Annotated in this window: 49 protein-coding genes and 1 pseudogene (2 of these 50 only partly in view); 19 read left to right on the forward strand and 31 right to left on the reverse strand. The window is 72.3% G+C overall.

Going from position 1 to position 57543, the window contains the following annotated elements:
- Positions 1–732, reverse strand: the 5' portion of a protein-coding gene (locus ABD352_RS33580) for a sugar phosphate isomerase/epimerase family protein (protein WP_344616547.1). 102 nt of this gene lie to the left of the window's left edge; 732 of the gene's 834 nt are visible here — the first part of the coding sequence; its start codon is at positions 730–732; its stop codon lies off the left edge, out of view.
- 18 nt (positions 733–750) lie between these two features.
- Here ABD352_RS33580 and ABD352_RS33585 point away from each other — a divergent pair, with 18 nt between their 5' ends.
- A complete protein-coding gene (locus tag ABD352_RS33585; RefSeq protein ID WP_344616548.1) occupies positions 751–1563 on the forward strand; it encodes an AAC(3) family N-acetyltransferase in 813 nt (270 codons plus the stop codon).
- A 465-nt stretch (positions 1564–2028) separates the two neighbouring features.
- Here ABD352_RS33585 and ABD352_RS33590 read toward each other — a convergent pair whose 3' ends face one another.
- Both ABD352_RS33590 and ABD352_RS33595 read right to left on the reverse strand, forming a co-directional pair.
- Positions 2029–3024, reverse strand: coding sequence for a helix-turn-helix transcriptional regulator (locus tag ABD352_RS33590; RefSeq protein ID WP_344616549.1), 996 nt, complete (start codon positions 3022–3024; stop codon positions 2029–2031).
- Between the two features lie 63 nt (positions 3025–3087).
- Positions 3088–3645: a hypothetical protein gene (locus tag ABD352_RS33595; protein ID WP_344616550.1), complete on the reverse strand. Its 558-nt coding sequence runs from the start codon at positions 3643–3645 to the stop codon at positions 3088–3090.
- A 110-nt stretch (positions 3646–3755) separates the two neighbouring features.
- Between ABD352_RS33595 and ABD352_RS33600 the strand changes: the two genes are divergently transcribed.
- The 5 genes from ABD352_RS33600 (at position 3756) to ABD352_RS33620 (ending at position 11193) form a co-directional block, all read left to right on the forward strand.
- Positions 3756–5159: an AlkA N-terminal domain-containing protein gene (locus ABD352_RS33600; protein WP_344616551.1), complete on the forward strand. Its 1404-nt coding sequence runs from the start codon at positions 3756–3758 to the stop codon at positions 5157–5159.
- The gene (locus ABD352_RS33605) at positions 5156–5647 is read left to right on the forward strand and encodes a methylated-DNA--[protein]-cysteine S-methyltransferase (protein WP_425553747.1); all 492 of its coding nucleotides are present in this window, start codon (positions 5156–5158) and stop codon (positions 5645–5647) included. Before ABD352_RS33600 ends, ABD352_RS33605 begins: the two co-directional genes overlap by 4 nt.
- A 55-nt stretch (positions 5648–5702) precedes the next feature.
- Positions 5703–7457, forward strand: a complete 1755-nt coding sequence (locus ABD352_RS33610; RefSeq protein WP_344616552.1) for an ABC transporter ATP-binding protein — start codon at positions 5703–5705, stop codon at positions 7455–7457.
- 1 nt (position 7458) lies between these two features.
- On the forward strand, positions 7459–9234 hold the full coding sequence (locus ABD352_RS33615) for an ABC transporter ATP-binding protein (protein ID WP_344616624.1): 1776 nt from the start codon (positions 7459–7461) through the stop codon (positions 9232–9234).
- 171 nt (positions 9235–9405) lie between these two features.
- Positions 9406–11193 (forward strand): tetratricopeptide repeat protein, encoded by a 1788-nt coding sequence (locus ABD352_RS33620; RefSeq protein ID WP_344616553.1) that lies wholly within the window; start codon positions 9406–9408, stop codon positions 11191–11193.
- A 375-nt stretch (positions 11194–11568) separates the two neighbouring features.
- Here ABD352_RS33620 and ABD352_RS33625 read toward each other — a convergent pair whose 3' ends face one another.
- Positions 11569–11958: a hypothetical protein gene (locus ABD352_RS33625; RefSeq protein ID WP_344616554.1), complete on the reverse strand. Its 390-nt coding sequence runs from the start codon at positions 11956–11958 to the stop codon at positions 11569–11571.
- Positions 11959–12700: 742 nt separating this feature from the next.
- Positions 12701–13888: a DNA recombination protein RmuC gene (locus ABD352_RS33630; protein ID WP_425553748.1), complete on the reverse strand. Its 1188-nt coding sequence runs from the start codon at positions 13886–13888 to the stop codon at positions 12701–12703.
- A 64-nt stretch (positions 13889–13952) separates the two neighbouring features.
- On the opposite strand from ABD352_RS33630, the gene ABD352_RS33635 reads away from it, so the two are divergent.
- Positions 13953–14681 (forward strand): hypothetical protein, encoded by a 729-nt coding sequence (locus ABD352_RS33635; protein ID WP_344616555.1) that lies wholly within the window; start codon positions 13953–13955, stop codon positions 14679–14681.
- Positions 14682–14723: 42 nt separating this feature from the next.
- Here the strand turns inward: ABD352_RS33635 and ABD352_RS33640 are convergent, their stop codons facing one another.
- From ABD352_RS33640 to ABD352_RS33650, 3 genes are read right to left on the reverse strand one after another with little or no spacing between them, the layout of a single operon-like run.
- On the reverse strand, positions 14724–15248 hold the full coding sequence (locus tag ABD352_RS33640; RefSeq protein ID WP_344616556.1) for a hypothetical protein: 525 nt from the start codon (positions 15246–15248) through the stop codon (positions 14724–14726).
- 14 nt (positions 15249–15262) lie between these two features.
- Positions 15263–15799, reverse strand: coding sequence for a hypothetical protein (locus tag ABD352_RS33645; RefSeq protein WP_344616557.1), 537 nt, complete (start codon positions 15797–15799; stop codon positions 15263–15265).
- Between the two features lie 53 nt (positions 15800–15852).
- Positions 15853–16743 (reverse strand): Rossmann-fold NAD(P)-binding domain-containing protein, encoded by an 891-nt coding sequence (locus tag ABD352_RS33650; RefSeq protein ID WP_344616558.1) that lies wholly within the window; start codon positions 16741–16743, stop codon positions 15853–15855.
- A 117-nt stretch (positions 16744–16860) separates the two neighbouring features.
- Here ABD352_RS33650 and ABD352_RS33655 point away from each other — a divergent pair, with 117 nt between their 5' ends.
- Positions 16861–17553, forward strand: a complete 693-nt coding sequence (locus ABD352_RS33655) for a TetR/AcrR family transcriptional regulator (RefSeq protein ID WP_344616559.1) — start codon at positions 16861–16863, stop codon at positions 17551–17553.
- A gap of 7 nt (positions 17554–17560) precedes the next feature.
- Here ABD352_RS33655 and ABD352_RS33660 read toward each other — a convergent pair whose 3' ends face one another.
- The 3 genes from ABD352_RS33660 to ABD352_RS33670 all read right to left on the reverse strand — a co-directional run bounded on the left by ABD352_RS33660 (position 17561) and on the right by ABD352_RS33670 (position 22934).
- Positions 17561–18625, reverse strand: coding sequence for a WxL protein peptidoglycan domain-containing protein (locus ABD352_RS33660; RefSeq protein WP_344616560.1), 1065 nt, complete (start codon positions 18623–18625; stop codon positions 17561–17563).
- Positions 18626–18644: 19 nt separating this feature from the next.
- The gene (locus tag ABD352_RS33665) at positions 18645–20414 is read right to left on the reverse strand and encodes a family 16 glycosylhydrolase (protein ID WP_344616561.1); all 1770 of its coding nucleotides are present in this window, start codon (positions 20412–20414) and stop codon (positions 18645–18647) included.
- Between the two features lie 96 nt (positions 20415–20510).
- Complete coding sequence (locus tag ABD352_RS33670) at positions 20511–22934, reverse strand: adenylyl cyclase (protein WP_344616562.1); 2424 nt, start codon at positions 22932–22934, stop codon at positions 20511–20513.
- Positions 22935–23317: 383 nt separating this feature from the next.
- Between ABD352_RS33670 and ABD352_RS33675 the strand changes: the two genes are divergently transcribed.
- Entirely contained in the window at positions 23318–24421 is a 1104-nt protein-coding gene (locus tag ABD352_RS33675) for an ROK family transcriptional regulator (protein ID WP_344616563.1), read from the forward strand.
- 18 nt (positions 24422–24439) lie between these two features.
- On the opposite strand, the gene ABD352_RS33680 is transcribed toward ABD352_RS33675, so the two are convergent.
- From ABD352_RS33680 to ABD352_RS33700, 5 genes are read right to left on the reverse strand one after another with little or no spacing between them, the layout of a single operon-like run.
- A complete protein-coding gene (locus ABD352_RS33680; protein ID WP_344616564.1) occupies positions 24440–24625 on the reverse strand; it encodes an exodeoxyribonuclease VII small subunit in 186 nt (61 codons plus the stop codon).
- Positions 24622–25380 (reverse strand): GNAT family N-acetyltransferase, encoded by a 759-nt coding sequence (locus tag ABD352_RS33685; RefSeq protein ID WP_344616565.1) that lies wholly within the window; start codon positions 25378–25380, stop codon positions 24622–24624. The genes ABD352_RS33680 and ABD352_RS33685 overlap by 4 nt, the downstream gene beginning before the upstream one ends.
- Positions 25381–26601 carry an exodeoxyribonuclease VII large subunit gene (gene xseA / locus ABD352_RS33690; protein ID WP_425553749.1) on the reverse strand — a complete coding sequence of 407 codons (1221 nt, stop codon included), beginning with the start codon at positions 26599–26601 and terminating at the stop codon, positions 25381–25383.
- A 9-nt stretch (positions 26602–26610) separates the two neighbouring features.
- Positions 26611–27252, reverse strand: a complete 642-nt coding sequence (locus ABD352_RS33695; RefSeq protein WP_344616567.1) for a response regulator — start codon at positions 27250–27252, stop codon at positions 26611–26613.
- Positions 27240–28475 (reverse strand): sensor histidine kinase, encoded by a 1236-nt coding sequence (locus tag ABD352_RS33700; protein WP_344616568.1) that lies wholly within the window; start codon positions 28473–28475, stop codon positions 27240–27242. Before ABD352_RS33700 ends, ABD352_RS33695 begins: the two co-directional genes overlap by 13 nt.
- 111 nt (positions 28476–28586) lie before the next feature.
- Between ABD352_RS33700 and ABD352_RS33705 the strand changes: the two genes are divergently transcribed.
- The 3 genes from ABD352_RS33705 to ABD352_RS33715 are packed head-to-tail and all read left to right on the forward strand — an operon-like array spanning position 28587 to position 32649.
- Positions 28587–29336: an ABC transporter ATP-binding protein gene (locus tag ABD352_RS33705; protein ID WP_344616569.1), complete on the forward strand. Its 750-nt coding sequence runs from the start codon at positions 28587–28589 to the stop codon at positions 29334–29336.
- Positions 29333–31660, forward strand: coding sequence for an FtsX-like permease family protein (locus ABD352_RS33710; RefSeq protein ID WP_344616570.1), 2328 nt, complete (start codon positions 29333–29335; stop codon positions 31658–31660). Before ABD352_RS33705 ends, ABD352_RS33710 begins: the two co-directional genes overlap by 4 nt.
- The gene (locus tag ABD352_RS33715) at positions 31573–32649 is read left to right on the forward strand and encodes a 4-hydroxy-3-methylbut-2-enyl diphosphate reductase (RefSeq protein WP_344616571.1); all 1077 of its coding nucleotides are present in this window, start codon (positions 31573–31575) and stop codon (positions 32647–32649) included. The genes ABD352_RS33710 and ABD352_RS33715 overlap by 88 nt, the downstream gene beginning before the upstream one ends.
- 1235 nt (positions 32650–33884) lie before the next feature.
- On the opposite strand, the gene glpX is transcribed toward ABD352_RS33715, so the two are convergent.
- A complete protein-coding gene (gene glpX, locus ABD352_RS33720; protein ID WP_344616572.1) occupies positions 33885–34871 on the reverse strand; it encodes a class II fructose-bisphosphatase in 987 nt (328 codons plus the stop codon).
- A 94-nt stretch (positions 34872–34965) separates the two neighbouring features.
- Here glpX and ABD352_RS33725 point away from each other — a divergent pair, with 94 nt between their 5' ends.
- Positions 34966–35496, forward strand: coding sequence for a DUF4245 domain-containing protein (locus ABD352_RS33725; RefSeq protein ID WP_344616573.1), 531 nt, complete (start codon positions 34966–34968; stop codon positions 35494–35496).
- On the opposite strand, the gene ABD352_RS33730 is transcribed toward ABD352_RS33725, so the two are convergent.
- The 9 genes from ABD352_RS33730 to ABD352_RS33770 form a co-directional block, all read right to left on the reverse strand.
- Entirely contained in the window at positions 35486–36970 is a 1485-nt protein-coding gene (locus ABD352_RS33730) for an ATP-binding protein (protein WP_344616574.1), read from the reverse strand. The two genes, ABD352_RS33725 and ABD352_RS33730, sit on opposite strands and share 11 nt — an antisense overlap.
- Entirely contained in the window at positions 36967–37380 is a 414-nt protein-coding gene (locus tag ABD352_RS33735) for a response regulator (protein ID WP_344616575.1), read from the reverse strand. Before ABD352_RS33735 ends, ABD352_RS33730 begins: the two co-directional genes overlap by 4 nt.
- Complete coding sequence (locus ABD352_RS33740; RefSeq protein ID WP_344616576.1) at positions 37377–39929, reverse strand: PAS domain S-box protein; 2553 nt, start codon at positions 39927–39929, stop codon at positions 37377–37379. Before ABD352_RS33740 ends, ABD352_RS33735 begins: the two co-directional genes overlap by 4 nt.
- A gap of 64 nt (positions 39930–39993) precedes the next feature.
- On the reverse strand, positions 39994–40962 hold the full coding sequence (locus ABD352_RS33745; protein ID WP_344616577.1) for an NAD(P)/FAD-dependent oxidoreductase: 969 nt from the start codon (positions 40960–40962) through the stop codon (positions 39994–39996).
- A gap of 10 nt (positions 40963–40972) precedes the next feature.
- The gene (locus ABD352_RS33750; RefSeq protein ID WP_425553754.1) at positions 40973–41620 is read right to left on the reverse strand and encodes a rhomboid family intramembrane serine protease; all 648 of its coding nucleotides are present in this window, start codon (positions 41618–41620) and stop codon (positions 40973–40975) included.
- Between the two features lie 72 nt (positions 41621–41692).
- Positions 41693–42400 (reverse strand): aggregation-promoting factor C-terminal-like domain-containing protein, encoded by a 708-nt coding sequence (locus ABD352_RS33755; protein WP_344616579.1) that lies wholly within the window; start codon positions 42398–42400, stop codon positions 41693–41695.
- A gap of 213 nt (positions 42401–42613) precedes the next feature.
- Complete coding sequence (phoH2, locus tag ABD352_RS33760; RefSeq protein ID WP_344616626.1) at positions 42614–43894, reverse strand: RNA 5'-3' helicase PhoH2; 1281 nt, start codon at positions 43892–43894, stop codon at positions 42614–42616.
- Positions 43895–44425: 531 nt separating this feature from the next.
- Entirely contained in the window at positions 44426–45196 is a 771-nt protein-coding gene (locus tag ABD352_RS33765) for an isoprenyl transferase (RefSeq protein WP_344616580.1), read from the reverse strand.
- 129 nt (positions 45197–45325) lie between these two features.
- Positions 45326–47152, reverse strand: coding sequence for a phosphoenolpyruvate carboxykinase (GTP) (locus ABD352_RS33770; RefSeq protein ID WP_344616581.1), 1827 nt, complete (start codon positions 47150–47152; stop codon positions 45326–45328).
- A gap of 290 nt (positions 47153–47442) precedes the next feature.
- Between ABD352_RS33770 and ABD352_RS33775 the strand changes: the two genes are divergently transcribed.
- Both ABD352_RS33775 and ABD352_RS33780 read left to right on the forward strand, forming a co-directional pair.
- Entirely contained in the window at positions 47443–47919 is a 477-nt protein-coding gene (locus tag ABD352_RS33775) for a GtrA family protein (protein WP_344616582.1), read from the forward strand.
- Positions 47920–48016: 97 nt separating this feature from the next.
- Complete coding sequence (locus ABD352_RS33780; protein ID WP_344616583.1) at positions 48017–48631, forward strand: GtrA family protein; 615 nt, start codon at positions 48017–48019, stop codon at positions 48629–48631.
- A gap of 22 nt (positions 48632–48653) precedes the next feature.
- On the opposite strand, the gene ABD352_RS33785 is transcribed toward ABD352_RS33780, so the two are convergent.
- The gene (locus ABD352_RS33785; protein WP_344616584.1) at positions 48654–49193 is read right to left on the reverse strand and encodes a PH domain-containing protein; all 540 of its coding nucleotides are present in this window, start codon (positions 49191–49193) and stop codon (positions 48654–48656) included.
- A 68-nt stretch (positions 49194–49261) separates the two neighbouring features.
- Positions 49262–50095, reverse strand: coding sequence for a biotin--[acetyl-CoA-carboxylase] ligase (locus ABD352_RS33790; protein WP_344616627.1), 834 nt, complete (start codon positions 50093–50095; stop codon positions 49262–49264).
- Between the two features lie 34 nt (positions 50096–50129).
- On the opposite strand from ABD352_RS33790, the gene ABD352_RS33795 reads away from it, so the two are divergent.
- Positions 50130–51725, forward strand: a complete 1596-nt coding sequence (locus ABD352_RS33795; protein ID WP_425553750.1) for an acyl-CoA carboxylase subunit beta — start codon at positions 50130–50132, stop codon at positions 51723–51725.
- A gap of 32 nt (positions 51726–51757) precedes the next feature.
- Here the strand turns inward: ABD352_RS33795 and ABD352_RS33800 are convergent, their stop codons facing one another.
- Together ABD352_RS33800 and ABD352_RS33805 are read right to left on the reverse strand one after the other, a co-directional pair.
- Complete coding sequence (locus tag ABD352_RS33800) at positions 51758–53614, reverse strand: serine/threonine-protein kinase (RefSeq protein WP_344616585.1); 1857 nt, start codon at positions 53612–53614, stop codon at positions 51758–51760.
- Between the two features lie 63 nt (positions 53615–53677).
- A complete protein-coding gene (locus ABD352_RS33805) occupies positions 53678–55825 on the reverse strand; it encodes a prealbumin-like fold domain-containing protein (protein ID WP_344616586.1) in 2148 nt (715 codons plus the stop codon).
- A 166-nt stretch (positions 55826–55991) separates the two neighbouring features.
- Here ABD352_RS33805 and ABD352_RS33810 point away from each other — a divergent pair, with 166 nt between their 5' ends.
- Positions 55992–56177 (forward strand): acyl-CoA carboxylase subunit epsilon, encoded by a 186-nt coding sequence (locus ABD352_RS33810; protein ID WP_344616587.1) that lies wholly within the window; start codon positions 55992–55994, stop codon positions 56175–56177.
- Between the two features lie 187 nt (positions 56178–56364).
- On the opposite strand, the pseudogene mscL reads toward ABD352_RS33810, so the two are convergent.
- Positions 56365–56649 (reverse strand): annotated as a pseudogene (mscL, locus tag ABD352_RS33815) (large conductance mechanosensitive channel protein MscL); the annotation flags it as partial.
- Between the two features lie 38 nt (positions 56650–56687).
- Between mscL and ABD352_RS33820 the strand changes: the two are divergent.
- On the forward strand, positions 56688–57299 hold the full coding sequence (locus tag ABD352_RS33820) for a Maf family protein (protein WP_344616588.1): 612 nt from the start codon (positions 56688–56690) through the stop codon (positions 57297–57299).
- Positions 57296–57543, forward strand: partial view of an O-methyltransferase gene (locus ABD352_RS33825; protein WP_344616589.1) — the 5' portion only. 412 nt of this gene lie beyond the right edge of the window; the window shows 248 of its 660 coding nt (coding positions 1–248); the start codon lies at positions 57296–57298; the stop codon falls past the right edge of the window. The genes ABD352_RS33820 and ABD352_RS33825 overlap by 4 nt, the downstream gene beginning before the upstream one ends.

Here is a 57543-nt window from a genome sequence, read left to right on the forward strand (position 1 = left end):
GGCCAGGTGCGGCTCGAGCGAGGCGAACCCCTCCCACCCGTCGTCCCGCAGCGCCCGCAGGGTCTCCCGCAGCTCCCCGTCCCCGTGCCCCGCCGGCACCTCGACCCCGTCGGCGGCCCGCGCGTCCTTGACCTGCAGGTACTCGATGTGCGGCCGCAGCAGCGCGTACCCATCCGTGAACGGCCGCACGCCCACCTGCACGAAGTTCGCGTTGTCCCAGGCCACCCGCAGCGCCGAGGAGCCGACCGACTCCACGATGTCGAGCACCCGCGAGGGCGTGTCCCCGTAGATCGCCTTCTCGTTCTCGTGCACCAGCACGACGGACTCCCGCTCGGCGACGTCGGCGAAGGCCCGCAGGCGCGCCAGCACGGTGTCGCGCACGGCCGCCGCCTCGACGCCGTCGGGCCGGTAGAAGGAGAAGAGCCGTACGTAGCGCGCCTCCAACCGGTGCGCGGCCGCCACGACCCGCTCCAGCCGGGCCAGCTCGGGGGCGGGGTCGTCGTACACCTGGCACTTCCCGATCGGCGACGCGATCGCGGAGACCCGCACCCCGTGCCGATCCAGCAGCCCGGCCAGCCGCGCCAGGTCCTCGTCGGACATGTCCACCACGTTGGTCCCCCAGGCGCTGCGCACTTCCACGTGCGAAGCCCCAAGAGCCAGAAGCACCTGCACCTGTACCGCAGGATCCGCGTCGATCTCGTCGCCGAACCCCGACAGCGTCCACCGCGTCATGCCGGACATTATGAATCCATGGAAGCTGACGCCGTGGCCCGCTCGACCCGCCCGGGCACCGTGGAGAGCCTCGCCCACGATCTGCGCGCCCTGGGCCTGCCCGAGGGCGCGACGGTCGTCGTGCACTCGTCGATGTCCCGCCTGGGCTGGGTGGCCGGCGGCGCCCAGGCCGTGGTGCTGGCCCTTCTGCGCGTGCTGGGCCCGGACGGCACCCTGGTCATGCCGACCCACTGCCGCGGCCTGACCGAGCCCTCGGACTGGGGCAACCCGCCCGTCCCCGAGGACTGGTGGCCGATCATCCGCGCCGAGACCCCCGCCTACGACCCCGGCGTGACGCCTACGGGCCAGATGGGCGCGATCGTCGAGTGCTTCCGCTCCTTCGCGGGCGTCCGGCGCAGCGCCCACCCGACCGTGTCCTTCGCCGCCCTGGGCCCGCTGGCCGAGCGCATCACGGCCGGCCACCGGCTGGACGACGGCCTGAGCGAGGACTCCCCCCTGGCCCGCCTGTACGACGCCGACGCCTGGGTACTCCTGCTCGGCGTGGGGCACGACAACAACACGTCGCTGCACCTGGCCGAGTACCGCGCCGACGCGCCCAAGCAGTACCGCCGCCAGGGCTCCCCGATCCTGGTCGACGGCGAGCGCCAGTGGGTCGAGTACCGCGAGCTGGCCCACGACACCTCGCTCTTCGTCCCCTTGGCCAAGGACTTCGCGGAGATCACCGGCGGGGAGCACACCGGTCCCGTGGGCGCCGGCACCGCCAGCCTGACCCGCCAGCGCGCCCTGGTCGACTTCGGCGCACGGTGGCTGACCCAACGCGCGGCGCACTGAACCGCTGTCCACTTCGCGCCATGGCCGAAATGCGGCACCCGGCCCCCATGTCCCAAGATTGCTTCGGGACCCAGACTTCTCGATCGGGCGGTTTACGGAGAATCCCCCCTTCCCTCGGAATCCGCCCAGCCCCCTGGGCCGCGTGCTCGTCGCTAGCCCTCCACCTCAGCGGCGTCGCGCGGCCCACCTGCCCACCGGCGTACACGGCGGCCCGATCCGGCCACCATCCCCGCGGCGAGGCCCCACCCGGCCCCGGTCCCCGCACGGCGGCCCACCAGGCCGCCGCCCCACCCGCCGGGAAACGCCTAGCAATCCGGACATACGGGTTGTCAGGCGAAAAATGCGTAAGTCGCGGCACGCAGTGCCCGAGTTATTGGCAAACCGGACTATCCGGAGATATCTCCCGTCGGGGTATAAATCCGATAAGTCGCGGCGCGAAGCGCCCGACTTATCGCAAAAACCGGCTCACTGCGCAGCATCGCCGAGGTCCGGCAGCCAACCCCGGCGCCCCGCCTCGAAGGCCAGCGCGATCCGGGTGTCGACCCCAGCCGAGGCCATCAGCCGGTCCAGGCGGCGCTGCACGGTCCGCCGGCTCACCCCCAGCTGCGAGGCGATCGACTTGTCCGGGAAGCCGGCCACCAGCAGCGACAACAGCAGGCGCTCCGCCGCCGCCGGGCCGCCGCCGTCCGGCTCGTCCGGCAGCAGCGGCGAGGCCCGCTCCCAGGTCGCCTCGAACAGGGCGACCAGCGCGTCCAGCAGCTCCCCCCGCCGGATCAGCGCGGCCGTCGGCTCGCCGAAGTCGCGGTCACGGTCGGGGACCAGCGGGCAGATGGCGATGGTCCGGTCGGCTATGGCCAGGCGGACCGGCAGGGACTCGGCGACCCGGGCCTGCTCGCCGCGGCGCACCGAGGCGGCGATGCCGTCCAGCTCCCCCGGGGTCTCCAGCAGGGCGCGCTCGTAGACGGCCCGGTAGCGCACGCCCCGGGCCAGGGCCGAGGTCTCCTCCGTGTTCTCCGGGCTCGACATCGCGATCGGGTTGACCCGGCAGAACCAGAGGATCTCCTCCTGGGCGTAGTTCTGCACGTCGCGGATGCGCTCGCGCAGGGCCGCGGCGCCGGCGACGATCTCGACGGCGTGGTCGGGGACGCGGCGGCGGGCGGTGGCCCGGTACTCCTCCGTCAGGCCGGCCACGATCTGGCGGGCCGACTCCAGGGAGCGCTGGCGGCGCAGCAGGGCGCCACCGAGCGCGACGTCCGGTGGCAGGGGCTCGAAGACCGGGCCGCCGCGGGCGAGGCCCTTGGCGCGCAGCGACTCGAGCAGGCGACGGGCCTCGGCGGCCGGGATGCCGGCCGTGCCGGCCAGGTCGTCCGGTGCGGCGGCGGCCAGGCGCACCAGCAAGCGGTAGGCCCGGTGTTCGGCCGGGTCGAGCAGCGGGTCGAGCTGGGAATCCACCGGGCGCACACAGGGCACTCTACGAACGGCCGCCGGCCCTGACGAGGGCCGGCGGCGAAATTTGAAGCCAGTTCAGGCCTGTGCGAGCGGGTCGTCCTTCGGGTTGTCGTACTTCACCGTCTCGAAGTGGCCGTCGAAGTCACTGTCGGTGATGGTCACGTCACGGCGGCCGTCGCCATCGAGGTCGCGGGCCACGTAGTCGGCCTTGCCGTCGAAGTTGGTGTCGCGCACGTCGGTGTCGATGTTGCCGTCGTTGTCGAGGTCGGCCACGACCCGGTCGAAGCTGCCGTCGCCGTTGGTGTCCAGCGCGGCCACGTCCTTGTCGCCGTCGTTGTCCGTGTCGATGAACACGGCGTCGACCCGGCCGTCGCCGTCGAGGTCGCGCAGCTCGGTCTCGAGCGTGCCGTCGCCGTCGGTGTCGATCGCGTAGCGGTCGACCTTGCCGTCGCTGTCGTCGTCGTAGGCGACGATGTCGGCCCGGCCGTCGCCGTCGCGGTCGATCGCGTAGATGGTCTCGCCGTGCTCCCCGTGCAGCGTGACGACGGTCGGTTCCTGCGCTTGGTCGGCGGCGGACAGCCCGGCCTCGCCCTCGCCGCCGGCGCCGGGCTCGGCGGAGTCGTACTCGGTCATCGCGGTCTCCATCTCGTGTACGTTGGCCACCACCTTAGGCGTTCCCGACCAGCCATATCCGCGTCCGAAAACCGCCAGTCGCCGGCCGGGTCGCGGGGCAGGATGGAGTCGTGGAACTCGACTTCGAAACCTGCCGCAAGGCGGCGACCAGCCGGGACTCGCGCTTCGACGGCGTGTTCGTCACCGCGGTCAAGTCGACCAGGATCTATTGCCGGCCGTCCTGCCCGGCCATCACGCCGCGGCCCGAGAACGTGACGTTCCTGCCGACGGCGGCGGCCGCGCAGCGCGAGGGGTACCGGGCCTGCCTGCGCTGCCGGCCCGACGCCGCGCCCGGCTCGCCGGACTGGGACGTGCGCGGCGACGTGGTCGGGCGGGCCATGCGGCTCATCGCCGACGGGGTCGTGGACCGCGACGGCGTGCCGGGGCTGGCCGACCGGCTCGGGTACACCGAGCGGCACCTGCACCGCATGCTCACCGCCGAGGTCGGCGCCGGCCCCCTGGCCCTGGCGCGGGCCCAGCGCGCGCAGACGGCCCGGGTGCTGATCGAGACGACCGGGCTGGGGCTGGCGGAGATCGCGTTCGCGGCCGGCTTCGGCAGCGTGCGCCAGTTCAACGACACGATCCGCGAGATCTACGGCCGCACGCCCTCGCAGCTGCGGGACCGGCGCAGCCTGCCGCAGCAGGACGAGGGCGTGGTGCCGGTGCGACTGCCGTACCGGGCGCCGCTGCACGCCGAGTCGCTGCTGTCGTTCCTGCGTGACCGCGCGGTCACCGGGATCGACGGGCTGGACGCGGACGGGTACCACCGCAACCTCCGGCTCCCCCACGGCACCGGCCGGGCGACGCTGGTCCCCCGGGACGGCCACGTCGCCGCCACCCTGCACCTGGCCGACGTGCGCGACCTGGCGCCCGCGGTGGCGCGCTGCCGCCGGCTCTTCGACCTCGACGCCGACCCGGTCGCCGTCGACGCCGTGCTGGGCGCGGACCCGGCCCTGGCCCCGATGGTGCTCAAGGAGGAGGGCGTGCGGGTGCCGCGCGCGGTCGACGGCTTCGAGATCGCGGTGCGGGCCGTCGTCGGCCAGCAGATCTCGGTGGCGGCCGCGCGCACGGTACTGCGCAAGCTCATCACGGCCGACGCGGGCCTGTTCCCCACCGCCGAGGAGCTGCTCACCCTGCCCGACGAGGCCTTCGCCATGCCCGAGTCCCGGCGGCGCACCCTGCGCGGGCTGGCCGCCGCGGTCGCGGCCGGCGAGCTCGACCTCGACGGCGGCGGGGACCGCGACGAGACGGTCGGGAGGTTCAAGGCGCTGCCCGGCATCGGCGACTGGACCGCCCAGTACGTCGCCATGCGCGCCCTCGGCGACCCCGACGCGTTCCTGCCCACCGACCTGGGGGTGCTGCGCGGTGCGCGGGCCGCCGGGCTCCCCGACACCCCGAAGACCCTGGCCGCGCACGCCGAGCGCTGGCGGCCCTGGCGCTCGTACGCCACGATCCGACTCTGGAGGATGCAGTGAACACGTACTTCACGACCACCGACACCCCCGCGGGCCCGTTCACGATGATCGTCGACCCCGACGAGGCCGTGCTGGCGTCTGGCTGGACGACCGACGTGCGCGGGCTGATGGCCCTGGCCAAGCTGACCGAGCACCCTGAGCATCGCGGGCAGCTGGGCGTACCGTCGAAGGCACTCCAATCCTATGTGGACGGTGACTTCACGGCGATCGACGACGTGCCGGTGCGCCAGCGCAGCGGGGAGTTCCTCAACCACGCGTGGGAGGTGCTGCGCACGGTGCCCGCCGGGGCGCCGGTGACCTACTCCGAGTTCGCCGCGCGGTCCGGGCGGCCGGCGGCGGTGCGGGCGGCCGCGATGGCCTGCGGGCGCAACGCGGCCGCACTGTTCGTCCCCTGCCACCGGGTGCTGCGCCTGGACGGCACGCTCGGCGGGTTCCGCTGGGGCCTGCCGGTCAAGCGCTGGCTGCTCGATCATGAAGACTGCCCTTAATGAAGACAGCTGAATATCGCTTGGCGCCTATGTGAGCGCCACGTAGCTTGGATGTATGTCGATGACCGCCGCGCCCACCGGGGTGCGGCGGGAGCGCAAGGCCTATGCGCTCTGGCGGATGCGGTCCTACCTGCGGCCCTACTACGCGCTCACCGCCTGGTCGATGCTCGCCGCGATCGCCTCCACCGCCGCCAGCCTCGCCATTCCGCTGCTCATCCAGCGGGTCGTCGACGGCCCGGTGCGCCACGGCGACACCCGCGGGCTGTTCCTGCTCGGCGCGCTGGCGGTCGCGCTCGGGGTGTGCGAGGCCGCGCTGAGCTTCGTCCGCCGCTGGGCCCAGTCCGCGTCCTCGGTCGGCATGGAGGCGAGGCTGCGCGAGGACCTCTACGCGCACCTGCAGCGCCTGCCGATCGAGTTCCACGACCGGTGGCAGTCCGGCCAGCTGCTGTCGCGGGCCACCGCCGACCTCTCCTCGATCCGGCGCTTCCTGTCCTTCGGGCTGTTCTTCTTCGTGCTGAACCTGGGCACGTACGCTGCCGTGTCCGTCCTGCTGATCCGCCTCTACTGGCCGCTGGGCGTGTTCGTGGCCCTCAGCGCGATCCCGCTGTTCCTGATCGTGCAGAGGTTCACCGGGCGGTACTTCGCCGCCTCCCGCGAGCTGCAGGACTCCCTCGGCGACCTGACCACGCGCATCGAGGAGTCGGCGCAGGGCATCCGGGTGATCCGCGCGTTCGGCCGGCGCGACCACGTGGCCGAGCAGTTCGCCGGCGGCGCCCGGCACGTGCACGACCTCGGCGTGGGCAAGAGCCGGATGGTGGCCCGCACGCTGTCGCAGTTCGACCTGGTCCCGAACGTCACGCTGGCCGTGGTGCTGGTGGCCGGCGCGGTCGCCGTCTCCCGCGGCGCGCTCACCGTCGGCACGCTGGTCGCCTTCGTGGCGCTGCAGGTGATGCTGGTCTGGCCGATCGACCTCCTCGGCTGGATCATCGCCAACGCGCAGGAGGCGATGAGCGCGTCCGCGCGCATCTACGAGGTGATGGACACCCCCCCGTCCATCGTGGACCGCCCGGGCGCGGTGACGCCGTCCGGCGTGCGGGGACGGCTGCGCTTCGAGGGCGTGGCCTTCGGCTACGAGCCGGGCCGGCCGATCCTGCGCGGCATCGACCTGGAGGTCGAGCCGGGCGAGACGGTGGCGATCGTCGGGGTCACCGGCAGCGGCAAGACGACGCTCGTGTCGCTGGTCCCGCGCCTCTACGACGTCGACGCCGGGCGCATCACCATCGACGGGCTCGACGTGCGCGACATCAAGCTCGACGCGCTGCGGCGCATCGTCGGCACCGCCTTCGAGGACCCGACGCTGTTCTCGATGAGCGTGCGGGAGAACCTGACCCTGGGCCGCACCGACGCCACCGACGCCGAGATCGAGGAGGCGCTGCGCATCGCCCAGGCCGGCTTCGCCCACGAGCTGCCGTGGGGGCTGGACACCCGCATCGGCGAGCAGGGCCTGTCGCTGTCCGGCGGGCAGCGGCAGCGGCTCGCCCTGGCCCGGGCCGTGCTCGGCCGGCCGCGGGTGCTGGTGCTCGACGACCCGCTGTCGGCCCTGGACGTGCACACCGAGGCGCTGGTCGAGTCGGCGCTGTCCACCGTGCTGGCCGGCACGACGGCGCTGCTCGTGGTGCACCGGCCGTCCACCATCGCGCTCGCGGACCGGGTGGCGTACCTCGAGGACGGCCGCCTCGCCGCGGTCGGCACCCACTCGCGGCTGCTGGCCACCTGCCCCGGCTATCGCGAGGTGCTGCGTGGCGCTTGACGTGCAGCGGTGGCGCGGCACCGCGACCGAGGACGAGCCCGACCCGACCCAGCGCGTGGCCAGCCGCCGCCTGCTGGGCTCGCTGCTGCGCCCGCACCGGCTGTCCATCGCCGCGCTCGTCGCGCTGCTGCTGATCCAGAACCTGGCCGGGATGGCCGGGCCCTATCTGGTGAAGCTCGGCATCGACCGGGGCATCGGCCATCCGCCCGTGCTGGTGCTGGTGACCGCGCTCTTCGGGCTGGCCACCGCGACCGAGTTCGGCACCCGCCGGGCGTTCCTGGCCATGTCCGGGCGGGTCGGCAACGCGGTGCTGTACGACCTGCGCATCCGCGTCTACCGGCACTTCCAGCGGCTGTCCATCGGCTTCCACGAGCGGTTCACGTCGGGGCGGGTCATCGCCCGGCTCACCAGCGACGTCGACAACATCGCCGAGCTCACCGACGGAGCCCTGGACGACCTGGTGCTGGCCGCGCTGTCGGTGCTGTCGGTGGCCGGGATCCTGCTCTGGCTGGACCCGCCACTGGCGCTGGTCACGCTGGCGTCGTTCCCGTTCCTGCTGTGGCTGTCGCGCTGGTTCCAGCGGGCCAGCGCGCGGGCGTACCGCCGCACGAGAGAGACGATCGCGCTCGTCATCATCCACTTCGTGGAGTCGCTCGGCGGCATCCGCGCGGTCCAGGCCTTCCGCCGCGAGCGGCGCAACGACGAGATCTTCGCCGCCGTCAACGGCGACTACGCCGTGGCCAGCCTGCGCGCGCAGCGGCTCGTCGCGACCTACTCCCCGGCCATCAAGGTGATCGGCAACGTGTCGATCGCGGTGGTGCTCACCTACGGGGGCTGGCGGGTGCTGCACGGGCACACCGAGGTCGGGGTGCTGGCGGCGTTCCTGCTGTACCTACGCCGGTTCTACGAGCCGATGCAGGAGCTGTCGCAGTTCTACAACACGCTGCAGTCCGCGACGGCCGCGTTGGAGAAGCTGGCGGCGGTACTGGACGAAGCCCCCGCGGTCGCCGAACCGCGCTCGCCGGTGCGCCTGCCGAGCCCGCGCGGCGAGCTGACGTTCGACGGCGTCGCCTTCCAGTACGACGCCGGGCGCCCGGTGCTGCCGGAGCTGGACCTCTTCGTGCCGGCCGGGCAGACGGTCGCGCTGGTCGGCGCGACGGGCGCGGGCAAGTCCACCATCGCCAAGCTGGTGGCCCGCTTCTACGACCCGACCGCCGGCACGGTGTCGCTGGACGGCGTCGACCTGCGCTCGCTGCCGGAGGACGACCTGCGCCGCGCGATCGTCATGGTGACCCAGGAGAACTACCTCTTCTCCGGCACGGTCGCCTCCAACATCGCCTTCGGCCGGCCGGGCGCCACCCGGGCCGAGGTCGAGGCGGCCGCGGCGGCGATCGGCGCGGACGCGTTCATCCGGGCGCTGCCGGAGGGGTACGACACCGACGTACGCAAGCGCGGGGGAAGACTTTCGGCCGGACAGCGTCAACTGGTGGCGTTCGCGCGTGCCTTTCTGGCCGACCCCGCGGTGCTGATTCTCGACGAGGCCACGTCGTCGCTGGACATCCCGAGCGAGCGGCTGGTGCAGCAGGCCCTGCGCACGATCCTGGCCTCGCGCACCGCGCTGGTGATCGCCCACCGGCTGTCCACAGTGGAGATCGCCGACCGGGTCCTGGTGCTCTCGGGCGGCCGGATCGTCGAGGACGGACCGCCCTCGGCCCTGATCGACCGCGGCGGCCATTACGCCGAGCTGCACACCCAGTGGCGCGACTCGCTGCTGTAAGTGTCGGGTAATTGACACTCATCTGGGGGCTTGCACGTGAATGGCGGGGTTCACGCCGTCGATCTACCGTGGACACAGCGGTTCGTGGGAGGATTCTCGTCACGCTACGGAGCAATGCTCGTCGCCCGCAGTGATCTTCGCGGGGGTCGTGACCAACGCAGAAGAGGACCGATGACTGGCGGACGATGGAGTGGCCAGACCCGATTTCTCGTCGTGTTCGTCGGGCTCGCCCTGGTCGGCTTGGGCGTGCTCACGACGGTGCAGTTCCGCAGCACCGCCGGCGCGGCCGCCCTCGTCGGGGCGGGTGTGCTGGTCGGCCTGGCGGGCCTGTCCGGCGGGGCGATCGTGGTCCGCTCCGCCGACCGCGAGGAGCGCATGGCCTCGGCCGGCCGCGCCCAGCAGGAGGGCGACGCGGAGGGCGCCTACGACCGGTTCGTCCAGCTGATCCGCGGCCACGCCCCGCAGGCCATCGCCTACCACGAGGGCGCCAACGCGGCCCTCTACGAGGCGGCCGGCCGCGAGGGCCAGAAGCTGCAGCCCGTCTTCGGCTTCTTCCTGGGCCCGATCGCTATGTCCGAGGCCCACATCATCGTCGACGTCCGGGCCGGCACCGGCTTCTCCATGGCCCGCATGCAGGCGACCCTGCAGGCGCTGCTGGTCGGCCCGACCGCCGCCTTCCGGGCCGCGCTGGTCATCGTCAACGCCGCCCCCGACGACTCCATCCTCAGCTCGGTGCGCCAGCTCAGCACCTCCCTGGACCGCCCGGTGCTGGCCGTCGCCTGGCGCCTCGGCGACCACTCCGACGCCATCTCCGAGGCCATCGTCTCCCTGCGCCGCGAGCTGCGCCGCCGCGACCACGAGTCCCCGATCGAGGTGCCGGCCGAGGTCTTCGACGAGCACGAGCCCGACGTCTACGAGCCGATGCGCTTCCCGGCCCGCCCGGCGACCAACCCGGCGCCCGCTCCCCCGCCCATCCCCCACCAGCAGCCGCAGCGCATGGACGACGACGTCTTCCCGCACGTCACGTCCTCCAACGTCTACGGCACCCCCGCGGCCGAGGAGCCCGACCCGGTCGAGTGGCCCGCCCCGGAGTCCCGCCAGCGCCCGAGCCACCCCTCGCCCGTCTACGACGACTCCGCGAGCTGGCAACGCGCGACCGACCTGCACTGGCGCGGCCAGCTGCAGGAGGCCGAGGAGGCGTACCGCGAGATCGTCGACGCCCGCGCCCACGCGCTCGGCTGGGACCACCCGGACACCCTGACCGCCCGCGACCAGCACGCCACCGTCCTGCGCGACCTCGACCGCCTGGCCGAGGCCCTGGTCGAGTGCGACGAGGCGCTGACCGCCCGGGTGCTCATCCTCGGCGAGGACCACCCGGACACCCTGACCAGCCGCAGCCACCTGGCCACCATCTACCACCAGCTGGGCGACCTGACCCGGGCGGAGACCGAGCACCAGCGGGTGCTGGAGTCGCGCACCCGGGTCCTGGGCGCCAACCACCAGGAGACCCTCATCTCGCGCAGCAACCTCGCCAAGGTCTATCAGGACATGGGCGAGCTCGACCGCGCGATCGACGAGCACGGCACGGTCATGCGGGCCCGCAGCCGCCTGCTCGGCGCGGAGCACCGCGACACCCTGATGAGCCGCAGCCTGCTCGCCTCGGCCCTGCACCACGCCGGCCGCCTGCCCGAGGCGGAGGCCGAGCACCGCGCCGTCCTGGGCTCCCGCCTGCGCCTGCTCGGCCCGGTGCACCTGGACACCGCTGTCTCCCGCCACCGCCTGGCCAGCGTGCTGCACGACCTGGGCCGGCTGGACGAGGCCATCACGGAGTACCGCGCCGCCCAGGCCGTCTACGCCCAGCTCCTCGGGGCGTCGAGCCCCTTCGCCCGCGCCGCCGCCTCGGACCTGGCCCTGGCCGAACGAGCCATGCGCGGGGCGCAGGGATCCCACCGCTACTGACCTGCCCAATCGGCGGAGCGGCGGAGCGAGCGGCATCACCCCGGCCACCGTCACGGCGCGGACCGGAGGCGGCGCCGTCCGGCTCACGTTCGCGAAGTCGCCCGAGTCCGTCCGCGTGGCCAGCGGCGGTGGTGACGTGACACTCCGGCTGGCCCGGGACCGTTACAGCGTCAACACGCAGGCGACGGCGGCACGACCAGGGTGGAGGTCCCACCGACGCCGCCTCCGCGCACAGGATCGAGGTCAGCTCCGGCGGTGGCGGCATCCTCGTCGCCGCCACCGAGTGACCACGGGCCCCGGCCGCCGGGCCATGACGGTCCCCCGGCGCTCGGCCCGGCCGCAGGAAACGAGCCGGGCCGGTCGGCGGGACGCGGGTCAGCGGGCGGTGGCGATGACGCTGATCGGGGGATCGCCGTGGCGGTACAGGGTGTCGACGACCACGCGGAGGCCGGGGTTGGCCTCGGCCCGGTCGTAGGTGCGGGTCTTGATGCGGTCGCGGTCGAAGTCGATGCGGGTACGGTTGGCCGGGTCGTAGCGGACCCAGGTCTCCTCGCCTTGCATCGGGGCGGCGGTGCCGCGGAGCTTGACCTTGATCTCGGCCTCGAACTGGGGCACGTCGTCGGGGTACACGCGGACGCGCACCGTATAGCGCGAGGCCTTCGCATTGCCGTACTCGTCCACGTTCTGCAGGCCGAAGTCGACGTGGACGATCTCACCGCGGGCGATGATCGCGTTGGCGCCGGGTTTCCGGCCGAATCCGAACATGGGCGCGACGCTAGATGGCGCCGACCGCCTCGGCGATCATCTGCGCGACAGTGCGGAAAACGGGCTGTCAGGCATTGCCCGGGTTTGCCAGAGAATTCGGTCCCCTTTCGGTCACCGGACGCAACCGCCAGGCGCGGCGAACCGACCCGTCCCTCGGCCCCACCGCGACCCCACTCTTCCGGTGCCGTCCGGGCAGTCGAGGCGGCAGGCACGCCGACGCGGCGAACCTGCCCGCACACCCCGACCACGCCGCGAACCCGCGCCCGGCGTGCCGTCCGCGGCGGGTGAGGCGGCGTGGCGAACAGACCCGCACACCGAGCCCCGCTCCCCCAGTGTCGTCCGGACGGTCGAGACGGCAGGCGCGCCGGCGCGGCGAACCTGCCCGCACACCCCGACTCCGCGCCCGGCGTGCCGTCCGAGGCGGCGCGACGAACCGACCCGCACACCACGACCCCACGACGACCTCACCCGGGCGCCGCCCGGACAGCCGAGGCGGCGGGAACGCCGGCGCGCGAACCTGCCCGCACACCCCCGACCCCCGCCGCGATCCAACTCCCGGTGTGCCGTTCGCGGCCGGGCGAGGGGCGGGCGTCCGGCGTATTGGACGGGACGGGGGGCGGGGGCGGTCGACGGGCTGGGTGGCGGCGCTTGGCCACGCGGAGCTGGCAAGGAGGCGCGCCAGCGCCGAGTGGTGTCTCGTGGGAAGAACGGCCGGTTACTGACGCGGACCCGAGTCATGGGCTCATTGGGGTGGCTCTTCTCGCAACGCGGCCAGGAGCGCCTCGTACTCGTTGTCGACCAGCTCGGGGGCCTGCAGCTGGCGGGGCGTCGTCTCGACCTGGGGCGGCGCGGGCAGGTCGTCGGCGCTGATGCCCAGCTCGGCCAGCTTGCGGGCGCTCACCAGGACGCGGGCCTCCAGGGAGCCGATGGCCCGGTTGTACGACGTGACGGAGGCCGACAGCGAGGTGCCCATCTTCGACAGGTGCTCGCCCATGGTGCTCAGCCGGGCGTACAGCTCCCGGCCGGTCTGGTAGACGGCCTGCGCGTTGGCGGTCAGGGAGTCCTGGCGCCAGGCGTAGGCGACGGTGCGCAGCAGGGCGACCAGGGTGGCCGGGGTGGCCAGCACCACGTTGCGGGCGAAGGCGTACTCCAGCAGGGGCGGGTCGTGCTGGAGGGCGGCGTCGAGGAACGTGTCGGCGGGGACGAACAGGACGACGAACTCCGGGGCGGGCTCGAACGCCGACCAGTACGACTTGGCGGACAGGGCGTCGACGTGGGCGCGCAGGTGGCGGGCGTGCTGGGTCAGGCGGGCGGTGCGGGCCTGGTCGTCGGGGGCCTCCAGGGCGGACAGGTAGGCGTCCAGCGGGGCCTTGGCGTCGACCACCACCTGGCGGCCGCCGTGCAGGCGCACGATCAGGTCGGGGCGCACGACGCCGGTGTCGGTGGCGGCGGTCACCTGCTCGTCGAAGTCGCAGTGCTCGAGCATGCCCGCCGCCTCGACGATGCGGCGCAGCTGGTGCTCGCCCCAGCGGCCGCGGACCGTGGGGGCGCGCAGGGCGGCGACCAGCCGGTGGGTCTCCGTGCGCAGGTCGCCCGAGACCTCGTGCATGGCGCGCACCTGCTCGCGCAGCGCCTCGTAGGCGCCGACGCGGTCCTTCTCCAGGTCGCTCACGCGGCGCTCGTACCGCACCAGAGCCTCGTGCAGCGGCGTGACCGCGTCGGCGACGGCGTCCTGGGTCTGGCCCCGCGCCTCCAGGGTCAGGCCGCGCAGGGAGGCCTCCAGGCGGGCCTCGCCGTCGCGGGTCGCCTGCAGCGTCGCCTCCAGTTTCGCCAGGTCAACGGCGGCGCGGGAACGGGCGACGAACCAGCCGAGGGCGGCTCCGGTGATGAGGCCGATGAGTAGGAGGAGGAGATTCACGGTATTCAGCATGCCGTAGGGGTATGACAGAAACCGGTACCGTCGAGGGCATGGGTTACTCGTCCTGGTTGGAGTGGTGACGGTGTTCGGCTTCGGGCGCAGGAAGCGCGAGCAGCAGCAGCTGGCCGATGCGCGGGAGGAGGCCCTTCGGTGGTACGAGCGACTCGGCGGGCAGCTGATGAACCTCTCCGGCGAGGAGACGGCGGTCAAACAGGCCCTGGTCGACGCGAGTGAGCGGTACAACGCGGCGGGTGGCCAGCTGGAGCGGGCCACCAGCCTGAAGCAGTACGACCTGGCGCGGGAGACGGCGCTGGAGGGGCTCGCCTACATCCGGGCGGCACGCACCGCCATGGGCCTCGACCCGGGGCCCGACCTGCCGCCGCTGGCCGGGGCGCGGGCCGGGTCGATCACCAAGGAGCGCGAGGTCGACGTTCAGGGGCACTCGTACCGGGCCAGTCCGCAGCCCGGCAACGCGACGCCCTACTACTACCCGGGCGGCGCGGTGGCCGGCCGCGGCGTGCCCGCCGGCTGGTACTCCGAGCCCTGGTGGAAGACGGCCCTGGTGGCCGGCGCCTGGGGCATCGGCTCCGTGCTCGTGTTCGACGCGCTCTTCGACCCGGGCTGGGGCGACCACGGCTACGACGCCGCGTACAACGCCGGGTTCGACCAGGGGATGGACCAGGGCTTCGACCAAGGCTTCGACCAGGGCTTCGACGACGGCGGCGACCAGGACTTCGGCGGCGACGGCGGGGACTGGGGCGACGCCGGCTTCGGCGACGGCGGCGACTTCGGCGGCGACTTCTGAGCGGCCCCGCGGCCGCGCCTCAGGGCGCGGCCGCGGGAAGGCTCACGTGATGAGCGGCGAGCCAGTCAGGTCGAACACGGCGAACGAGGCGCCGTCGTTGTCGATGTCGTAGCGGAACCAGCCGTCGCCCGACCAGTCGTAGGCCGAGCTGTAGCCGCTGTAGGACGACGTGGTGCACTCGAGGTAGCCGCTCCACGACGCGTTGATCCGGGTCGTGATGTCGCAGTTCTTGTCGGTGATGATGGTGTCGGCGGCCACCCCGTTGGGGCGGCGCTCCAGCGTCGAGACGATGTAGAACGCGTCGAACTTGTGGCCGCTGCCGACCGGGAAGTCCGAGTTGGCCCACCACGAGAACTTCAGCGTCGCGTACAGGTACGGGCCGTTGTGCGCGATGCAGGTGTCGGCGTGCACGGTGATGTCGGTCTTCCCTGGCAGGCTGAGGCTCTTCTTGTTCGCGGCGAGCGAGCACTTCTCGACGTAGCCGGCGGCCGCGGCCGAGGCCGGCGCCGGGGTGAGGCCGACGAGCAGCAGCAGGGCCGCCAGCGACGACCACACGAGCTTCTTCATGTCGTGTACCCCCGTCAGTACAGCAGCGGCGAGCCGACGAACTGCCGCGGCGTCAGCCAGCTCTTGCCGTCGTTGTCCACGTCCCACTGGGCCCAGCCGTCGCCGGAGTAGTCGAAGGCCGAGCTGTAGCCGGTGTAGACCGGCGTCTTGCACGTGTAGATGCCGGACCACTTGGAGTTGATCGTGCTGGTGATGTTGCAGTCGGTGTGGGTGAAGATGGTGTCGGTGGAGCCCCCGTTCGGACGCACCTCGAAGTTCGCGCGCAGGATGAAGCCGTCGAACTTGTGCCCGCTGCCGACCGGCGGGGCCTGGTCCTCGATCCAGTCGAGGATGACCGAGGCGTAGAGCTGGTTGCCGCTGATGTAGACGCACGGCATGGCGTTGATGTCCAGGTCCGACTTGCCGGGCAGCGAGACCTTCCAGGAGTTGGCCAGGCCGTCATAGCAGCGGCCGCTCCAGCTTGCGGCCTGGGCCCCGGTCGGTGCGAGGCCGACGGCCAGGAGGGTGGCGATCACCGTGGCGATCGCCAGCAGGGTTCGACGCAGATGCATGGCCGGATCTTGGGGCCCGGCGGTGGACGGAACCTGGACGGAACCTGCACACATCAGGAGCCCTGCAGCGCCGCCCGCAGCGAGTCGTCCAGCGGGGTCGCGGTCAGGCCGAACTCCGCGGTCACGCGGGAAGAGTCCATGATGAACGGCCGGACGTGCTGGTAGCGCACCTCCAGGAACTCCTTGGCGAACTTGTCGAAGAGCGCCGCCCCCTGCACCATCACTTTCGGGTACGACCGCAGCCTGGGCGCCCCGAGCCCGGCGATCGACGCCGCCCGGGTCAGCAGCTCCCGGGCCGTCATCGGCGCCACCGAGGGCGTGTGCCAGGCCTTCCCCCAGGCCTTGGCCTGCGGCGCCAGCTCCACCAGCGTCCGGGCCGCGTCGTCCGTATACGTGTAGGTGTGCGGCACGTCCACGGACGCCGGCAGCCAGGCCGTCCTGCCGGCCCGCATGGCAGGCAGGGCCTGCGCCAGCAGGGAGTTCTGCGGGCCGATCCAGTCCGACGAGCGGACCTCCAGGGCGCGCACGCCCGAGGCCAGCACGTCCTGCCACATCTTGACCCGCACCCGGCCCTTCACGGTGCGGGCGGCCAGCGGCGTGTCCTCGGTCATGGGGCGGTCGACCGGGCCGTAGCCGTAGAGGTTGCCGATGATCGCGAGCACCGCGTCGCTGGCCTCGGCGGCGCGCAGCATGGCGCCGGCCAGCGGCGGCCAGGCGGTCGGCCACTCGAAGTACTGCGGGTTCGCGCAGTTGTAGATCACGGTCGCGCCCTTGGCGATCCGCGCGAGGGCGGCCGCGTCGGCGGCGTCCGCCTTGATCCTGGTGACGCGCGGGTGCTCCGGCCCGCCGCCGCCCCGCGTGACCACGCGGACCTCGTCGCCGGACTCCGCGACGCGCAGCGCGACGGCGGAGCCGACCGAACCCGAACCGATGACGACCTGCATGATGTCCTCCCCTGCTCCCAATTGAGAGCACCGCTCTCGCAACAGAGCATAGGGCCGCCCGCGATCCGAAAGCAAGAGCAGTGCTCTCTTAACGGATCGTGTGTCATGATGAGGCGCATGAAGGCGAACTCGATCCGCGCCCGGGTGCGGGCGGAGATGACCGAGGAGATCAAGGAGATCGCCCGGCGGCACCTCGCCACCGACGGCGCGAACCTGTCGCTGCGGGCCGTCGCCCGGGATCTCGGCGTCGTCAGCTCGGCCATCTACCGGTACTTCGCCAGCCGCGACGAGCTGCTCACCGCCCTGATCCTGGACGCGTACAACGCACTGGGCGGCTGCGTCGAAGAAGCCGAGGCGGCGGTACCGCGCGAGGCCCACGCGGCCCGCTGGCTCGCCGTCGCCGGGGCGGTGCGCGGCTGGGCCCTGCAGCGCCCGCACGAGTACGCCCTCATCTACGGCAGCCCTGTCCCCGGCTACCACGCCCCCGAGGACACGGTCGTCGCCGCCACCCGGGCGGTGCGGGTGCTCGGCGGCATCCTCCAGGACGCGGCCGAGGCCGGCGCGCTGGCCCCGAACGACGACCCGCACCTGCCGGACGGCTCGGCCGGGGACGTGGCCCGGGTCGCCGAGGCCATCGCCCCCGACGTGCCGGACACCACGATGGCCCGCGGCCTGTCCGCCTGGGTCACGCTCTTCGGGCAGGTGAGCTTCGAGATCTTCGGGCAGATGCGCAACACCGTCGAGCACCGCGACGAGTTCTTCGAGCACCAGATGCGGGCCCAGGCGCGGTACATCGGGCTGGAGCGCTAGCCAGCCGTCATGCCGGGTCCGCGGCGGTCTTCGCCTCCTTCGACCCTTGCGACTCCTTGAGCGCCTTGGCGACCGCGGCCGCCACGACGGCGTCCATCCGGCGCTTCTGCCGGCGCCGCAGCGTGATCACGCCGACGACCAGACCGGCGATCACCACGAGGACGATCAGCTGGCCCCAGGGCGGTGCCCACAGCGACGCCGAGCCGCTCTCCGGGTTCGTGGGCACCGGTTTGCTGCCGCCGCTGGCCACCGGGGTGAGCTTGATCTGCGCGGTCATCCGCGTGGCCGGCCACACGCCGGTCACCGTCACCGTGTTCGTCAACGCGTTGCCCGGCAGGATCTCAGGCAGGTTCGCCACCGCCGCGTCGCGCGACAGCAGCCCGAACGGCCCTTCGACGGTGACGGACTGGCCGGCCGACAGCCGCACGTTGCCGGTGTTGCGCACGGTGTAGGAGACGCGCACGCTGCCGGTGCCGGCGGGATTGATCGTGCCGCTGTAGTCGGCATGGATGTCGGCCACCGTCAACGCGGGGTGCAGCGCGCCGTTGACCCGGACGTACACCCGGGAGCCCAGCCGGTGCTCGACCCGGACCCCGTTGGCCCCCGCCTCATCGACCAGCGTCGTGACCAGCCCGCCCGAGTGGTCCCCCGGGGTCGCGTTGGTCGGCACCGACAGCGTGAACGGGACCGTGGCGCTCTGTCCGGGCTGCAGTGTGACGCTGTCCGACTCGGCCTTGACCCAGATGCCGACGTCGGTCGACTTCGCCCCGGTCGGCAGCAGGTCGATGCCCCCGTTGTGGGTGGTGAAGGCGTCGCTCGCGTAGACCCGCAGCGTGATGGCCTTGGCGCTGTGGTTGGCCACCACCATCGCGTCGGAGAGCGACGCGCCGGCGTCGAGCGTGTAGTCGAAGTGCGCCCGGCCGGAGCCGAAGGTGTTGACCGCCGGAGTGACGCCCCAGGACACCGAGTCGTCCAGCCGTGCGGGCACGACCGGCGCCGCGCTCGCGGGCGCCGGCAGCAGCGCCAGCAGGATGAGCCCGGCGCAGGCGGACGCGGCGGTCCGCTTCGTCATCGTTGCCTCCATGGGTCTGTCAGCTCAATGCGGTCAGAGTCAATGTCGTGGTGTAGGTGCCAGGTACGGTATCGACCGGCACGCGTAGGTCAAGACCGGCGCCGAGGGTGGCCGTCCCTGCGGCGTGTCCGGTAGGCGCGGAGCCGAGGACGGAAGGTTCGGCCAGGCCATTACCCACGTCGATGCCCGCGGGCACCGCGTCGCCCGCGGTCGCCGCACCGGACAGGACGGCCGGGGTCCAGCCGAGGTACTTGCCGGACAGGCCACCCGTGAAGTCGCCGACCTGGCCGGACACCGACCACGCCGGACCACCCGCACGGGTGTCGGACACCTTGACCGGCTTCAACGCGCCGGTCGACTGCAGGTAGGACCCCTTGTTCACCGCGTCCGACAGCACCACCGCGTGGTCGCCGGCGTCGATGGTCCAGGAGAACTCACCCGGTGGGGCCGGGACCGTCGCCGTGACGGTCTGCGCCGGCCCGTCGCCGCCGGGTGGTGTCTGCGACTGGTACACGCGGACGTAGTCCACAGCCATCTGCGCCGGGAACGGCGTCGTGGCGTCGGGGTTGCCGGGGAAGTCGCCGCCCACAGCCAGGTTGAGGATCACGTAGAACGGGTGGTCGTAGACCCACGGCCCGCGGGTCGCCTGGACGTCCGCCTTGTTCACGGTGAACACCGGCCGGCCGTCGAGAGAGAAGCGGATCCGGCTGCGATCCCAGTCCGCCGTCCAGGTGTGGAAGTCGCCGGACAGTTTCGCGCCGCCGGGCTGCGTGTACTTCTGACCGATGCCGTTGCCGCCGAAGTACTGCGGGCCGTGGATGGTCGAATACGCCTCGGCCGTGTTGCGCCCGAGGACCTCCATCATGTCGACCTCGCCGTCGTAGGGCCAGCCGGTGCCGGTGAAGTAGTTGGTGCCCATCATCCAGAACGCCGGCCACATGCCGTTGCCGTCGGGCACCTTGATGCGTGCCTCGACCCGCCCGTACTGGAAGGCGAACTTGCCGTAGGTGTTGAGCCGGGCCGAGGTGTAGTGCATCCCGCCCCGGTCCTCCTTGCGGGCTTCGAACACGGCGTGGCCCTGGCCGTCCATGGCGATGTTCTCGTTGTCGGTGTAGTACTGCAGCTCGTGGTTCTGCCCGGTGCCGGTCTCGACCGTCCACTTCGCCGGGTCGGGTCGCGAGCCCGCCGGGCCGTCGAACTCGTCACTCCAGACCAGGTTCAGCCGCGTGAAGTCGGGGTCCGGTGCCTGGTTGGGCGGCGCCACCGGGTCGCCGCCGGTGCCGTAGATGTTGACGTCGTAGAGCGAGTAGCCGTACTGGCCCGCGCGCTTGGTCAGCTCGAGCCGCACGTACCGGCCCTGGCCGGTGACGCTCAGGTCCTCGTGGAAGCCGTGACCGGTCGTGGTCGCGTAGATGGTGTGCCAGCTCGAGGCGTCGTCGGAGACCTGCACGTCGTAGCCGGTCGCGTACGCGGACTCCCACTGCAGTTCGACCCGGGTGATGCTCGCCGGTGCGCCGAGGTCGACCTGGACCCAGCCCGGGTCCACCCAGCCGGTGGTCGGGCTGGCCGCCCACCGTGTCCCGGAGTCGGCGTCGAAGAGCTTGTCCGGGGTACAGCGGACGCACTGCCCGTCGTCCTGACTGCTGGAGGCGGAGCCCGGCTTGGCGTACGACAGCAGTTGAGCCCCCGGCGGTGCCCCCTGAGCGACCTGGCCGGACGGCACGATGACCGTGCACATCAGCGCCAGGGCCGCGGACAGCACGACCTTGCGCGCCAGCATCGAAGCCATTTGCGATGGGTCCCTTCAGGCAGGGTGGGGCGAAACCGGTGCGACTCCCGGCGACGTGACGTCGGAGGGGGTACGGGAGTCGCACCGGCTGATCGGTCAGCTCAGCGCGGTCAGCGTGAGCGTCGTGGTGTACGTGCCTGGCGCGGTGTCGACCGGCACTCGCAGGTCCAGACCGGACCCGAGCGTCGCCGTGCCCTTGGCATGCCCGTCAGGTGCGGAGCCGAGGGTCGAGGCGGCGGTCAGCCCGTTGCCGGCATCGATGCCCGGCGCAACCGCGCCGCCGGCCACCGCGCCCGCTCCGGGGGCGAGCACCATCGGCGTCCAGCCGAGGTACTTGCCGGACAGGCCGCCCGTGAAGTCGCCGACCTGGCCGGACACCGACCACGCCGGACCACCCGCACGGGTGTCGGACACCTTGACCGGCTTCAATTGGCCGGTCGACTGCAGGTAGGAACCCATGTTCGCCGCATCGGACAGCACCACCGCGTGGTCGGTGGCGTCGATGGTCCAGGAGAACTCGCCCGGCGCCTCAGGCACCGTCGCGGTGATCGTCTGCTGGTTGTCGCCGCCGGTGGCCGGCGGTTCAGGGGTGCCCGCCGGCGGGTAGGACCGCAGATACTTGCTGGCTGCCGCGTCGTTGCCCTGCAGCGCCGCACCGCCGGCATCGTTGATCACGTTGTTGATGCCGCCGCTGCCATTGAGGAACCGAGCCATGGCGTCGTGGAACTGCACCGTGCTCCACTTCGGTGCCTCGATCGCCGAGTCGACGCGGATGTCCACTCCCTGGCTGAAGTAGGAGTAGACGCCCAGGCCGTAGGCCTGGTGGCTGGTCACGTTGTCCGAGACCTTGTACGACGCGTAGCCGTTCTTGGTCCCGTTCTTGTAGGCGGCCTGGCTCGGCGGGTCGTACGGCGTCTCGCTCTGATAGAAGATCGTTGTACCGCCGTTGCCGTTCCACACCACCTGGTTCTGCTGGTAGTGCTCGACGAACAGACCGGTGGCCGTCACGTTGTCGCCGTTGACGACCAGACCGTGGTTGGCGGTGTTGGACGCCCAGCCGGCGCCCGCGCCGTGGTCCGCGCGCCAGGACCAGATGTCGTCCAGGAGCACGTTGTCGGAGTTGACCTGAATCGCCGTGTCGACGCTGCCGGGGTGCGGCCCGCCGATCCGGACGAACACGTCCGACAAGGTGGTCGGGTCGGCGGCGTTGGAGTGGCTGGCGTTCGCCGGGCCGACCTGCACCAGGACCGGGGATGTGACAGCGCCCGCGTCGACCGTGATGCCGGCGAGCTTCACGCCCACCACGTCACCGACGGTGATGGCCGCGTTTCCGTTGGTCGGAGACAGCGTCGCCATGCCCAGGCCGAGGACGACCGTGTCCGCACGCGTGACGTTGATCGCCTGGTCGAGGCTGTAGACACCAGGCGTGAGGAGCAGGTTCTTGCCCGCCTGGAGCTGCGCGTTGATCGTCGCCGCCGAGTCCGCCGGCTTCGCGATGTAGAACGTGCCGATCGGCATCGACGTGCCGGTCTCGGCACCCGTCTGCCAGCCGGCGCCGGACGTGTTGGTCCGGGCGTCGGGCACATAGACCGCGTACCCGTCGGTCGCGTTCCAGGTCAGGAACGGGGCCCCACGGGAGATCGGCGTAGCGCCCAGCGTGGTGAACTTGTTGTGCGCCGTGTCGTTCGACGGGCTGTCCGGGAAGTCCTGCGCGGGCGCGCCTTGAACGCCCGAGAAGACCATGTTCCAGACGCCGCCGTTCCAGGTGCCGATCCCGCTGTCACGGGTGTACCACTGCTGCTGCGAGCCGGAGAGGACCTGCCCGGACACCTTCGAGTCGGCCAGGAAACCACCACTGGCGTACTCGCCGTAGCGGCCCATGAGCGTCAGGTTGCCCTGGATGTCGACCCGGCGCAGCGGCGCCGCCTGCGAGACCGCCCAGCGCAGCTGGTGCGGGTCGGCGCCGGCCGGGTCGATGCCCGGGGCGCCCGGGTTGATCGGCCGCTGGATCGGGTTGATCGCGAGGTTGCTCATCGACCGCCAGAACTGGGTGAGCGAACCCGGCGACTGGTGGTTCCACGGGTCCGTCTCCGCTCCGTGGACCGCGTCGACGTGCAGCGCACCGTTGATCACGACGGCGTCCGGAGACGCGCCCAGACCGCCGACCGTCTCGTAGTAGCCCACCGTGCCCAGGACGATCCCGGTCGCGGTGGCCGGGTTGGCCGCCCCGGCGGCTGACCCGTAGGTGCCCGGCTTGAAGAAGATCGCGTGCCGGGCGGTGCTGAACTCGGATTCTCCCGATGCGGCCGCGAGGGCCGCGTTGATCGCGTCGACCGACATCGTCGGGTCGAGAATCGTGACGTTCGGACCGAAGTCCGGGTCGGCGGGGGCCGCGGCGGCCGGCAACGCCGCGAGGGTGGAGCCGGCGGCCGCGAGCGCGATCGCGGCGAGCCCTGCGGCCGGGACCCGCCAGGTACCCGGCCTCGCGCGGGTGACGGGCGGACGTGGATGGTGAACCACTTGCGTCTCCCTTGAGAGCGCTCTCTTGACTGCAGGCTCCACACGGCCGCGAGAGCTCGGACAAACGATGACTTCGCGGCACTGGCACGTTTGGGGGAACGGCAGGAGCCCAGGTGTCGCGGCGTTGACGGTAGGACCACATTTCGTCCACCGGCAGGACGAAATGATCAACGGCAGCGATGGCAGTGGTGTTTGCGCGTGTTTCCCACGGTTGGTTGCAAATGGCGTCGCACACCATTCGACCGACCGGGCGAATCAGACGTGCGGCCCCTTGCATTCAACCCTTGGCCAAGGTCAAACTCGTTGCGGGAGGCTTAATTCACGCCGCGATAAAAGGCGGTCGGGTGCGCTGCCACGCGCCTGGGCACGGCAAGGAGCGCGATTTGCAGTCCACGACCCGGCGAACCGTCCTGGAACTGGTGCACCGCGGCCGGGCCAGCACCCGCCGCGACCTGTCCCGAATCATCGGCCTGTCGCGCAGCGCAGTCGCACAAACCGTCGCCGAATTGGTCGCCGAGGGACTCCTCACCGAGCACACCGCCGACCGCGAGGAGCGGCGCGGCCGGCCATCGACAAAGCTACGCCTGGTACGGCACCGCGGCTGGGTCGGCGCCATCGACCTCGGCCACCGCCACGTCGCGGTGTCGGTCGGCGACATGCACCACAACGTCATCGATGAGCAGCGAGTTCCGCGGCGGGTCGACCAGGGTGCGCGGGAAGCGCTCTCACAGGCGCACACGATGCTCACCGACGCCCTGGACCGTCACGGGGTGCACCGCGGCGACCTGCGGGCGGTCGGGGTCACCGTGCCGTTTCCGGTGATCGGGCACACCGTGCGGCCGATCGGCAACGTCCCCGGCTGGGACGGGGCCCGGCCGAGCGAACTGCTCGGCCTGCCCAGCGCGACCGCGGTGATCGTCGACAACAGCTCGGACCTCGGCGCCTGGGGCGAGTTCATCGAGGCCGGCGCACCGGAGGTGCGCAGCTTGATCTACGTCAGCGCCGGCGACGGGGTCGGCGGCGGCCTGGTCATCAACGGGCAGATCTTCTCCGGCACGCACGGCATCAGCGGGGAGATCGGCCACGTGCGGGTGCCCGGCTGCCGGCTGCGCTGCCGGTGCGGCCGCACCGGCTGCCTGGACGCGTTGGTCAGCGCGGCGAGCACGGGCAACGCCCGCAGCATGCGCACCGCCGGAGAGGCGATCGGCATGGTCCTGGCACAGATCGCGAGCTTCGTCGACCCCGACCTCGTCGTGCTCGGCGGGTCGTTGGGCAGCTCCAACCCCGAGTTCGTCCGCAGCGCCAGCGACGCCTACGGCAGCCACGAGCTGTCCCGCCGGGCCACGTTCACAGCCGCGCGGCTCGGGGCACGCTCGGCGCTGTGGGGCGCATTCGACCGGGCCACCCAGGAGGCGTGGGCGGTCGCCTGCCTGCCCAGCCCCGACCCGCACCGGCAATGGGTGCGGACCGCCGCGCTGCACGCCTGACGACACAGGTCGAAGGGGCTAGGCCTCCGGCGGGCTCAGCCGGGCGCGGGCCGCGTCCAGCCAGCGCTGGCAGATCGCGGCCAGCTCCTCGCCGCGCTCCCACAGGGCCAGCGACTGCTCCAGCGTGGAGCCGCCGGACTCCAGCCGCTCGACCACGGTGGCGAGCTCGGCCCGGGCCTCTTCGTACGTCATCGAGTCGGTCATGCGGTCCCCTCGTACGACAGGAACAGGACAGAGTCGGTGCGGCGGTAGCCCACGCGCGCGTAGACCCGCTCCTGGGGCTCGCCCGCCGGGGTCAGGTAGACAAGCGTCGCCCCGGCCGCGAACGCCGCCCTCGTCAGGTGCAGCGTGATCGCCCCGCCGAGGCCCCGCCGCTCGTACTTCGGCCGCACCCCGATCCCCGCCACCTCGGAGATCCCGTCGCGCACGGCGACCGCGACGCCGCCGCCGGCCACCTCACCCGAGGCGAGGTCGCGGGCCATCACCTGGATCTGGCCCTGGGCGGCCTTGGCCCGGGTGGCCGCCACGTGCTGCGGCCCCGGCGGCGGCTCGCCGAAGGCCTCGTGCTGGGCCGTCAGCAGCGCCGCGGTGTCGGCCTCGGTCTGCGGCGCGACCAGCTCGAACCCGGCCGGCAGCGGCGCGTCGCGGTCCTCGCCGGGCGGGCACTGCATGAGCGGCAGCCGTTCGGCGACGGCGAACCCGGCGGCCAGCAGCGCCGGCTCGACGGCCGGGGCGAGGCCCGGCAGGTACTCCAGCCGCGGCGCCCGCCCGCGGGAGGTGAACGCCTCGACCAGCGCGGCGACGTCGGCCGGCGTCGGCTCGGCGCCCGGGTCGGGGATGGCGTAGTTGAGGTACACGTTGGGATCGTGCCCGGTGATGGTCACCGTGAACGGCCCCGCGTGCACGACCTCGCGGCCGCTCGACGCGCTGGCCAGCATGTACTCCTGCAAGCGGGACATCTATTCCTCCACGATCGCGGTGAGCTCGCCCTCGGCGAGGCGGATGCGCAGCCGGTCCTGGCCGGACACCTCGGCCGGGTTGCGCACCACGGCCCCGTCCGCGCGCTGCACGATCGCGTAGCCGCGCTGGAGCGTGGCCGACGGCGACAGGGTGCGCAGGCGGGCGAGCGTGTGCTCGAGCTCGGTGCCGGCCCGGTCGAGCCGGTGCCGGAGATTGCGGGCGGCCCGGTCGCGCAGCGCGGCCACGTCGGCCTCCCGCTGCTCGACCATCGTCAGGGGGCGGGCCACGGACGGGCGGGAGCGCAGCGCGTCGAGCCGGTGCTGCTCCCGGTCGAGCAGGCCGCGCAGGGCCCGGTCGAGGCGCTGCTTGGCGTGGGCGATCAGGCGCAGCTCGTCGCCCAGGTCGGGCACCACCCGCTTGGCCGCGTCGGTCGGGGTGGAGGCGCGCACGTCGGCGACGAAGTCGACCAGCGGCACGTCGGTCTCGTGCCCGACGGCCGACACGACCGGCGTGCGGCAGGCGAACACCGCCCGGCACAGCGCCTCGTCGGAGAAGGGCAGCAGGTCCTCGACCGATCCGCCGCCCCGGGCCAGCACGATGACGTCGACCGTCTCGTCGCGGTCCAGCACCGCGAGAGCGTCGATGATCTGCGGTACCGCGGAAGGACCTTGCACCGCCACGTTGATCACCCGGAAGTCCACGGAAGGCCACCGCCGCCGCGCGTTCATGAGCACGTCGCGCTCCGCGGCGCTGGCCCGGCCGGTGACCAGCCCGATGCGGCGCGGCAGGAACGGCAGGCGCCGCTTGCGCTCCCGGGCGAACAGCCCCTCGGCCTGCAGCAGCTTCTTGAGCTGCTCCAGGCGGGCCAGCAGCTCACCCAGCCCGACCTGGCGGATCTCGTCGGCCCGCAGGCTCAGCGACCCGCGGGCGGCGTAGAACTCCGGCCGCGCGTGCACCACGATCCGGGCCCCGTCGGTGAGCTGGGGCGCGCCGAGGTCGAGCACGTCGCGGTTGGTGGTCACGCTGAGGCTGAGGTCGGCCGACGGATCGCGCAGCGTGATGAAGACCGTGTTGGTGCCGGGCCGCCGCACGATCTGGGTGACCTGCCCGTCGATCCAGATCCAGCCCAGCCGCCCGATCCACTGCCCGATCTTCTGGCTGACCACGCGAACCGGCCATGGCTTGTCGCTCGTCGACTTGTCGCCCCCGAGGTCGGTCACCATGACACCCTAGCCACGCAGGTAGGCCAGCACCGCGCGCACCCGCCGGTGCACGTCGTCGTCGGGTGGCAGGTCTAGCTTGGCCAGCAGCCCGTTGATGTGCTTGGCCACCGCCGCCTCGCTCACCACCAGGGCGCGGGCGATCGCCGCATTGGAGCGGCCCTCGGCCATCAGGGCGAGCACCTCGCGCTCCCGCGGGGTGAGCCGGGCGAGTGGGTCGCGGCGGCGGCCGAGCAGCTGGGCCACCACGTCCGGGTCGACGACGGTGTGGCCGGCGGCGACCCGCGCGACCGCGTCGGCGAAGTCGGCCACGTCGCCGATGCGGTCCTTGAGCAGGTAGCCGACGCCCGCCCGGCGGCCCGACTCGAGCAGCTCGGCGGCGTAGGTCTGCTCGATGTACTGGCTGAGCACCAGCACCGGCAGCACGGGGTCCTCGGCCCGCAGCGCGATCGCGGCCTGCAGCCCCTCGTCGCTGAAGCCGGGCGGCATCCGCACGTCGGTCACGACCAGGTCGGGCCGGTGCTCGCGCACGGCTGCCACGAGCGCGGGCGCGTCGCCGACGGCGGCGACCACCTCGTGCCCGAAGCGGCCCAGCAGTCCGGCGATGCCCTCCCGGATCAGCACCCCGTCTTCCGCGATCACGACCCGCAAGGCAGCTCCACGTGGACCACCGTAGGCCCACCGGCCGGACTGGCCAGCGCCACGGTCCCGCCCGCGGCGGCCACCCGGTCGGCGAGGCCGGACAGGCCGGTGCCGCGGGCCGGGTCGGCGCCGCCCCGGCCGTCGTCGCGCACCTGCACCGTGAGCCTGCCGCTGCCGAGCGAGGCGACCACCCGGGCGCGGGTCGCGCCGCTGTGCTTGGCCACGTTGGCCAGCGCCTCGACGACCACGAAGTACGCGCACGCCTCGACCGCGCCGGGCAGCCGGGTCGGCAGTGCCGCGTCGACGTCGACCGGCAGCGGGGCCCGGTCGGCAGCCTCGCGCAGGGCGGCGTGCAGCCCGCGGTCGGCGAGGATCTTCGGGTGTACGCCGCGGATGAGCTCCCGCAGCTCCGCGAGCGCCTCCTTGGCCAGGTCGTGGGCGCGGGCCACCGGCTCGGCCCCCGGCGCGCCCGGGGGCAGCTCCAGGCGGGCCAGGCCGAGCTGCATCGACAGGGCCAGGAGCCGCTGCTGGGCGCCGTCGTGCAGGTCGCGCTCGATGCGCCGGCGCTCCACCTCGAACGCGTCGACCAGCCGGGCCCGCGACCGGGCCACCTCGGTCAGCCGCGGGTCGGACTCCATCCGCGGGCCGAGCACCGCGAGGGTGATCGCCGCGCGGGCGGCCGCCCAGGCGCTGAGCGGGTAGAGCAACACGATCCCGAGGGCCACGCCGAACACCGAGCCGGTGAGGACCAGCGACGCCGGGGAGTCGTGGATGTACAGCGGCCCGCACACCAGCGCCGAGACGCCCCACGCCCACAGCGCCACCACAACGCCGTCGAGCCAGCACAGGGCGGTCGTCATGAGCATCGTGTAGCCCAGCTCGCGCCAGGTGGCCGGCTCGGCCAGCCGGGTCGTCACCCAGGCCCGCAGCCCGGGCCGCTCGGGCGCCCGGTGCGGATCGGTGAGCCGCACGTCGTCGACCATCCGCAGCCTGCGCCGCTCGACGCGGGCCACCACGACGCCGGACAGCGCGGCGGCGACGAACCCGGCCAGCCCGATGACAACCAGGCTCAGCGCGGCGCCGGCGAGCAGGAGGGCGAGCAGGGCCGCGCCGGCGACCATGCCGACCAGGCCGCCCGTGGTCAGGTAGGCCAGCGACCGCCACGGCCACCACGAGGTCAGGAACTTGCCGGGTGGCAGCCGCAGCGCCTCCGTGACGGATCGGGGCTGCATGCTGCGACGGTACCGGCGGGGCGGGGCCGGGCGCGGTAGTGCTGGCGTTACCCGCAAGCCTCACCGCCGCGCGACTGTGCCAACGCCCTCGGGCCGGTTCGATCGGAAAGCGTGACGACGACACTGCAGACGCACCAGGCGGTCGAACTCTGGTCAGTGACCCGCCGCTACGGCTCAGGCGAGCACGCGGTCACCGCCCTCGACGAGGTCTCCGTGCGGTTCTCCCCGGCGAGCTTCACCGCGGTCATGGGCCCGTCCGGCTCCGGCAAGTCGACCCTGCTGCACTGCGCGGCCGGGCTCGACCGGGTCGACGGCGGCCGGGTCCTCATCGACGGCGTGGACCTCACCCCGCTGAGCGAGAAGGCGCTGACCCGGCTGCGGCGCGACCGGGTCGGCTTCGTGTTCCAGTCCTTCAACCTGGTCGCCGCGCTCAGCGCCGAGCAGAACGTGGAGCTGCCGCTGCGCCTGGCCGGCCGGCGGGCCGCGCCCGGGCAGGTCCGCGCGGTGCTGGCCGAGGTCGGGCTGGCCGATCGGGCCCGGCACCGTCCGGTGGAGCTCTCCGGCGGCCAGCAGCAGCGGGTGGCGATCGCCCGCGCCCTGGTCAGCGAGCCCGCGGTGCTCTTCGCCGACGAGCCGACCGGTGCCCTGGACAACGCCGCCTCGCGGGAGGTGCTGCGGCTGCTGCGCACCGCGGTCGACCGGCACGCGCAGACGGTGGTCATGGTGACCCACGACCCGCTGGCCGCCGCGCACGCCGACCGGGTGCTGTTCCTCGCCGACGGCCGCATCGTCGACGAGCTGCGCGAGCCCTCCGGCGCCGAGCAGATCGCGGCCCGCATGGCCCGGTTGGAGTCCCGATGAGCCTTTCGATGCTGCGGTACCGCTGGGGCTCCTTCCTCGGCACCTTCGTCGCGCTGCTCGTGGGCGTGGCGGTCGTGGCCGGCAGCCTGTCGCTGTGGGCCTCGGCGCGGCCCCGCGTGCCGGACGAGCTCTCGGGGGCGGGGGTGGTCGTCGCCGCGCCGCGGTACGACCCGCCGAACGGGGGCTACCCGACCTACCGCCCGTGGTCGGCCGAGGAGGTCGACGGGCTGGTCGCGAGGCTCGCCGACGTGCCCGGGGTGGCCGCGGCGGTACCGGACCGGCCCTTCTACGTGCAGCGGCTGGTGGACGGGCGGCCCGCCGGGGACGCCACCGACTCCCTGCACGCCGGGCGCGGGTGGGCGTCGGCCGGGCTCAGGACGTACACCTTCGGAAGCGGAAAGGCGCCGGAGAAGCCCGGCGAGGTCGTGGTCGACGCCGCCCTCGGGCTGCCGGTGGGCGCGGCGCTGCCCGTGCTCACCGCGGCCGGGCCGGCGACGTGGACCGTGACCGGCACGATCGACCGGCCGGGGTACTACGTCGACGACGCCACCGCGCGCGGGCTGGCCGGCGGGGTGAAGTACATCGGCCTGCGCCTGGACCCGGGCACCCGCCCGGACGACGTGGCGGCCCGGCTGCCCGTCCTGCTCGGCGGCCTCGGCACCGCGCTCACCGGCGACGCGCGGGCCGCGGCCGAGCCCGAGGGCGACCGGAGCACCCGCTGGATCGGCGCCCAGCTGATCATCGCGACCGTGCTCGTCGGCGCCTTCGTGGCGATCTTCGTGGTCGCCTCCACCTGCGCGTTCTCCGCCGCCCAGCGCCGCCGCGAGCTGGCCCTGCTGCGCGCGGTCGGTGCCACGCCGGGCCAGGTCCGCCGGATGCTGCTGGCCGAGGTCGCGCTGGTCGCACTCGGCGCCGGCGTCCCGGGCGCGCTGCTCGGCGCGGCGCTGGCCCCGCTGCTGGCCGGCCCGTTCGTGGCCGTGGGCCTGGAGCCGACCGGCTTCCGGGTGGGCTTCACCTGGTGGGCGCCGCTGACCGCGCTGGCCGTGGGGCTGGTCGTGGGCGCGCTCGGGGTGTGGCTCTCGGCCCGGCGGGCCTCGCGGGTGCGGCCCCTGGACGCGCTGCGGGTCGCCGCCGCCGAGCCGCGCCCGATGACGCTGTCGCGGTGGGTGGCCGGGTCCGCGCTGCTGCTCTGCGGTGCCGGCCTGGCGCTGCTCCTGCCCGGCTCCAGCGCCGAGCAGAAGCCCACCCTCGTGCTGGGTTCCGCGATGGTACTGCTGGTAGCCGCGGCCCTGCTGGCCCCCGTCGTCGTGGTGCCGGTCGTGCGGGTGGTCACCTGGCCGGCCCGGCGGGGCCCGACCGGCCTGCTGCTGCGCGAGGGGGCGCGGGTCTCCGCCCGCCGGGTGGCCTCGACCGCCGCGCCCGTGCTGGCCGCGGTCGGCTTCGCGGTGCTGCTCGTCGGCACCTTCCAGACCGCGGACGGGGCGGTCGGCGTCGAGGACACGGCCAAGATCCCGGAGTCGGCGGTGGCCGCACGGTCCGCGAACGCGCCCGGCCTGTCCGAGACCGCGGTCCGTGCCCAGCCCGGCCGGTCGGAGCTGGTCAGCACCGTGTACCTGGCCTCCGGCGAGCCGGTCGACGCCATCGGCACGGACGTTCCCGGCCTGGTCGCCCCGCCCTCGCTGGGCCGGACGGCCGGCCAGTCGGTGCCGCTGCGCTTCGCGGACGGTTCGGTGCTGCCGGTCACCGTCGCGGCCGTCTCCGAGGGTCCCGTGAAGTTGCCGCGGGACCTGCTGCGCGCCCACGACCCGGCCGCGCTCACGGACGTCGTCTACCTCTCCGGCGACTTCGTGCCGGCGCCCGGCGCCGAACGGATGACGGCCCGCGCGTACGTCGAGCGCAAGGCCGCCGAGGAGGGCGACCTCATCGACCTGTTCCTGGCCGTGCTGCTGGGCATCTCCGTCGGGTACACCGCGCTGGCCGTGGCCAACACGCTGCTCATGGCCACGCACGCGCGGCGGCCGGAGTTCCTGACCCTGCACCGGGCCGGCGCCACCCGCGCCCAGGCCGCCCGGGTCGTGGTGAGCGAGGCGCTGCTCAGCGTGCTCGTCGGCGCGCTGCTCGGCCTGGCCGTGGCGGTCCCCGCACTCTTCGAGGCCCGGGCCGGCCTCCAGGACGAGATCGGCGCCCCTGTGACGCTGGTCATGCCGTGGTTCACCCTGGCGGCGATCGTGAGCGTATGCGGCATATTGGCGGCACTGGGCTCCGTCCTGCCGCTCCTGCGGGCGGGGAAGGGGGCGCTGTGGGCACGTACCATGGCGGGGTGACTGCTTCGAAGCGCGTTCTGCTCGCCAAACCCCGCGGCTACTGCGCCGGTGTGGACCGTGCGGTTCAGACCGTGGAAGAGGCGCTGAAGCTGTACGGCGCGCCGATCTACGTGCGCAAGGAGATCGTCCACAACAAGCACGTGGTCAGCACCCTGCAGGCCAAGGGCGCGATCTTCGTCGAGGAGAACGCCGAGGTCCCCGAGGGCGCGATCGTGGTCTTCTCCGCGCACGGCGTCGCCCCGGAGGTCCACGAGCAGGCCAAGGGCCGCAACCTGCGCGCGATCGACGCGACCTGCCCCCTGGTCACGAAGGTCCACCAGGAGGCCCGCCGCTTCGCCGCCGACGACTACGACATCCTCCTCATCGGCCACGAGGGCCACGAGGAGGTCATCGGCACGACGGGCGAGGCCCCGGCGCACATCCAGCTGGTCGACGGCCCGGACGGCGTGGACAAGGTGACGGTCCGCGACCCCTCCAAGGTGGTCTGGCTGTCGCAGACGACGCTCTCGGTCGACGAGACCCTGGAGACGGTGGCCCGGCTGAAGCGCCGCCTGCCGCTGCTCATGTCCCCGCCGAGCGACGACATCTGCTACGCCACCTCCAACCGCCAGGACGCGGTGAAGGCCATGGCCCCGAACTGCGACCTGGTCCTGGTGGTCGGCTCGCAGAACTCCTCCAACTCCCAGCGCCTGCGCGAAGTCGCCGTCGACGCCGGCGCCTCGGCCGGCTACCTGATCGACTACGCCTCCGAGATCCAGGACTCCTGGCTCGAGGGCGCGACGACGGTCGGCGTGACCTCGGGCGCCTCGGTGCCGGACGAGCTGGTGATGGAGGTCCTGGACTTCCTGGCGGCCCGCGACTTCACCGACGTGGCAGAGGTCACCACGGCGCAGGAGAAGCTGGTTTTCTCGCTGCCGCAGGAGCTGAAGCGCGACATGAAGGCCCAGGCCACGGCCCGGGCGGCCGAGGTCGCCAAGACCCTGAGCTGACCACCGCTCCCTCCGCTCGCGGCGCGGGCGCGGCGTGCTCTTCTGCCGCGCCGCACCGCGAGCGCCTGAGCACTGTGTCTCCCTAGGCGCTTGAGCGCCCCTTCTGCTCTGGCGGGCGCTTGAGCACTCCTTCTGCTCTGCCGGGCGCTTGAGCACTTCCTCCGTTCCACGGGCGCTCGGCGACTCCCCGCTGCTGCGCGGGCATTCTTGCTCGACTCTTTCTGCAGCGCGGGGACGCGGCCCAGCGACCGCCCTCGGCGTCCGGCAAGGAGCACCGATCAGCACAGAGCCCGCTTTCGAACCTGCCGCCGCCTGAGCACGCCCGCAAACTAGCAGCGATACGCGTTGTCGAAACGTCCGGGAATCGACGGGGGCGGCCCATTGGGATAGCAGTTGCTTCGGCAAGCTTGCAGAAAATGGCGTGGCATTGTCGAACGACGACGGCAATGCGCCCGCCCAACATTTCTGGTCACCATTGCGCGGGTTGCCGCACGAGCGGGCCTGCGCGGTAATGGTGCGGGTGCGCCACGACGCTTCGAGTCAGGGCCAGGCTGCGTGGCGCCGTCCGTCTCATGCGGCGCGGGATGTTCGACCTGCTCAGGAACCACAGCCGGGGGCGGCACCGGTTCGCGGACCGCGTCGTCCTGTTGGTCGGCGACCGGTGGCGGGGCATCACCGCGCACGCGCCGCAGCCGCTCCGCGTGCCGCCTGGCCAAGCCCCAAGCACGATGCCGCTCATGTTCCCGCCGGAACTGCTCCTTCGCCGGACAATAACGACGCGACCTCGTCCGATCCCGCATGGCAGCCAATTCGCCCCTGGTGAACAATTGCAGCTGCCCCATGCATCCAATTGTCCCAGCGCCCGGCCGAAATCACCGCCCCGAACAACAACGCACATTCGCAAATGGCGCACACTCCTGCGCGCTTGTCGGATGGGGAACGCACCCGGCCATCACAAAGAGAAACGACGTACCGCCAGGGCGGACAATTCAGGCACGGCCGAGTTGGTTTGCGCCATTCGGAATCCACCTCGATCAGGCCGCGGCGGCCATCACCGACCCGGGCGGGCGGGCCAGCGCTAGAAGAAGCCGACCAGCGAGTAGGCGCGCACGGTGGTCAGGCACGGCCGAGTTGGTTTGAGACGCTCGGAATCCACCTCGCTCGGGCCGCGGCGGCCCTCACCGGCCCGGGGTTCCCGAGTGGTGGAAGGCCGCCGCCGTGCGCGTGGGCCAGTGCTAGGAGAAGTCGACAAGTGAGTAGGCGCGCAGCTTCTCCAGCCGGTGGAAGGAGTCGATCCAGCGGATCGTGCCCGAGCGCGACCGCATCACGATGGACTGCGTATAGGCGCCGCCCGAGCGGTAGCGCACGCCCTTGAGCAGGTCGCCGCTGGTCACGCCGGTCGCGCAGAAGAACATGTTGTCGCCGCTCACCAGGTCGTCCGTGCTCAGGACGCGGGACAGGTCGTGGCCCGCGGCCAGGGCCTTCTCGCGCTCCGCCTCGTCGCGCGGCCACAGCTTCGCCTGGATGGCGCCGCCCATGCACTTCAGGGCGACCGCGGCGATGATGCCCTCCGGGGTGCCGCCGATGCCCATGAGCACGTCGGTCTCGCTGTTGTCGCGGGCCGCGCTGATGGCGCCGGCGATGTCGCCGTCGGAGATGAAGCGGATGCGGGCTCCCGTCTGGCGCACCTCGTGGACGAGGTCCTCGTGGCGGGGGCGGTCAAGGATGCAGACGGTCAGCTCGGAGACGCTCGAGCGCTTCACCTTGGCGATGCGGCGCAGGTTCTCCTCCACGCCGGCCTCGATGTCGATCACGTCGGCGCAGTCCGGGCCGACCGCCAGTTTCTGCATGTAGAAGACGGCCGACGGGTCGAACATCGCCCCTCGCTCGGCCACCGCGAGCACGGCCAGGGCATTGGGCATGCCCTTGCTCATCAGCGTGGTTCCGTCCACGGGGTCGACCGCCACGTCGACCTCGGGGCCGGTGCCGTCGCCCACGCTCTCGCCGTTGTACAGCATCGGGGCGTTGTCCTTCTCGCCCTCGCCGATCACCACCGTGCCGCGCATCGGCAGGGAGTTGATCAGCAGGCGCATCGCGTCCACGGCTGCGCCGTCGCCGCCGTTCTTGTCGCCCCGCCCGACCCAGCGGCCGGCGGTCAGGGCCGCCGCCTCCGTGACCCGGACCAGGTCCAGGGCCAGGTTCCGGTCCATCTCACCACTCATCGTTTGTGCACTCCTCGCGCGTCGTTGCGTGGGTGTGTTTTCTGCGACCAATCCTGACAGGCATCGAGGGCGCGGCGCCTGTCAAGATGGGACCGTGGCAACTGCGACACAGCAATCACCCCGCGAGACGAGGTCGCGGCGCCCGCGCGACATGGCGCTGTCGATGTTGGTCCTGATCGTGCCGGTGTTCCTGGTGGTCGGGCTCTACCGCTTCCTCGGGCACGAGACGCCGCCGCCGCTGGACACCGCCGAGGTCTACGGGTCGGTGCAGCGCGCCGGGCAGTTCGAGGCCCTCAAGCCGGAGCAGCTGCCGAGCGGCTGGCGGATCGTCTCGATCACCTACACCGACGGCGTGCTGCGCATCGGGGTCACCGCGCCCGGTGACGGCGCCATGCAGGTGGCCGAGAGCGCCAAGCCGAAGGCCGAGCTGGTGCCGGCCATCCTCGGCAAGGACTCCCAGGCCGCCGGCGACGTGACGGTCAACGGCTCGCAGTGGGAGCGCTGGACCCCCGGCCGCCCTGGCGAGCGCGCGATCCTGCAGACGACCGGCACACGCACGGTGATCGTCTTCGGCCAGGGCAAGGCCGAGCAGCTGAGCCAGCTGGCCGGGAGCCTCAAGGCGTAGGCAGTCCGAAGCCCACGGTGGTACCGCTGCCCTCGATCGACTCGAGGGCGATCCAGCCGCCGTGGGCCTCGACGATGGCCTTGGAGATGGCCAGCCCCAGGCCGCTGCCCTTGACCGCGCGCTTCTGAGCGTCCGCGGCACGGAAGAAGCGGTTGAAGATCATCCCCTGCTCGTTGTCGGGGATGCCCACGCCCGTGTCGCGGACCCACAGCACGACCTCGCCGTCGCGCCCCCGGCCGGTGACGGTCACGGTGCCGCCCTTCGGGTCGGAGAACTTCACGGCGTTGTCCAGCAGGTTGAGCACGACCCGCTCCAGCTGCTCGCCGTCGCCCTGCACGACCGGGATGTGGTCGTCGACGTCGAGGGTGAGCTGCAGGCCGGCCGCCTCGATCGCCGGGCGGATCGCCTCGCAGGCGGCGTCGACGAGCTGCCGGATGCGCACCGGACCCAGCGCGAGGGTCAGCGTGCCCGACTCGATGCGGGAGAACGTGAGCAGGTCCTCGATGAGGTCGAGGAGCCGCCGGCCGTTGCGGTCGATGATGCCGACGATCCGGCGCTCGGTCGGGCCGAGGCCGGTGGCATCGCTGTCGGCCAGGATCTCGGTGTACCCCCGGATGCTCGTCAGCGGCGTGCGCAGCTCGTGCGACACCGTGGCCACGAACTCGCTCTTGAGCCGGTCGAGCTCCTGCAGCTCGCCGTTGGTCCGGGCGAGCTTCTCGGCCTGCCGCTGCAGCGCCTCCTCGGCCCGGCGGCGGTCCGTGACGTCGGCGAACTGGTGCACGACGCTGGACGCCCCGCCGCCGATGAGCGAGGCCGAGTACTGGCCCCACACCATCCCCCCGTCGGGCCGGCACAGCCGCAGCTCCTTGGTGACCTTGCCGGTCTCCCCCGCCACCAGCCGTTCGAGCCGCTCCGCGACCAGCGCCCGGTCGTCGTCGCAGATCATGTCGAGCAGGGAGCCGGCCCGCGTCAGGCCCGTCATCCGGGAGAGCTCCTGGTTGACCTGCAGCACCCGGCCCGCCAGGTCGGTGACGGCCATGCCGACCGGCGCGTGGTCGAAGGCGGCCCGGAAGGTGAGCTCGGCCCGGCGGCGGTCGGCCAGCAGGCGCCGCTGCGACAGCGCGTGCTCGATCGCCGGCCCGAGCCGGCCGAGCCGGTCCTTGAGCAGGTAGTCCACGGCGCCGTGGCGCAGCGCCTCGACGCAGGCCTCCTCGTCGAGCGCGCCGCTGACCACGATGACCGGGATCTCGTGCTCGCCCACGCGCAGCAGCTCGAGCGCCTCCAGCGCGTTGAACTGCGGCAGGGAGTAGTCGGCCAGGATGACGTCGGGCGGGCCGCCGGGGGCGTCCAGCGCGGCCCGGAAGTCCTCCCGCCCCTCGACCCACAGGAACTCGGGCGCGACGCCGGTCCGCCGCAGCTCGAAGGCGAGCAGCTCGGCGTCGTCGGAGTTGTCCTCCAGCAGCAGGATCTTCATGAGGGCGTGTCGGTGAGGTTGAGGCCCAGCCAGTACACGCCGATGTTGTTGACTGCGGCCATGAACTGCTCCATGTCGACGGGTTTGACGATGTAGCTGTTGGCGCCCAGCTCGTAGCAGGCGTGCAGGTCCCGGTCGAGGGCCGACGAGGTGAGCATGACGACGGGGATGTGCCGGGTCCGCCGGTCGGCCTTCACCCGGCGCAGCACGTCGATGCCGTCGACCAGCGGCAGCTTGATGTCCAGCAGCACCACCTGGGGCGGCTCGGCACCGGGGGCGAGCAGGTACTCGAGCGCCTCCGCGCCGTCCCGGGCCACGTCGACCGTGGTGGCGAGGCTGCCCCGCGCGAAGGCGAGCCGGGCCAGCTCCAGGTCGTCCGGGTTGTCCTCGACGAGCAGTACCCGGTTCATCGCACCGCCTCCAGCTCGGCCACGTCGGCGGTGCGGGCGAAGAGCGGCAGGGTGAAGTAGAAGGTGGCGCCCTCCCCCGGCACCGCGTCCGCCCAGATCTGGCCGCCGTGCCGGTGCACGATGCGATGGGCGAGCGCGAGGCCGATGCCGGTGCCCTCGTAGTCCTCGACGCGGTGCAGCCGCTGGAAGACCTTGAAGAGCTTGTCCGCGTACCGCATGTCGAACCCAGCCCCGTTGTCCCTGACGAAGTAGGTCGCCTCGCCGCCGGCCGTCACCCTGTGCCCGACCTCGACGCGGGCCGGCCGGGCCTCGCGGGTGTACTTGACGGCGTTGCCCAGCAGGTTGGCCACCACGTGCCGGATCAGCCGCGGGTCCCCCAGCGCGTCCGGCAGCTCGCCGACGACCAGCTCGACCGCCCGGTCGCCCCGCTCGACCGCCAGCTCCTCCCACACCTCGGCGACGAGGTGGTCGAGCTGGACCCGGCGGCTGGCCATCTCCTGCCGCTGCAGCCGGGAGAAGGCCAGCAGCCCGTCGATGAGCTCGCCCATCTGCTGCGCGCCGGCCCGGGTCCGCCCGACGTAGCGGCGGCCCTGCCCGTCCAGCGCCGCGTCGTAGTCCAGGGCGAGCATCTTGGCGAAGCCGTCGACCGCACGCAGCGGGGCCCGCAGGTCGTGCGAGACGCTGTACGAGAACGACTCCAGCTCGGCGTTGGCCTCGCGCAGGTCGGCGGTGCGCTCGGCGACCCGCCGCTCCAGGTCCGCGTTGAGCCGCTCGATGACCCGCTCGGCCTGCTTGCGGGCGGTCATGTCCTGGGTCACCATGACGAACCCGCGGGGCGAGCCGTCGGGGTGGCGCACGGCGGTCAGCAGCCCGTGGGCCCAGAAGCGGGTGCCGTTGCGCCGCAGCCGGGGCCCGTCGATCTCGGCCCGGCCCGTCTCGCGCGCCCGGGCCAGGATCTGCTCGTCCGTGCCTGCGGCGCGGTCCTCGGGCGTGAAGAAGATCGAGTCGGGCCGGCCGATGACCTCTTCGCTGCTGTACCCCTTGAGCCGCTCGGCGTTCACCGACCAGCTCACGATGAGCCCGCCGGGGTCGAGCATGTAGATGGCGTAGTCCCGGGCCCCGTCGAGCAGGATCTGCAGCAGCTCCTCGGACGAGCGCAGCTTCTCCTCGGCCGCGTGCCGGTCGGTGATGTCCCGCATGACCGCCACCGCCCCGGGCTCCCCCTCCTTGGTGAGGGTCCGCAGCCGCACCTCCATCCGCCGATCGCCCATGAGGCACTCGACGTACGTCTCCGGCCCGCCCTCGCCGACGTGCCGCGACCGGTACGGGGTCACCCCGTCGGCCTCGCGCATGTCGAGCAGCTCGGGCCACTCCGAGGTGGGCCGCTCGGACGCCTCCGGCCCGAGGATGGCCCGGGCGGTCGGGTTGAGCCAGGCCGCCCGGCCGTCGCCGTCGATGACCGCGACGCCGTCGGCGATGGTGTCCATGACGGCGCCGAGCAGCGCCGCCTGCTGCCGCGCGGTGGCCCCGGCGACCCGCAGCTCGGCGGTGGCCACGGCGACCCGCTCCTCGGCCCGGCGCCGGGAGGTGGCCAGCGTGTACACCAGCAGCGCGGTCACCAGGGTCAGCGCCGCGCCGCCGAAGAACATCCCGTCGTCGAGGTGGCCGTCGGCGCCGACCAGGGCGCCCTCGTCGGTGGCCACCCGCAGCCGCCACTGCCGGTCGCCGACCTGCACCTCGACGCTGCGGCGCAGGTCGGGGTCGCTCGGGTCGCTCCGGTGGATGCCGGCGATCATGCGCAGCTCGGTGCCGGCGTAGGCGGCCAGGCTCACGTCGAGCAGCTCCGGGGCCGGCTGCAGCATGGTGTCGCCGAAGAAGTCCTGCACCCGGACGGTCAGCTGGAGGAACCCGCGCACCGCGCCGCTGGACCGGTCGCGCACCCGCTGGGCCAGCGTCACGGTCTGGGGCTGCTCCCCGGCCGGGCGGTCCGCGTCGCTCAGCTGCACGTACGGCTCCGAGGTCGACGGCAGCCCGGTGTCGGCGGCCCGCTCGATCGCCGAGCCGACCTGCGGGATGGCGGCGACGTCCCGGCCGGCGCCGGGCCCGGACGGCGAGCGGCTGTCGAGGTGGCGGGTGAGCACCGTGAAGTAGTGCTCGGTGACCCCCGCGGTGGGTGCCAGCGTCAGGCCCGTCGCGCCGAGCTTGCGCCAGGCGGCCTGGGTGGCGGCGACCTCGACGTCGGGCACCGCGACGACGTAGTCGGCCGCGCTGGCGCCGGGCAGCCACAGCCGGCCCAGCGGCTGGGTGGCGGTGCCGAAGGCGGCCGCGTCCAGGGTGGGCAGGGCCTCGAGGGCGCCGGCGGCCAGCTGCAGCGCGTCGACGTAGCGCTGGGCGGCCGAGGCGACGGCGTCCTGGGCCGCCGCGGTGCGCCGGTCCAGGGCCTGGGCGGCGCCGTCGCGCTCGACGCGGTGCATCAGCAGCCCCGCGCCGCCGGACACCAGCATGCCCAGGAGTACCACGCCGAGGACCTGGAGACGGACGCCTGCCACGCCTGGTCCATCGGCGGCGGGCGAGGGTTTCTGAGAAGTTGCCGCCCGGGTTCGGGCTGGGCGCTCAGCCGTTGTCGGAGGAGTGTCCGGGGAACAGGTGAGCGGCCGGGTCGATGATCACGGCGGCGTTGTTGACGGCGGTGGCCGCCTCGCCGAAGCCCACGGCGATGAGGCGGACCTTGCCGGGGTACTCGCTGATGTCCCCGGCCGCGAAGACCCTCGGCAGGTTGGTCGCGGTGGTGGTGTCCACGCGGATGTGCCGCTTGTCGAGCTCGAGGCCCCACTCGGCGAGCGGCCCGAGGTCGGCGGTGAAGCCGAGCGCGGCCACCACCGTGTCGGCCGGCAGCATGCGCACCTCCCCGCCGCGCACGGCCACCTCGACCGCCGAGACGCGCGTGTCGCCGTGCAGCTTGGCCACCTCGGCGTTCACGATGACCTCGACCGGGAGGGCCTGCACCCGGGCGACGGTCGAGGCGTGCGCGCGGAACTTGTCGCGCCGGTGCACGAGCGTGACCGACCGGGCGACCGGCTGCAGGGCCAGCGCCCAGTCGAAGGCGGAGTCGCCGCCGCCGACGATGACGACGTCGTGCCCGGCGAGGTCGGCCAGGTGCGGTACGAAGAACACCAGCCCTTCCCCGGCGAACCCGTCGGCGGCCGGCAGCGGCCGGGCGGTGAAGCTGCCCAGGCCGCCGGTGATGAGCACCGCGCCGCAGTGCAGCGAACGCCCGTCGGACAGCGCCAGCACCGGCCGCTCATCCACATAGGACAGGCCCTCGGCCCGGACCCCCAGCGCGTACTCCGGCGCGAACTGGGCGGCCTGCTCGACGAGGTTGGCCACCAGGTCGCGGCCGCGGATGCCGGGGAAGCCGGCCACGTCGAAGATCATTTTTTCCGGGTACATCGCCGTGACCTGCCCGCCGGGCTCGGGCAGCGCGTCGATGACCGCGGTCGACAGGCCCCGGAAGCCCGCGTAGTAGGCAGCGAACAGTCCGGCCGGTCCCGCACCGACGATGGCGAGGTCGACTTCCCGCATGGGGCGAACGCTACGGCAGGTCCGGGTCGAGGGCCAGAGGATCCGCGTGCTCGACCGGGCGGGGACGGCGCCGGCGGAACAGGATCGCGGCGACCAGGCCGCCGATGAACCCGAACAAGTGGCCCTGCCACGAGACGTCCGGGTCGTTGGGCAGCACGCCGACGATCTGCCAGCCGTAGAGGAGCCCGACCAGCAGGCCGACGGCGATGTGCCACCAGCTGCGGCTGATCACGCCGCGCATGAGGATGACGCCGAGGTACCCGAAGATCACCCCGCTCGCGCCGACCGTGAGACCGTCGCCGAGGAACCACACGCCGACGCCCGACACGATGGCGATGAACGCGGTGGTGAGCCAGAACCGGGCGCCGCCGTCGGCCAGCACGAAGGTGCCGAGCAGGATCAGCGGGATGCTGTTGGCCAGCACGTGCTCGAAGCTGGCGTGCAGGAACGGGGCGAAGACGATGCCGTCGAGCCCGTCGATGCGGTGCGGGTCGATGCCGCCGTCGCGGGAGAGCCGGTTGTGCGTGAGCCGGTCGAGGAGCTCGATGAGGAACAGGACCGGGACGAAGGCGCACATTGCCACGAACGCGCGCCCGATGGAGGCGTAGAACGCCTCGGTGCCGAAGCGGGTCGGGTCGGACCGCTGATCAGAGTCGATCGCCACGACCAATGTGGTAACAGGTTCGCACCGCCGCCGCCATACGGCGACGGTGCGAACTGTCGGTCAGCTTTAGTACCAGCCGGTCGACTGGCTGTGCGACCAGGCGCCACAGGGCGTCTTGTACTTGCCCTTGATGTAGTTCAGGCCCCAGCGGATCTGCGTCTCGGGGTTGGTCTTCCAGTCGGCGCCGACCGTGGCCATCTTGCTGCCGGGGAGGGCCTGGGGAATGCCGTACGCGCCGCTGCTCTTGTTCGCCGCGGACGCGTTCCAGTGGCTCTCCCGGTCCCAGAGCTTCTCCAGGCACGGCATCTGGTCGAGGCCGAAGCCGTAGCCCACGAGCACCGCACAGCCGATCTTCTTGTTGCCGGAGTAGACGTTGCAGGAGCTCGGCACCGGGTACTTCGGCGCCGAGTTGGTGGGCGGCGGGGCCGAGGTGCGCTGGTTGGCCCGGCTCGCGGCCTCCTCGGCCTTGCGGCGGGCCTCGTCGTCGGCCGCCTTGGCCTGCGCCGAAGCGTCGGAGGCGGCGTCCTTGGCCTTGGCCAGGGCATCGGCCTCATCGAGAGTAAAGGGAGAGCGCGAGACCGACGGCGTCGCGGACGACGACGAGAAGGGCATCGCAGCGGCGTCAACGGAGACCGGAGTCCTGGACGCGTCGTGCTGGGTCTGTCGGTTGGCGATCACGAGCCCGCCCACGAGCCCCGCGAGAAGAACCGCGAGTGCGGAGATAGCCCGGATTTTGCCGACCCGGTGCCACAGCCGGATCACGTAGTCATCCATTCGTCGGGGACAGGGACTGGCGGCTCGGAGAACGGGCGGGGCGTGCCCGCCCGTTCCCCTTACGCACCGTGAGCGCCTGATGCCGACTTCGCTGGCGTCACGCGCTCGGAACTCACCATCGCCTAGTGCATGAGCGGGTGAGAACCCAAACGCTACCTTCTGTGACGTTAATCACGGCACAATTCGGATAAAAATCCTCAACTTGGTCCTCTGCTACCTCTCAAACGGCAGGTCTTCCAACAGATCTGTGACGACCTCGGCGATCGGAGAACGCTCCGAACGGGTGAGTGTGACGTGTGCGAAGAGCGGATGGCCCTTGAGGGCCTCGATCACCGCGGCGATGCCGTCGTGCCGGCCCACCCGGAGGTTGTCACGCTGCGCAACGTCATGCGTGAGTACCACCCGCGAGTTGCTGCCGATGCGGGAGAGCACGGTGAGCAACACGCCCCGCTCCAGCGACTGGGCCTCGTCGACGATCACGAACGCGTCGTGCAGGCTGCGACCGCGGATGTGGGTCAGCGGCAGCACCTCGAGCATCCCGCGGGCCGCGACCTCCTCCATCACGTTGTCGTGCACCAGCGCGCCCAGCGTGTCGAAGACGGCCTGCGCCCACGGGGACATCTTCTCGGCCTCGCTGCCGGGCAGGTAGCCCAGCTCCTGGCCGCCGACGGCGTACAGCGGCCGGAAGACGATGACCTTCTTGTGCTTGCGCCGCTCCATGACCGCATCGAGGCCGGCGCACAGCGCGAGCGCGGACTTACCGGTGCCGGCCCGCCCGCCCAGCGACACGATCCCGATCGACTCGTCCAGCAGCAGGTCCAGGGCCACGCGCTGCTCGGCCGAGCGCCCGCGGACCCCGAAGGCCTCCCGGTCGCCCCGGACCAGCCGCACCGACTTGTCCACGCTCACCCGGCCGAGCGCGGAGCCGTTCGGCGAGGAGAGCACCAGCCCGGTGTGCACGGGCAGGTCCCCGGCGCCGTCGAGGTCGACGGCCTCCCCGGCGTACAGCCGCTTGACCTCGGTCTCGCTGATGCCCAGCTCGACCATGCCGGTCCAGCTGTGGTCGGCGGTGGGCCCCGGCTGGTACTCGTCGGCGGCCAGGCCCACGGAACCGGCCTTGACCCGCAGCGGCATGTCCTTGGTGACCAGCAGGACGTCCTTGCCCTCGGCCTGCAGCGCGAGCGCGACGGCGAGGATGCGCGCGTCGTCGGTCTCGGCCCGGAACCCGGTGGGCAGGACGTGCTGGTCGGCGTGGTTGAGCTCGACCCGCAGCGTGCCCCCGGCGTCGGTCAGCGGCAGGGGCTCGTCGAGCCGCCCGTGCTTGGCGCGCAGCTCGTCGAGGAAGCGCAGCGAGCGCCGCGCGAAGTAGCCCAGCTCGGGGTGGTGCCGCTTGCCCTCCAACTCGGAAATGACGACCAGTGGCAGCACGACGTCGTGCTCTCCGAAGCGCAGGAACGCCCCGGGATCGGACAGCAAAACCGAGGTGTCGAGCACGAAGGTGCGCCGCTGGGGAACGGGGGCCTCCTCGGCCTTCTTGCGGGTGCGGCGGACGGCCTTGACGGGCGCTGGCGCCGGCTCCGAGGAGGTTGAGTTGGAGGAGTCTGCTGAGGGACTACGGCGAACGGTCACGGGATCTCCGGGGACGGGCACCTCGCCGCCCGCACTCGCGTCCTCCGACGCCCGCACGGGGTCGGGTGCTTGGCCCCGTGGCTTCACTGTGTTCGCTCGGTCCGGGCCTCGGATGGCCGGGAAAGCCCCTGCCACAGCAATGACGCTATCCGGTACGAGCAAAATCCACTAGAGCTGTCCTGTCACCCACTGGCACCGACTGCTCACTGCCGATGGACGACGCGACGCGCCCCCATGCCGTGCAATGGGCCGGACGGCATTTTACTGACATAAACCGACAAGTCAGGCGGCAAGCGGCGCATTTGTACCCCGGCAGGCGACAAGGGGCATAAATCCGACATGCCGCGCCGCGCGGTGCCCGATATGCCGTGAATCAGCCGAACGGGTGGAGGGCGGTCAGGCGCCGTAGCGGCGCTGGCGGTTGGCGTACGAGCGCAGGGCCCGCAGGAAGTCGGTGCGGCGGAAGCTCGGCCAGTGCACGTCGGCGAAGTAGAACTCGGAGTGGGCGCTCTGCCACAGCAGGAAGCCGGAGAGGCGCTGCTCCCCCGAGGTACGGATGACCAGGTCCGGGTCGGGAAGGCCGCGGGTGTACAGGTGATCCGAGATGTGGTCGACGTCCAGGATCTCGGCCAGCTCCTCGATCGACGTGCCGGCCTTGGCGTGCTCGTGGAGCAGCGAGCGCACGGCGTCGGCGATCTCGCGGCGGCCGCCGTAGCCCACGGCCAGGCTCACCTGGGCGCCACCGGCGCGGTCGAGCGTCTTCTCCTCGGCCGCCTTCAGGGCGTGTGCGGTGGCGCTGGGCAGCAGGTCCAGGGCGCCGACGATGCGCAGCTGCCACGGGTTGCGCTCGGCGGCGAGATCCGCGGAGAGGCTCTCGATGATCCGCAGGAGCGGGTCGAGCTCCTGCGCCGGGCGGGAGAGGTTGTCGGTCGAGAGCAGCCACAGGGTGACGTGCTTCACGCCCGAGCCGTCGCACCAGCGCAGCAGCTCCTTGATGCGCTCGGCGCCGACACGATGGCCGTCGTTCGGATCGACGTAGCCCATCTCACGCGCCCAGCGGCGGTTGCCGTCGACGATCACGCCGACGTGGTGCGGCTTCGGCTTGCCGAGAAGCCTCCGGGCGAGACGCTTCTCGTACAGCGAATAAACCAGGTCACGCAAGCCCACGGCTGGAAAGACTAGCGACCTCCCGGGCGAAGCGACACCGTGAGCCGGGCACCGGACAGTACCGAAACAGTAAACGCAGCAGGCGGCCGGTCGGTGGACAGACCGGCCGCCGAGCTGCGGTTATGGGGCTCAGGCGGCGCCGAGGCGGGCCCGCAGCGCGTCGAGTTCGGCCCAGAGAACGCCGGGCAACTTCTCACCGAACTTTTCGAACCACGCCGCGATCTGGGGCAGTTCCTCGCGCCACTCGTCCGGGTCCACCCGCAGTACCGCCGCCAGATCCTCGGCGTCGAGATCGAGCCCGGACACGTCGAGCGAGCCGGGCGCCGGAACGGCCCCGATCGGGGTCTCGACGGCGTCGGCCGTGCCCTCGATCCGCTCGACGACCCACTTCAGCACCCGCGAGTTCTCGCCGAAGCCCGGCCACAGGAAGCGGCCGTCCTCGCCGCGGCGGAACCAGTTCACGTAGAAGATGCGGGGCAGCTTCGACGGGTCGCCGTCCATGCCCTTGCCCATCGCGATCCAGTGCGCGAAGTAGTCGCCCGCGTGGTAGCCGATGAAGGGCAGCATCGCCATCGGGTCGCGGCGCACGACGCCGACCTGGCCGACCGCCGCGGCCGTCGTCTCGCTGGAGAGCGTGGCGCCGAGGTAGACGCCGTGCACCCAGTCCCGGGCCTCGGTGACCAGCGGGATCGTCGTTTTGCGCCGGCCGCCGAAGAGGATGGCGTCGATCGGCACGCCGCGGGGGTCGTCGTACTCCGGGGCAAGGATCGGGCACTGGCTGATCGGCGTGCAGAAGCGCGAGTTCGGGTGCGACGACGGATCGTCCGACGCCGGCGTCCAGTCCCGGCCCCGCCAGTCGGTCAGGTGAGCCGGCGGCTCGCCCATGCCCTCCCACCAGATGTCGCCGTCGTCGGTGAGGGCCACGTTGGTGAACACCGAGTTGCCCCGGGCCAGCGTGCGCATCGCGTTGGGGTTGGTCTTCCAGTCGGTGCCGGGCGCCACGCCGAACAGGCCGAACTCGGGGTTCACGGCGTAGAGGCGGCCGTCCTCGCCGAAGCGCATCCAGGCGATGTCGTCGCCGAGCGTCTCGACCTTCCAGCCGGGGATGGTGGGCTCCAGCATCGCCAGGTTGGTCTTGCCGCAGGCGCTCGGGAAGGCGGCGGCGACGTACTTGACCACGCCCTGCGGCGAGGTGAGCTTCAGGATGAGCATGTGCTCGGCCAGCCAGCCCTCGTCGCGGCCCATGACGCTCGCGATGCGCAGGGAGTAGCACTTCTTGCCGAGCAGGGAGTTGCCGCCGTACCCGGACCCGTAGCTCCAGATCTCCCGGGTCTCGGGGAAGTGGGAGATGTACTTCGTGTCGCTGCACGGCCACGCAACGTCCTCGGCGCCGTGCTGCAGGGGTGCACCAACCGAGTGCAGGCAGGGGACGAAGGACGCGTCGGCGCCCATCTTGTCCAGCACGGCCGTGCCCATCCGGGTCATGATCCGCATGGACGCGACCACGTACGGCGAGTCGGTGAGCTCCACGCCGAACATCGGGCTCTCGGCGGTCAGCGGGCCCATGCAGAAGGGGATGACGTACATCGTCCGCCCCTGCATGCAGCCGTCGTACAGCTCCGTCATGCGCCGCTTCATCTCTTCCGGCGCCATCCAGTTGTTCGTCGGCCCGGCGTCGGCCTCGTCGGCCGAGCAGATGAACGTGCGCTCCTCCACGCGGGCCACGTCGGATGGGTCGGTGCGAGCCCAGAACGAGTTCGGGCGGGCGGCGAGGCGCACGAGCGCCCCGCTGTCGACGAGTTCGTCGGTGACGCGGCGCCACTCCTCCTCCGAGCCGTCGCACCAGACCACCCGCTCGGGTCTGGTGAGCTCGGCGACCTCGCGGACCCAGGCGAGCAGCCGGGGGTGGGCGGTCGGCGCCTGATCTAGGCCGGGCACGGTAACCGGGGCAGACATGCGGTGACTCCTCGTGGTCGGCGTTGACCTCGGCGACCCGTTACAACGAGCAGGGCCGCGGGGAAGCCGGAGGGTGCGCGACAGCGCGGCGCGCGATGGGGCAAGCGCGTCGTGCGTTCTCCGGCCGATTTTTCTCAGCGTATGCCGGTCACCCGAGCACGGCACCGCGAGACATTGTGAAAACCTGCACAAACACCGGAGAACTTTCTGACCGCACGCAGGAATTCGCGCGAACTTTTCGCGCTGTGCGCATTACTGCGCAATCGGCCAGGTGCTCTACCCTGACGAAGGTGACCGATCTGGAGTCGCCACCGCACCCGTCGCTGCTGTCCCGGCTTTACGCCCGCTTCGAGGGGCTCGTCCGCGAGCTGGGCAAGTTCGGCACCATCGGCCTCGCGACGTTTGTCGTCGACACCACCGTCTTCAATCTGCTGTACGACCACATGCCCCCGCTCCTCGCCGGCACCGTGTCGATGGCGATCGCGGCGACGCTCGCGTTCCTGGGCAACCGCTACTGGACGTGGCGCGATCGCGCGCGCACCGACCTGCGCCGTGAATACGCTCTGTACTTCCTGTTCAACCTCTGCGGATTGGGTATCGCCCTGGCCTGCCTGTGGCTGAGCCACTACGTGCTCGGGTTCACGTCCCAGCTGGCCGACAACGTCGCCAAGAACGGGATCGGCCTGGTCCTGGGCACGACGTTCCGGTTCCTTTCGTACCGATACGTCGTCTTCCGCAAGCACCCGGAGCCCGAGACCACGGGATGAACCGTCGGGTGAACGTCGGCATGAGCGGAGGGTGACCTGGGGCGCATCCGGCCCTCGGGGAGGGGCGGGACTTGGTCGCTTACCGTAGGGTTGGCAGGTGCGCTTCGCCAGCAGTCTCCGCGACCGTTACGTTCCAGAGCGGTATCGCGCCCTGGCCACCGAGCTGTTCAAGTTCGCGGCGGTCGGCGGGATCAACACGATCATCGACTTCGCCCTCGTCAATGCGCTGCTGTTCATCGGCCCGCTGAAGGCGAAGATCGTTGCGGCGATCGTGGCCACGACCGTCTCCTACGTGCTCAACCGGCAGTGGACCTACGCGCAGAGCGACCGCTCCAGCGTCCGCCGGGAGTACGTGCTGTTCTTCGCCCTCAACGGCGTCGGGCTGCTGATCCAGGAGGCCGTCCTGGCCGTGGCCAAGTACGGGCTGCACTTCAGCGAGGCCAACCCGGGCGACCGGCTGGCCTTCAACATCGCCAACGCCGTCGGCATCGGGCTCGCGATGGTGTTCCGCTTCTGGGCGTACCGCACCTGGGTCTTCAAGACCCCGAGCGGCGAGGAGAGCGAGATCGCGGAGCTCGAGGAGGCCTTCTCCGACGACGCGCCGGTCACCCCGGACGAGCGGCAGATCGAGGCGCTGGAGGCGGCCTTCGCCGAGCCGCCGGCCCCGCGCAAGCACGCCGACGAGCTGGGGACCCCCGCCGCGAAGCGCTGACGCGGGGGCCGGAAGCTTCGGTTCAGTCCTTCTTGATCTCGTGGACGAGGGCCTCGCGGTCGTCGTCGCCGAAGGTGTGCTTCTGCCGGTCCGCGTCGACCAGCTCGTAGAGCACGCTCTGCGTCTTCTCGACGTGCGGCAGGTCGGTGAGCTGCACCTGCCCGCGCTCGCCGGCCGACTCGATGGTCAGCGTGCCGCACCCGAGCATCCGCTCGAAGAGCGAGTGCGAGAACGACACGTCGTTGATGCGCCCCAGCGGGATGTCCCGGCCACTGCGCGAGAAGACGCCGCTACGCATGATCACCCGCTCGTTCGTGAACACGTAGTGGGTGGTCTTCCACTTGATCCACGGCCACACGGTGACCACCAGCATTACCACGACCGCGACGCCGGCCAGGATCAGCAGGACGAGCGCGCTCCAGCCTGTGAAGATCGCCGCCACCGTCACGGCGGCCACGGCCAGAACGGCCCAGACCACCGGCAGGAACAGCGCCTTCCAGTGGGGGTGCAGGTGCAACACCACCTGCTCGTCCTTAGTCAGGACGCTTTCCGGGAACCCCACGCCAACCCCTCCTCGTTCATATATGTCGGAGGTGAGGCTAGACCCTGAATGCCACCCGGCGGCATTGCCTACCCGGACGTATCCAACCTGGCGTGCACGACATCGGCCGCGGCGATCGTGTGCACCTTCTCGAACCGGTCGGCGAGCTGCAGCCGGCCGTCGGCGTCGATGCCGGTCGCAAGGCCCTCCAGCTGCTGCCCGCCGGGCAGCTCGGCCCGGACCCGGCGGCCGATGGTGCCGCAGTGGAAGACGTACGCCTCGCGCAGGCCCGAGGCGTCGGGGTCGCCGGCGTGGTCGCGGAACCTGGCGTACCACTCGGCGAAGGAACGCAGCAGGGCACGCAGGAGCGGATCGCGGTCGCTGACGGCCGCCCCGGCCAGGGCCAGCGACGTGGCGTCGGGGCGCGGCAGCTCCTCCTGGCGCAGGGTGGTGTTGAGGCCGATGCCCACGACCACGGCCCCGTCGGCCGCCTCGGCCAGGATGCCGGCGGTCTTGCGGTCGCCCTGCAGCAACAGGTCGTTCGGCCACTTGAGGTAGGCGTCGATGCGGGCGACCCGGCGCACCGACTCGGCCAGGGCCACCCCGGCCAGCAGCGGCAGCCAGCCCAGCCGGTTCGGCGGCACCTCGGGGCGCAGCAGCACGCTGAGCGCCAGCCCGGCCCGGGCCGGCGACTCCCACTGCCGGCCGAGCCGCCCGCGCCCGGAGCGCTGCCGCTCGGCGACGATCACGAGCCCCTCCGGTGCCCCCTCCCGGGCCGCCGCCGCGACATCGGCGTTCGTCGAACCCGTCTCCGGGACCACGCGCAGGTCGGTCCAGAACCCGCCGGGGACGACCAGGGCCCTGCGCAGGGCCGCCTCCCGCAGCGGAGGGCGATCGAGGTCGGAGTACGCGCCGGTGGAAATGTTCACAGGTCGACCCTATGCCGACGCGAATAGGATGCCGAGGGTGACGATTGAGCAGACTGGTGTCGGGGCTGACATCCACACGACGTCCGGAAAACTCGCCGATCTGGACCGCCGCACCGAAGAAGCGGTCCACGCGGGTTCGGCCCGCGCCGTCGAGAAACAGCACGCGCGCGGCAAGAAGACCGCCCGCGAGCGGATCGAACTGCTGCTCGATCCCGGCTCGTTCGTCGAGCTCGACGAACTGGCGAGGCACCGGTCCACCAATTTCGGGCTGGAGAAGACGCGGCCGTACGGCGACGGCGTCGTCACCGGATACGGCACCGTGGAGGGCCGCCAGATCTGCGTGTTCGCCCAGGACTTCACGGTCTTCGGCGGCAGCCTCGGCGAGGTCTTCGGCGAGAAGATCGTCAAGGTCATGGACCTCGCCATGAAGATCGGCTGCCCGATCGTGGGCATCAACGACTCGGGCGGCGCGCGCATCCAGGAGGGCGTCGTCTCCCTGGGCCTGTACGGCGAGATCTTCTTCCGCAACGTCCGCGCGTCGGGCGTCATCCCCCAGATCTCGCTGATCATGGGCCCCTGCGCCGGCGGCGCCGTGTACTCCCCCGCCGTCACCGACTTCACCGTGATGGTCGACCAGACCTCGCACATGTTCATCACCGGCCCCGACGTCATCAAGACCGTCACCGGCGAGGACATCGAGTTCGAGGAGCTCGGCGGCGCCCGCACGCACAACACCAAGTCGGGCAACGCGCACTACCTCGCCGCCGACGAGGACGACGCCATCGACTACGTGCGCGCGCTGCTGTCCTACCTGCCGGCCAACAACATGGACGACGCCCCGGTCGTGCCCGCGCCGGCCGACCTGGAGGTCACCGACGAGGACCGGGCGCTCGACTCCGTCATCCCGGACTCGGCGAACCAGCCGTACGACATGCACACGGTCATCGAGTCGATCGTCGAGGACTTTCTCGAGGTACAGCCCCTCTTCGCGCAGAACATCCTCGTCGGCTTCGGCCGCGTCGAGGGCCACCCGGTCGGCGTCGTGGCCAACCAGCCGATGCACTTCGCGGGCTGCCTGGACATCGACGCCTCGGAGAAGGCGGCCCGCTTCGTGCGCACCTGCGACGCCTTCAACATCCCGATCCTGACCTTCGTCGATGTCCCGGGCTTCCTGCCGGGCGCCAGCCAGGAGTGGGACGGCATCATCCGCCGCGGCGCCAAGCTGATCTACGCCTACGCCGAGGCGACGGTACCGAAGGTCACGGTCATCACCCGCAAGGCCTACGGCGGCGCGTACGACGTCATGGGCTCCAAGCACCTGGGCGCCGACCTCAACTTCGCCTGGCCGACCGCTCAGATCGCCGTGATGGGCGCCCAGGGCGCGGTGAACATCCTGTACCGCCAGGAGCTGCGCGAGGCCTCCGACCCGGCCACCCTGCGCGCCGAGCTCGTGCAGGAGTACGAGGACACGCTGGCCAACCCGTACGTCGCGGCCGAGCGGGGCTACGTGGACGGCGTGATCCCGCCGTCGACGACCCGCGTCGAGATCGTGCGGGCGCTGCGCCTGCTGCGCACCAAGCGCGAGACCCTGCCCCCGAAGAAGCACGGCAACATTCCCCTGTAGGCGGCCCGGCCCCGCCCGCCGGCGCCTTCGCGTCAGGCGGGCCGGGGCTGGAACGAGACCTTGATGATGCCGTAGATCTGCTGGACCGGCGCGGAGTCCCACATGTCGGCGGGGCACTCCCAGTAGATGGCGTGGCCCAGGTTGGGGCGGATGCGGCAGCCCAGGTTCGACACGCGCATGTGGCCCTGGGACGAGTCGTAGTACCACTGCCAGTCCGCGCACGCGCCCAGGTAGCCGTTCACGTCCTCGATGTGGATGCGGACGTAGTTGGCCAGCTTGGACTTCCGGGTGCGCTCCTGGTCCGCCCAGTCCGCCTTCGGGTCGCCCAGCGGCGGGGTGAGCGTCGTGTCGAAGCCGACGCGCATGCGCGGGTCCGTGTTGCTGACGTAGTAGATCATCGACGGAGAGGTCTCGTGCGGGACCGGATACCAGCCGATCGGCAGGCCGACCCGCCAGCCCCACTCCTTGTTCTCCACCCACTCGTAGCCCGGCGGTAGCTGGACCACGTCCCGGCCGATCGAGCCCTGCACCACCGGGGACGGGGTCGCGCTCGCCGACGGCGCGATCGACGCGGGGACGGAAGGCGCCGGCGACGCCTCCTGGGACACGCGGTCCGGGGGCGGGGCGGGGTCCGAGCTCGACAGGAACAGCGCGGCCGCCACCACCAGGCCGAGCACGGCCACCACGGCGGCGATCCAGCGCCAGCGCTGCGCCGGGGGGACGGTCCGGTCCAGCCCGTCGTCGACGGAGTTCAGCGCGACCAGATCGGAGTCGGCGGCCGGGTCAACGGCGGCGCTGCCCGTGGGCCGGCCCGGGTACTCGATGCGCGGGGAGGCGCCCGGGTCAACGGCGGCGCTGCCCGTGGGCCGGCCCGGGTACTCGATGCGCGGGGAGGCGCCCGGCAGGCTGGCGATGGCCTCGGGCGAGAGGTCGGAGGCGGCGGCCGGCGCGGCGCTCACCGGGGCGACCGGGCCGAGGGGGACGTTGCGCAGGGAGCCGCGGGAGTGCCCCTCCCGGGACCGGCGGGGGCGCGGCAGCGGCGGCATCGACCACGACCAGCCGCGGCCCTCCCCCGCGGCGGCCCGCTCCAGCAGCCGCTCGGTCTCGGCCACGCCGGCCCGGGCCTTCGGGTCCTTGCGCAGCAGCGCGTTCAGGACCGGCTTCAGCACGCCGGCCCGGACCGGCGGGTCGGGCTCCTCGGTGGCCAGGGCGGTCAGGGTGGCGTACGTCGTCGAGCGCGCATACGGCGACCGCCCCTCGACGGCGGCGTACAGCGTGGCCCCTAGCGACCACATGTCCGACTCCGGCCCGGAGGTGCCCTCGCGGGCCCGCTCCGGCGAGATGTACTGCGGCGAGCCGAGGATCAGCCCCGGCCGCGTGACGGCCCCGTCCCCGCCCTCGAAGACGGCCAGCCCGAAGTCGGTGAGGACGACCCTTCCCGTGTCGGCCAGCAGGACGTTGCCCGGCTTGACGTCGCGGTGCAGCACGCCGGCGGCGTGCGCGGCCTTGAGGGCGCCGAGGACGGCCAGGCCGATGCGTGCCACCCGCTCGGGCGGCAGCGGCCCGTCGTCGGTGATCACCTGGTGCAGCGAGCGCGACGGGACGTACTCCATGACGATCCACGGCGTCTGCTCGGTGTGCACGACGTCGTAGATCCGCACGACGTTGGCGTCGTTGAGGCGGGCCGCCGCGCGGGCCTCGCGCAGGGTGCGCAGCCGCAGCTCGTCGCGCTCCTGCTGGGTCAGGCTCTCCGGCGGGATGACCTCCTTGACGGCCACGTCCCGGCGCAGCACCTCGTCGCGGGCGAGCCACACCCGGCCCATGCCACCCGCGCCGAGCGACTCGATCAATCGGTAGCGCTCGGCGATCAGTGCCTTGGGCTGCGTCATCACCAAGAAAGTTACCGAACCCGCGCACCTGCGAAAAACCCCGGATTCGGTGAAGATCGTGCGTCAGTCCGCGCGCGAGCGAAGCACCATGATCAAGAGGATGAGCAGGCCGATACCGACCAGGCCGGCGCCGATGAGGGCAACCGGCAGGACCCGGAAGGTATCGAGGACCTTCTGCTGGGTCGGGCCCGTGTCGGCGGTGGTGAACGTCACTGTCACGGTGACGGCGTACTCCTGCGTGTCGGCCGCCGCGTTGTCGGCCCCGATGTCGACCACGCCCGGCATGGTGAGGCGGGGCCCGCCCGGCGCAGGATCGACGATCGCGACGACGTCGACCTCGGCACCCTTGGCGGCCGGCGCCACGGGCTGCTGCACCGTGCACTTCGTCGGGCCCAGGAAGCCCAGCGGCGTGGGCAGCTGGGCCTCGCCGTTGTCGTCGGCGGCGAGCACCACCCGGCCGGTCGAGCCGTCCTCGCAGTCGATGTCGAGCACGACGGCACCGGCCCGCCCGCCGACGTTGCCGGCGAAGCGCACCGTGACCTGCAGCTGGCGGGCCGGCTCGAAGATGTACGTGGCCGTGCACTTCGCGGACGCGGCGCCGGCGCTCAGCGGTACCACGTCGGCCCCCACGTTCGGCATGTCCTGCGCCTCCCCCGGGTCGCAGGCGAAGGAGCTCAGCCGCCAGCTGCCGTCCACGGTGGAGACCGGCGGCACCGGGGTGACCAGGTACTCCCCGAACGGCAGCGCGCCGGGCACGTCCCCCTGGGCCAGCGCCGCGATCCCGAGCCCGGTCGTGGTCGCCACCCCGGACCAGCCGGGCACGCCCTGGGTGCGCGGTGTGACCGCGAAGGACGCGGCCCCGGTGCCGCCGACGGTGACCCCGCGCAGCTCCAGCGCGCCGGCCTTGCGGCTGACCCGCAGCGCGCAGTCGGCCGGGGCGTCGGTGGTGACGGTGACCGTGACGGTCATGTTGTCGGGCTTGAGCTCCTTGTCACCGCAGCCGGCGCCGGCGAGCTTCCAGGCCGCGGCGTCGCCGGCCGGTGGGGTCAGCGTCACCGCGTACGCCCCCGGGAGCAGCAGGCTCAGGTCGGACCCGGTCGCCACGGCCGCCGAGCCGTCGCCCGCGGCGGTCGCGCTGAGCTGGCGGGGCGAGCCGCCGGCCGGGTCGGCGACCGCGAGGCTCCAGGCGCCGCCGGGGCTGTCGGAGTACAGCCGCAGCGTCATCCCGGCCGGGGACGGCGGCGGGTCGAAGGTGAACGTGCACGTGACCGTCTCGCCGGGGGCCAGCGTGACCGTGGCCTGGCCGCTCGGCACGTCGGTGGTGGTCAGGCTCTGCCCGGCGCCGCTCTTGGCGCAGCCGAGGTCGGCGAGCGTCCAGCCGGCCGGCGGGTGGGCCACGACCGTGCCGGGCCGGCCGCCGGAGCTGCGCACGAACGTGGCGTCGGTCGCGGTGTCCACCACGACCCGGTGGTCGGCGGCGTAGCTGGGGCTCGCGTCGAAGGCGAAGAGCTGCGGGTAGCCGGGCGCTCGGGTGGTGCGGGCCCGCACGACGAGCGTCCCGGTGGGCTGGGCGCCCTTGACGTAGTAGGCGAAGCAGAAGACGTGCCGGGCGCCGCTGGGGAAGCCGATCCACTGCACGTTGCCGCCGCTGTGCCCGTCCAGCGCGCAGCGCAGCGCGCCGAAGCCGTAGCCGGCCTGGCCCGACTGCGCCCCCGACATCAGCGGGTCGCCGGGGGTGCCGCCCTGTGCCCACAGCTGGTGGCGGGCGGCCAGCTTGGCCTGCTCGTCGGTGAGCACGACGGTGACCGCGCCGTCGATGGTCTTGCCGGTCTTGTTGCCGGTGCGGTCCAGCAGCGGCACAGCGGCGGCGGTCGGCCCGGAGCCGGTCGCCGCCGTGGTGACGTTCGACAGCGCGCCCTTCTTCTCCTGGCCGCTGCCCAGGGCGAACTGCCAGCCGTTGAGCGCCGCGCAGCCGGACGAGTTGGCCGCCTCGACCGCCGGGTCGACCTCCTCGCCGTCGCGGTAGGCGCTGTCGATGCCGACCGGCGCCGCGTTCTCGGCATGGTCGTCGCGCACCCGGTTGCCCATGACGCTCTGGTAGTTCTGGCAGGCCCGGGCCACGAAGGTGATCTGGTAGTGCAGCGAGGCGGATACGGACGCCGGCTGCTCGCCCTCCCGCGCGAAGGCGGGAGTGGCGCCGGCCGCGAGCACGGAAGCGAAGAGTATCGATATTAGAGCGCATATTGGACGAACTCGGACGTTTGTCAATGCGCCCCCCAATTCGCCATCGACTCCCGTTCCAGTCGAGTATGCGCTGCCAGGGTGTGCGTATGCTCGCAGGACGGCAACGTTTCGCGAACATGTGCGGGAGGCTGACATGTCGGAAGAGCCGCTGTTCCGGGTGGTGCGCGGCACGCCGACCGCCGAAGAGGTGGCGGCGATCGTGGGCGCCCTCTTCAGTCTCGCGCCGACGCCTCCGGCTCCGGTGGCACCGCGCTCGCGCTGGGCGCGGAGCGCTCGTCCGGGTCGTCCCCGGCACTGGCGCGCCGTCGCGGGATCGTGATCGGCGGCAGCGTCGGCCACTTGCGGGCCTCGCGCTCGCGCTGCAGCCGCTCCGCCTCCTCCGGGCCGGGCAGGTCGGCGACCAGCTGCTGACCGCAGGAGCGGCAGGTCAGCGCGCCGGACGGGATGCGGTCCAGGCAGTAGGGGCAGGGGCGCGACTCCAGCGAGCGGCCCCGCTCCACGCCGATCAGCGTCATCAGCTTGATCACCACGAACAGGCCCGCCGCCAGCAGCGCGAACTGCAGCATGTCGTTGAGGAACTGGCCGTACTTGATCGGCGTGTGGTGGATCGTGACGGCCAGGTTCTTGAAGTCCGGCTCGCCCACCACGGCCGCGACCAGCTGCAGGAACAGGTTGGTCACGAAGGACTGGACCAGGGTCGCGAACGCCGTGCCGATGATGAAGCCGAGCGCCAGGTCGAGGACCGAGCCCCCGATGGCGATGGCCTTGAACTCCGCCCAGAGCTTGCGCACGCGCTGATGGTACGGACCATTCGCTAACGTTGCGTCGCGTGAGAACCTTCATCCTCGCCTCCGCCAGCCCCGCCCGGCGCCGCCTGCTCACCCACGCCGGCATCGATCCCCAGGTCGTCGTCAGCGGCGTCGACGAGTCGGTGATCGAGGCGGGCGACGCGGCGACCCTGGCCGGCACGCTCGCCGCCCTCAAGGCCCGGGCCGTGCTCGCCTCCGTCACCACCACCGACGCGCTCGTCCTCGGCTGCGACTCGGTCCTCGCGTTCGACGGCGAGATCCTCGGCAAGCCGGGCAGCGCCGGCGAGGCCACCGCGCGCTGGAAGGCGATGCGCGGCCGCTCCGGCGTGCTGCACACCGGCCACTGCCTGATCGACGTCGCGACCGGCGAGGCCGCCGAGGCCGTCGTGGCCACGACCGTGCACTTCGCCGAGCCCGACGACGACGAGATCGCCGCCTACGTGGCCTCGGGCGAGCCGCTCGAGGTGGCCGGCGCGTTCACCATCGACGGGCTGGGCGGCGCGTTCGTGGCCGGCATCGAGGGCGACCACACGAACGTGGTCGGCCTCTCGGTGCCGACGCTGCGGCTGCTGCTGGCGCGCCTCGGCGTTCCCATCACGTCGCTGTGGACGCGCGGCAGGATGGACCCATGACGAGACAGACGCTCGTGCTGACCGAGCAGCTGCGCGACTACGTCGTGGCCAACGGCAGCACGCCCGACGAGATCGTGCGGGACCTCATCGAGGAGACGGCCCGCGTCCTGCCCGGCGAGGCCGGCATGCAGATCGCACCGGAGCAGGCGGCGTTCATGACGCTGCTGACCCGCATCGCCGGCGCCCGGCAGGCGCTGGAGATCGGCACGTTCACCGGCCTCTCCTCGATCGCGATCGCCCGCGG

It is taken from the genome of Dactylosporangium salmoneum, assembly GCF_039532525.1.
In the GTDB taxonomy this organism is placed as follows: Bacteria; Actinomycetota; Actinomycetes; order Mycobacteriales; family Micromonosporaceae; genus Dactylosporangium; species Dactylosporangium salmoneum.

Bases quoted from the DNA above. Each gene is read 5' to 3' on its own strand.
- ABD352_RS33585 (WP_344616548.1), top strand. From the start codon at position 751: ATGGAAGCTGACGCCGTGGCCCGCTCGACCCGCCCGGGCACCGTGGAG.
- ABD352_RS33595 (WP_344616550.1), bottom strand. From the start codon at position 3,645: ATGACCGAGTACGACTCCGCCGAGCCCGGCGCCGGCGGCGAGGGCGAG.
- ABD352_RS33610 (WP_344616552.1), top strand. From the start codon at position 5,703: ATGTCGATGACCGCCGCGCCCACCGGGGTGCGGCGGGAGCGCAAGGCC.
- ABD352_RS33620 (WP_344616553.1), top strand. From the start codon at position 9,406: ATGACTGGCGGACGATGGAGTGGCCAGACCCGATTTCTCGTCGTGTTC.
- ABD352_RS33625 (WP_344616554.1), bottom strand. From the start codon at position 11,958: ATGTTCGGATTCGGCCGGAAACCCGGCGCCAACGCGATCATCGCCCGC.
- ABD352_RS33630 (WP_425553748.1), bottom strand. From the start codon at position 13,888: ATGCTGAATACCGTGAATCTCCTCCTCCTACTCATCGGCCTCATCACC.
- ABD352_RS33640 (WP_344616556.1), bottom strand. From the start codon at position 15,248: ATGAAGAAGCTCGTGTGGTCGTCGCTGGCGGCCCTGCTGCTGCTCGTC.
- ABD352_RS33645 (WP_344616557.1), bottom strand. From the start codon at position 15,799: ATGCATCTGCGTCGAACCCTGCTGGCGATCGCCACGGTGATCGCCACC.
- ABD352_RS33650 (WP_344616558.1), bottom strand. From the start codon at position 16,743: ATGCAGGTCGTCATCGGTTCGGGTTCGGTCGGCTCCGCCGTCGCGCTG.
- ABD352_RS33655 (WP_344616559.1), top strand. From the start codon at position 16,861: ATGAAGGCGAACTCGATCCGCGCCCGGGTGCGGGCGGAGATGACCGAG.
- ABD352_RS33660 (WP_344616560.1), bottom strand. From the start codon at position 18,625: ATGACGAAGCGGACCGCCGCGTCCGCCTGCGCCGGGCTCATCCTGCTG.
- ABD352_RS33665 (WP_344616561.1), bottom strand. From the start codon at position 20,414: ATGGCTTCGATGCTGGCGCGCAAGGTCGTGCTGTCCGCGGCCCTGGCG.
- ABD352_RS33680 (WP_344616564.1), bottom strand. From the start codon at position 24,625: ATGACCGACTCGATGACGTACGAAGAGGCCCGGGCCGAGCTCGCCACC.
- ABD352_RS33685 (WP_344616565.1), bottom strand. From the start codon at position 25,380: ATGTCCCGCTTGCAGGAGTACATGCTGGCCAGCGCGTCGAGCGGCCGC.
- ABD352_RS33700 (WP_344616568.1), bottom strand. From the start codon at position 28,475: ATGCAGCCCCGATCCGTCACGGAGGCGCTGCGGCTGCCACCCGGCAAG.
- ABD352_RS33710 (WP_344616570.1), top strand. From the start codon at position 29,333: ATGAGCCTTTCGATGCTGCGGTACCGCTGGGGCTCCTTCCTCGGCACC.
- ABD352_RS33715 (WP_344616571.1), top strand. From the start codon at position 31,573: ATGCGGCATATTGGCGGCACTGGGCTCCGTCCTGCCGCTCCTGCGGGC.
- glpX (WP_344616572.1), bottom strand. From the start codon at position 34,871: ATGAGTGGTGAGATGGACCGGAACCTGGCCCTGGACCTGGTCCGGGTC.
- ABD352_RS33730 (WP_344616574.1), bottom strand. From the start codon at position 36,970: ATGAAGATCCTGCTGCTGGAGGACAACTCCGACGACGCCGAGCTGCTC.
- ABD352_RS33735 (WP_344616575.1), bottom strand. From the start codon at position 37,380: ATGAACCGGGTACTGCTCGTCGAGGACAACCCGGACGACCTGGAGCTG.
- ABD352_RS33745 (WP_344616577.1), bottom strand. From the start codon at position 40,962: ATGCGGGAAGTCGACCTCGCCATCGTCGGTGCGGGACCGGCCGGACTG.
- ABD352_RS33755 (WP_344616579.1), bottom strand. From the start codon at position 42,400: ATGGATGACTACGTGATCCGGCTGTGGCACCGGGTCGGCAAAATCCGG.
- ABD352_RS33770 (WP_344616581.1), bottom strand. From the start codon at position 47,152: ATGTCTGCCCCGGTTACCGTGCCCGGCCTAGATCAGGCGCCGACCGCC.
- ABD352_RS33795 (WP_425553750.1), top strand. From the start codon at position 50,130: ATGCCGAGGGTGACGATTGAGCAGACTGGTGTCGGGGCTGACATCCAC.
- ABD352_RS33800 (WP_344616585.1), bottom strand. From the start codon at position 53,614: ATGACGCAGCCCAAGGCACTGATCGCCGAGCGCTACCGATTGATCGAG.
- ABD352_RS33810 (WP_344616587.1), top strand. From the start codon at position 55,992: ATGTCGGAAGAGCCGCTGTTCCGGGTGGTGCGCGGCACGCCGACCGCC.